Annotated in this window: 53 protein-coding genes and 1 pseudogene; 21 read left to right on the top strand and 33 right to left on the bottom strand. The window is 40.4% G+C overall.

The features are described 5' to 3' along the window. Positions 1-41 precede the first annotated feature (41 nt). Positions 42-794: a 3'-5' exonuclease gene (locus tag J7I93_RS15055; RefSeq protein WP_214987985.1), complete on the top strand. Its 753-nt coding sequence runs from the start codon at positions 42-44 to the stop codon at positions 792-794. 209 nt (positions 795-1003) lie between these two features. Here J7I93_RS15055 and J7I93_RS15050 read toward each other — a convergent pair whose 3' ends face one another. Continuing rightward, positions 1004-1147, bottom strand: a complete 144-nt coding sequence (locus tag J7I93_RS15050) for a hypothetical protein (RefSeq protein ID WP_214726679.1) — start codon at positions 1145-1147, stop codon at positions 1004-1006. Positions 1148-1458: 311 nt separating this feature from the next. Between J7I93_RS15050 and J7I93_RS15045 the strand changes: the two genes are divergently transcribed. Beyond that, complete coding sequence (locus J7I93_RS15045) at positions 1459-2361, top strand: aldo/keto reductase (protein ID WP_214726678.1); 903 nt, start codon at positions 1459-1461, stop codon at positions 2359-2361. Positions 2362-2472: 111 nt separating this feature from the next. Here J7I93_RS15045 and J7I93_RS15040 read toward each other — a convergent pair whose 3' ends face one another. Together J7I93_RS15040 and J7I93_RS15035 are read right to left on the bottom strand one after the other, a co-directional pair. Beyond that, complete coding sequence (locus J7I93_RS15040) at positions 2473-2964, bottom strand: hypothetical protein (protein ID WP_214726677.1); 492 nt, start codon at positions 2962-2964, stop codon at positions 2473-2475. 264 nt (positions 2965-3228) lie between these two features. Then, entirely contained in the window at positions 3229-3384 is a 156-nt protein-coding gene (locus J7I93_RS15035) for a hypothetical protein (protein ID WP_214726676.1), read from the bottom strand. Positions 3385-3546: 162 nt separating this feature from the next. On the opposite strand from J7I93_RS15035, the gene J7I93_RS15030 reads away from it, so the two are divergent. After that, the gene (locus J7I93_RS15030; RefSeq protein ID WP_214726675.1) at positions 3547-4326 is read left to right on the top strand and encodes a hypothetical protein; all 780 of its coding nucleotides are present in this window, start codon (positions 3547-3549) and stop codon (positions 4324-4326) included. A gap of 46 nt (positions 4327-4372) precedes the next feature. Here J7I93_RS15030 and J7I93_RS15025 read toward each other — a convergent pair whose 3' ends face one another. From J7I93_RS15025 to J7I93_RS15005, 4 genes are all read right to left on the bottom strand, one after another. Continuing rightward, the gene (locus J7I93_RS15025; RefSeq protein ID WP_214726674.1) at positions 4373-5326 is read right to left on the bottom strand and encodes a LysM peptidoglycan-binding domain-containing protein; all 954 of its coding nucleotides are present in this window, start codon (positions 5324-5326) and stop codon (positions 4373-4375) included. Positions 5327-5715: 389 nt separating this feature from the next. Further along, positions 5716-7833, bottom strand: coding sequence for a formate dehydrogenase subunit alpha (fdhF, locus tag J7I93_RS25200; protein WP_353050274.1), 2118 nt, complete (start codon positions 7831-7833; stop codon positions 5716-5718). Positions 7834-8025: 192 nt separating this feature from the next. After that, on the bottom strand, positions 8026-10185 hold the full coding sequence (locus tag J7I93_RS15010; RefSeq protein WP_214726672.1) for a PAS domain S-box protein: 2160 nt from the start codon (positions 10183-10185) through the stop codon (positions 8026-8028). A 135-nt stretch (positions 10186-10320) separates the two neighbouring features. Continuing rightward, positions 10321-11166, bottom strand: coding sequence for a DUF1206 domain-containing protein (locus J7I93_RS15005; protein WP_214987983.1), 846 nt, complete (start codon positions 11164-11166; stop codon positions 10321-10323). Between the two features lie 210 nt (positions 11167-11376). Here J7I93_RS15005 and yhfH point away from each other — a divergent pair, with 210 nt between their 5' ends. After that, the gene (gene yhfH, locus J7I93_RS15000) at positions 11377-11511 is read left to right on the top strand and encodes a protein YhfH (RefSeq protein ID WP_110066586.1); all 135 of its coding nucleotides are present in this window, start codon (positions 11377-11379) and stop codon (positions 11509-11511) included. A gap of 1267 nt (positions 11512-12778) precedes the next feature. Beyond that, positions 12779-14593: an oligoendopeptidase F gene (gene pepF, locus J7I93_RS14995; protein WP_214726670.1), complete on the top strand. Its 1815-nt coding sequence runs from the start codon at positions 12779-12781 to the stop codon at positions 14591-14593. An 803-nt stretch (positions 14594-15396) separates the two neighbouring features. Here pepF and J7I93_RS14990 read toward each other — a convergent pair. Then, positions 15397-16653, bottom strand: coding sequence for an erythromycin esterase family protein (locus tag J7I93_RS14990; RefSeq protein WP_214726796.1), 1257 nt, complete (start codon positions 16651-16653; stop codon positions 15397-15399). Between the two features lie 159 nt (positions 16654-16812). On the opposite strand from J7I93_RS14990, the gene J7I93_RS14985 reads away from it, so the two are divergent. Further along, positions 16813-17001, top strand: coding sequence for a hypothetical protein (locus tag J7I93_RS14985; RefSeq protein WP_214726795.1), 189 nt, complete (start codon positions 16813-16815; stop codon positions 16999-17001). A gap of 34 nt (positions 17002-17035) precedes the next feature. Beyond that, on the top strand, positions 17036-17278 hold the full coding sequence (locus J7I93_RS14980) for a transcriptional regulator SplA domain-containing protein (RefSeq protein ID WP_214726669.1): 243 nt from the start codon (positions 17036-17038) through the stop codon (positions 17276-17278). Between the two features lie 57 nt (positions 17279-17335). Here the strand turns inward: J7I93_RS14980 and J7I93_RS14975 are convergent, their stop codons facing one another. After that, entirely contained in the window at positions 17336-17518 is a 183-nt protein-coding gene (locus J7I93_RS14975; protein ID WP_214726794.1) for a cold-inducible protein YdjO-related protein, read from the bottom strand. Between the two features lie 105 nt (positions 17519-17623). Here J7I93_RS14975 and J7I93_RS14970 point away from each other — a divergent pair, with 105 nt between their 5' ends. Then, a complete protein-coding gene (locus tag J7I93_RS14970; protein WP_214726668.1) occupies positions 17624-17767 on the top strand; it encodes a hypothetical protein in 144 nt (47 codons plus the stop codon). Between the two features lie 27 nt (positions 17768-17794). Here the strand turns inward: J7I93_RS14970 and J7I93_RS14965 are convergent, their stop codons facing one another. Then, positions 17795-18538, bottom strand: coding sequence for a YqjF family protein (locus J7I93_RS14965; protein ID WP_214726667.1), 744 nt, complete (start codon positions 18536-18538; stop codon positions 17795-17797). A gap of 131 nt (positions 18539-18669) precedes the next feature. On the opposite strand from J7I93_RS14965, the gene J7I93_RS14960 reads away from it, so the two are divergent. Beyond that, entirely contained in the window at positions 18670-19749 is a 1080-nt protein-coding gene (locus J7I93_RS14960) for a sulfite oxidase (protein WP_214726793.1), read from the top strand. Positions 19750-19850: 101 nt separating this feature from the next. Next, entirely contained in the window at positions 19851-19994 is a 144-nt protein-coding gene (locus J7I93_RS14955) for a hypothetical protein (RefSeq protein ID WP_214726666.1), read from the top strand. 240 nt (positions 19995-20234) lie between these two features. Here the strand turns inward: J7I93_RS14955 and J7I93_RS14950 are convergent, their stop codons facing one another. From J7I93_RS14950 to J7I93_RS14935, 4 genes are all read right to left on the bottom strand, one after another. Continuing rightward, positions 20235-20396, bottom strand: coding sequence for a hypothetical protein (locus J7I93_RS14950; RefSeq protein WP_214726665.1), 162 nt, complete (start codon positions 20394-20396; stop codon positions 20235-20237). 25 nt (positions 20397-20421) lie between these two features. Then, on the bottom strand, positions 20422-20631 hold the full coding sequence (locus tag J7I93_RS14945; RefSeq protein ID WP_214726664.1) for a YozQ family protein: 210 nt from the start codon (positions 20629-20631) through the stop codon (positions 20422-20424). A 182-nt stretch (positions 20632-20813) separates the two neighbouring features. Next, entirely contained in the window at positions 20814-20909 is a 96-nt protein-coding gene (locus J7I93_RS14940; protein ID WP_214988018.1) for a YjcZ family sporulation protein, read from the bottom strand. 310 nt (positions 20910-21219) lie between these two features. Beyond that, a complete protein-coding gene (locus tag J7I93_RS14935; RefSeq protein WP_214726662.1) occupies positions 21220-22404 on the bottom strand; it encodes an MFS transporter in 1185 nt (394 codons plus the stop codon). Positions 22405-23197: 793 nt separating this feature from the next. Between J7I93_RS14935 and J7I93_RS14930 the strand changes: the two genes are divergently transcribed. The 3 genes from J7I93_RS14930 (at position 23198) to J7I93_RS14920 (ending at position 27021) form a co-directional block, all read left to right on the top strand. Further along, entirely contained in the window at positions 23198-24415 is a 1218-nt protein-coding gene (locus J7I93_RS14930) for a NupC/NupG family nucleoside CNT transporter (protein WP_214726661.1), read from the top strand. Between the two features lie 226 nt (positions 24416-24641). Then, positions 24642-26126, top strand: coding sequence for an aldehyde dehydrogenase family protein (locus tag J7I93_RS14925; RefSeq protein ID WP_214726660.1), 1485 nt, complete (start codon positions 24642-24644; stop codon positions 26124-26126). 295 nt (positions 26127-26421) lie between these two features. Continuing rightward, positions 26422-27021 (top strand): SCO family protein, encoded by a 600-nt coding sequence (locus J7I93_RS14920; protein WP_214726659.1) that lies wholly within the window; start codon positions 26422-26424, stop codon positions 27019-27021. Between the two features lie 102 nt (positions 27022-27123). On the opposite strand, the gene J7I93_RS25415 is transcribed toward J7I93_RS14920, so the two are convergent. The 4 genes and pseudogenes from J7I93_RS25415 to J7I93_RS14905 form a co-directional block, all read right to left on the bottom strand. Continuing rightward, positions 27124-27258: a hypothetical protein gene (locus J7I93_RS25415; protein ID WP_285289079.1), complete on the bottom strand. Its 135-nt coding sequence runs from the start codon at positions 27256-27258 to the stop codon at positions 27124-27126. Positions 27259-27588: 330 nt separating this feature from the next. Further along, a pseudogene (locus tag J7I93_RS14915) lies at positions 27589-27990 on the bottom strand (penicillin acylase family protein). A gap of 450 nt (positions 27991-28440) precedes the next feature. Beyond that, positions 28441-28824, bottom strand: coding sequence for a MaoC/PaaZ C-terminal domain-containing protein (locus tag J7I93_RS14910; RefSeq protein WP_214726658.1), 384 nt, complete (start codon positions 28822-28824; stop codon positions 28441-28443). Continuing rightward, positions 28817-29269: an FAS1-like dehydratase domain-containing protein gene (locus tag J7I93_RS14905; RefSeq protein ID WP_214726657.1), complete on the bottom strand. Its 453-nt coding sequence runs from the start codon at positions 29267-29269 to the stop codon at positions 28817-28819. The genes J7I93_RS14910 and J7I93_RS14905 overlap by 8 nt, the downstream gene beginning before the upstream one ends. A 201-nt stretch (positions 29270-29470) precedes the next feature. Here J7I93_RS14905 and J7I93_RS14900 point away from each other — a divergent pair, with 201 nt between their 5' ends. Next, positions 29471-31090 carry an ABC-F family ATP-binding cassette domain-containing protein gene (locus J7I93_RS14900; protein ID WP_214726656.1) on the top strand — a complete coding sequence of 540 codons (1620 nt, stop codon included), beginning with the start codon at positions 29471-29473 and terminating at the stop codon, positions 31088-31090. A gap of 229 nt (positions 31091-31319) precedes the next feature. Here the strand turns inward: J7I93_RS14900 and J7I93_RS14895 are convergent, their stop codons facing one another. Next, a complete protein-coding gene (locus tag J7I93_RS14895) occupies positions 31320-31457 on the bottom strand; it encodes a YuzL family protein (RefSeq protein WP_214726655.1) in 138 nt (45 codons plus the stop codon). Between the two features lie 102 nt (positions 31458-31559). On the opposite strand from J7I93_RS14895, the gene J7I93_RS14890 reads away from it, so the two are divergent. Then, on the top strand, positions 31560-31805 hold the full coding sequence (locus J7I93_RS14890; RefSeq protein WP_214726654.1) for a YkuS family protein: 246 nt from the start codon (positions 31560-31562) through the stop codon (positions 31803-31805). A 246-nt stretch (positions 31806-32051) separates the two neighbouring features. Here the strand turns inward: J7I93_RS14890 and J7I93_RS14885 are convergent, their stop codons facing one another. The 9 genes from J7I93_RS14885 to J7I93_RS14845 form a co-directional block, all read right to left on the bottom strand. Then, positions 32052-33221: a D-alanyl-D-alanine carboxypeptidase family protein gene (locus J7I93_RS14885; protein WP_214726653.1), complete on the bottom strand. Its 1170-nt coding sequence runs from the start codon at positions 33219-33221 to the stop codon at positions 32052-32054. A gap of 218 nt (positions 33222-33439) precedes the next feature. Then, on the bottom strand, positions 33440-34399 hold the full coding sequence (locus J7I93_RS14880) for a glycine-rich domain-containing protein (RefSeq protein ID WP_214726652.1): 960 nt from the start codon (positions 34397-34399) through the stop codon (positions 33440-33442). A 111-nt stretch (positions 34400-34510) separates the two neighbouring features. After that, positions 34511-35701 carry a DHH family phosphoesterase gene (locus J7I93_RS14875; RefSeq protein WP_214726651.1) on the bottom strand — a complete coding sequence of 397 codons (1191 nt, stop codon included), beginning with the start codon at positions 35699-35701 and terminating at the stop codon, positions 34511-34513. Between the two features lie 120 nt (positions 35702-35821). Further along, complete coding sequence (locus J7I93_RS14870; protein WP_214726650.1) at positions 35822-37168, bottom strand: YjiH family protein; 1347 nt, start codon at positions 37166-37168, stop codon at positions 35822-35824. Positions 37169-37215: 47 nt separating this feature from the next. Then, positions 37216-38193 carry an agmatinase family protein gene (locus J7I93_RS14865; RefSeq protein ID WP_214726649.1) on the bottom strand — a complete coding sequence of 326 codons (978 nt, stop codon included), beginning with the start codon at positions 38191-38193 and terminating at the stop codon, positions 37216-37218. Beyond that, complete coding sequence (hutI, locus tag J7I93_RS14860; protein WP_214726648.1) at positions 38178-39464, bottom strand: imidazolonepropionase; 1287 nt, start codon at positions 39462-39464, stop codon at positions 38178-38180. The genes J7I93_RS14865 and hutI overlap by 16 nt, the downstream gene beginning before the upstream one ends. Before the next feature lie 253 nt (positions 39465-39717). Then, positions 39718-41379, bottom strand: coding sequence for a urocanate hydratase (hutU, locus tag J7I93_RS14855; RefSeq protein WP_214726647.1), 1662 nt, complete (start codon positions 41377-41379; stop codon positions 39718-39720). A 212-nt stretch (positions 41380-41591) separates the two neighbouring features. Then, positions 41592-42754, bottom strand: a protein-coding gene (locus J7I93_RS14850; RefSeq protein WP_214726646.1) for an IS3 family transposase whose coding sequence is annotated in 2 segments (ribosomal slippage) — positions 41592-42478 and positions 42478-42754 — 1164 coding nt in all. Because the reading frame shifts where the segments join, the coding sequence is not laid out codon by codon here. An 86-nt stretch (positions 42755-42840) separates the two neighbouring features. Then, complete coding sequence (locus tag J7I93_RS14845; RefSeq protein WP_214726645.1) at positions 42841-44325, bottom strand: helix-turn-helix domain-containing protein; 1485 nt, start codon at positions 44323-44325, stop codon at positions 42841-42843. A 148-nt stretch (positions 44326-44473) separates the two neighbouring features. On the opposite strand from J7I93_RS14845, the gene J7I93_RS14840 reads away from it, so the two are divergent. Next, positions 44474-44926: a cupredoxin domain-containing protein gene (locus J7I93_RS14840; RefSeq protein WP_214726644.1), complete on the top strand. Its 453-nt coding sequence runs from the start codon at positions 44474-44476 to the stop codon at positions 44924-44926. Positions 44927-44969: 43 nt separating this feature from the next. Here the strand turns inward: J7I93_RS14840 and safA are convergent, their stop codons facing one another. After that, positions 44970-45596, bottom strand: coding sequence for a SafA/ExsA family spore coat assembly protein (safA, locus tag J7I93_RS14835; protein ID WP_214726643.1), 627 nt, complete (start codon positions 45594-45596; stop codon positions 44970-44972). Positions 45597-46240: 644 nt separating this feature from the next. On the opposite strand from safA, the gene pflB reads away from it, so the two are divergent. From pflB to J7I93_RS14820, 3 genes are all read left to right on the top strand, one after another. Beyond that, complete coding sequence (gene pflB / locus J7I93_RS14830) at positions 46241-48466, top strand: formate C-acetyltransferase (RefSeq protein WP_214726642.1); 2226 nt, start codon at positions 46241-46243, stop codon at positions 48464-48466. 101 nt (positions 48467-48567) lie between these two features. After that, entirely contained in the window at positions 48568-49296 is a 729-nt protein-coding gene (gene pflA / locus J7I93_RS14825; protein ID WP_214726641.1) for a pyruvate formate-lyase-activating protein, read from the top strand. 87 nt (positions 49297-49383) lie between these two features. Further along, positions 49384-50445 (top strand): hypothetical protein, encoded by a 1062-nt coding sequence (locus J7I93_RS14820; protein WP_214726640.1) that lies wholly within the window; start codon positions 49384-49386, stop codon positions 50443-50445. Between the two features lie 185 nt (positions 50446-50630). Here the strand turns inward: J7I93_RS14820 and nadE are convergent, their stop codons facing one another. The 3 genes from nadE to J7I93_RS14805 are packed head-to-tail and all read right to left on the bottom strand — an operon-like array spanning position 50631 to position 53507. Then, positions 50631-51452, bottom strand: coding sequence for an ammonia-dependent NAD(+) synthetase (gene nadE / locus J7I93_RS14815; protein WP_214726639.1), 822 nt, complete (start codon positions 51450-51452; stop codon positions 50631-50633). Positions 51453-51468: 16 nt separating this feature from the next. Next, on the bottom strand, positions 51469-52935 hold the full coding sequence (locus J7I93_RS14810; RefSeq protein WP_214726638.1) for a nicotinate phosphoribosyltransferase: 1467 nt from the start codon (positions 52933-52935) through the stop codon (positions 51469-51471). Between the two features lie 29 nt (positions 52936-52964). Further along, on the bottom strand, positions 52965-53507 hold the full coding sequence (locus tag J7I93_RS14805) for a cysteine hydrolase family protein (protein WP_214726637.1): 543 nt from the start codon (positions 53505-53507) through the stop codon (positions 52965-52967). 658 nt (positions 53508-54165) lie between these two features. Between J7I93_RS14805 and J7I93_RS14800 the strand changes: the two genes are divergently transcribed. Continuing rightward, complete coding sequence (locus J7I93_RS14800) at positions 54166-54744, top strand: biotin transporter BioY (protein ID WP_214726636.1); 579 nt, start codon at positions 54166-54168, stop codon at positions 54742-54744. 336 nt (positions 54745-55080) lie between these two features. After that, positions 55081-56166, top strand: a complete 1086-nt coding sequence (locus J7I93_RS14795) for a glycoside hydrolase domain-containing protein (RefSeq protein WP_214726635.1) — start codon at positions 55081-55083, stop codon at positions 56164-56166. Positions 56167-56440: 274 nt separating this feature from the next. Here the strand turns inward: J7I93_RS14795 and J7I93_RS14790 are convergent, their stop codons facing one another. Then, positions 56441-57343 carry a lysylphosphatidylglycerol synthase domain-containing protein gene (locus J7I93_RS14790; RefSeq protein WP_285289081.1) on the bottom strand — a complete coding sequence of 301 codons (903 nt, stop codon included), beginning with the start codon at positions 57341-57343 and terminating at the stop codon, positions 56441-56443. Positions 57344-57671 lie beyond the last annotated feature (328 nt).

Raw genomic sequence — 57671 nt, 5'->3', positions numbered from 1 at the left:
TATATAATAGCTTGTTGGAATAGATAAAGGGGTGATGATGAATGGCAGAGTTAAAGCAGATGGTTTTCTTTGATTTTGAAATGCTTTGCAGCAAAAAAGGAATTCTCTTTGAAGATATGGAAGCAATCCGCCTGGGTGCGGTTAAATATGAGCTAGAAACAGGGAAAATCACTGGGTTTGACCGGTACATCCGTCCTCAGGAGCAATCCCCTTTAAGCGCGTTTTGCAAAGAATTGACTGGAATTAAGGATTCGGATATAAGAGGAGCGGATGATTTTCCAGAGGTGTTCAAAGAGTTTCTATATTGGGTTGGAGGAGTGAAAAAGACACGGTTCTTTTCGTGGTCAACAAGTGACCTTTTGAGATTAAAGGCTGACGCAATCAGACATCAGCTGCCTGAGGCCACAATTGAAAAAATATCGAAAAGATATGTTGATTTTCAGGCTATTTTTACAAAAAGGGCGGCCCGAACATCACCTTCAGTGGAAAAGGCATTATCGTTTTATGGTCTTGCATTTACTGGAGAGCCGCATCACCCTATGTATGATGCTTATAATACTTTTCGAATTTACCAGGCGTTTGAAGAGCAATATGTAAAAACTGATTTAATTATGCTGCAGCAATTTATTTTTCTGGACAATGAACTTCCATCCAATGACATAATCAACCAGGAACTGAAAAAAATCTTACAAAAAGATTTACATGATTTTTTTGTTGAATTGAACGATGCAATAAGGATGAAGGACGCCTGGAAATTAGTTAAAAAAAACAAGAAAGCTTGTAGAGAAATATGAAAATATTTTTCTCAACCGGTCCGGGCTCTTTGATGCAGAGCTGATTTCAAGTATTAGAGAACTAATTGATTTTTATCATGAACTGCAATTCACTTATGAAGAGCACCGTTCCTTTACTTCAAAAATTATGATATTGCATGAACAAATGGTGGAACCACTTCAGAAAATATGTGTATAAAAAGGAGATGACCAAAAAAGTCACCTCCTTTTTATGTAGCCATTCTTAGAAAGTTATAAAATGCTCTTCTCGCCCAATAGTTCATTTGGTTTTTTATATAGCCATTTCTGGTTAAAACGGAGCCAGCCAGGATCAATAAAAGAATATTAAAGATTTTTATGATTAGTTTATCCATTCTGTAACCTCCCCTCTTATTCATTAATTTTCCGTCCGTAGCCAAAAGTATGAGCGTATATTCTTTCCAATCTTAATTAGCTGATTGGAAAATACAAGAATAGCCTTTTCGTTCTATAAGCAGAGAAAATTTGTTATGTGCAGAGAAAAATTTTATGTGTAGAGAAAATGTGTACATACGCAGAGAAATAAATCTATATGCAGAGAAATCTTATCTTAGCAGGATACCTTTCTAATAAGACGATTCGTTTGGTTTTATTATCAATTTCAGAGATAATAACAATGCAATAAACAACCAAGGAGCTGAACAGTTTGGAACGAGTACAGATGGCAGAGGATTTATCATTTTCACGGATTATTCATGGGTTATGGAGATTAGCTGATTGGAACTATAATGATGAGGAAATTGTCGATTTAATTGAACATTGCCTTGAGCTTGGGATTACGACATTCGACCATGCCGATATTTATGGCAGCTATACATGTGAGGCTCTTTTTGGAAAGGCTCTTCAGCTAAAACCGGAGCTTCGTGACAGGATGGAGATCATTACGAAATGCGGTATTGTGCTTGAGTCGCCGAACCGGCCGGAGAATAAAACTCATCATTATAATACAAGCAAAAAACATATCATATTGTCTACAGAAAAGTCATTGAAAAACCTGCAAACAGAATACATAGATACCTTGTTGATTCATCGGCCTGACCCGTTTATGAATCCTGAGGAAGTTGCAGAGGCATTTACTGAGTTGAGGACTTCCGGCAAGGTGAAGCATTTTGGGGTCTCCAATTTTAAAAGCCATCAATTTACGATGCTGCAGTCTTATTTGGATTTCAAATTGATTACGAATCAAATTGAGCTTTCGGCGTTTCATCTTGAGAACTTTGAGGATGGCACATTAAACCTTTGCCAGGAAAAAAGAATCGCACCTATGGCCTGGTCGCCTTTAGCCGGAGGGAAAATCTTCAGTGGTGATAGTGAAAAATCTGAACGCCTGAGAAATACACTCACTAACATTGCTGAAGAAATTGGTGCAAGTGACATTGATGAAGTTCTTTATGCCTGGCTTTTAAATCACCCAGGACGCATTATGCCAATTGTTGGATCAGGCAAAAAGGAACGAATCGAACGAGCCGTACTTGCGTTAAATCACCAACTTAACAGAGATCAATGGTTTGAGATCCTTCAAAGTTCGATGGGCCATGATATTCCTTAGAAAGGCATCAGTGTACTATTAAAGCTCAGTTTAAATAGCAACAAAGTTTGCGAAAACAGAAAAACAAAAAAAGGATGGCCCCAAGACTTTTGGGTACCATCCTTTTTGCTTTTATTGGAAAACGCTGTTGAAGGCTGGAGCAGAGAGCTCGACATCTTCGAAAACTTTCGTCATTGTATTGATGTATTCCTCTTTTAATGGCTCGGCTTCCGCCATGTCTTCTGAACCGGCTTTTAATAGTTCAGCCTTTTTAGCATAGTATTTAGATAAGCTGTCAACCGAAGCTTCGATATCTTGTGCATGATCACTTAACTCTTCTGGCACAGATATTGCTTTTGCTTCCTTCTCAAATGCCGCTGCTACTTCTGCTGCATCCTGATCTTCTGCCGTAATGCTTGCTTCTGTGTTACGAATTACCTTCGTCACTTCCCCTTGGTAGCTAAGCAGAGCTGAGCGTACTTCTTTGGACTCATCAGCAGTTTCTGTTTCGGCAGCTGCAGCTTCCTCCTTGTTTTCTTCCCCTTTAGAAGCTTCTTCGTTTGAACATGCTCCTAAAACGACCGTCAGCAATGCTGCTGAAAGTAAAAATAATAATTTCTTCATTTTTTGTCCTCTCCTTCTTTTTGTTTTAGAGGTAGTTTTGGTTGACTCCCTATGTAGCCAGACAAATTCGACATTGGTAATTGACTGACAATTACTAATTTAACTATTTTTTTGAGTTTTTGCAACAGTTTTATTACGAATGTCGAAACTTTTTTGTTTTTTTTATATAACTTTATTTAAGTCTGTTAAATTTTACTGTTGATTTCCGTACAATAAGATCGCTTTCTGCAGGCCGAATAAAAAAGACCCCTGAAACATCAAGGGTCAGCTTGGATCGGCCTCATCAAGTGATAAAGTAGTAACGGATGTATATTCTCCCTTCTCTACTTCTTCTTCCGAGGCCATTTGGTTCAGTTCTTCTTCATCGTCTATCCCTGGTGCAATAGTAGGCTCGTTCTTTAGCTTATCCTTTTTCAGCATAACTTCCCTCCTCATCCATTTAAAGTTTCCTAGTGAAAACCGTTATATGCTAAAAGGACCCATTAAACTGATTAATTAGCCCTTTCATGGGGAATAGCCCATCCAATTCAATGCTTCCAGACATAGCATATAGGAAAGACCGTGAAAATGAGGAGTGTTTCTATGTCCTTTTCTGTAAATCAAGAGGGAAGTCCGAAGCTTTTTCTAGGTCAATCGGATAAAGCTTCAAATCAAAATACTTACCGGCTAAATTATCTGCAAGAGGTAATAAAAGAGCAGCAATCAATTAATAACCGTTTGGCAGAGAGTTACGGAGATATGCAAACCCAGTTGGAAGAATCCTTTACGGATATGAATAAGCTTGTAAAAAAAGCTGCTGGCAGGCATAATCATCATTTTGAGAATCTGGTATCCAAGTTAGAAAAGCAGGATGATTTTATAACACGATTTCTTGAAGTTATGAATCATCGTGACAAAGAACATGAATTGCTGCTTGAGAGACTGACTTCCTTGGAAGAAATGAACAAAGCAGTCCTGGAAGCATTAGAAAAAGAAAGTCCTGTCCATCAGAAAATCCTTGAACAAGTATCCTGCCAGGATGCAGCTACTCAGGCACTTTCCAGAAAGTTTGATAAGTTCGAAGCCTTTTCAGAGGAAGCTTCAGCGAAGTTTAAAACCCAGGAGGAAATAAAAGAAGAGATATCTAAAAAGCTGGATGTCCAGGAGATGTTTCATAGCACAGTAATGGAACGTCTGGATCAGCAGGAAGCAATAACCCAAAAAATAACCAGACAATTGGATAATCTAAAATCAATTGTTTATGAACGGGCTTCCCACCTTTCCGAACGGTTTGAAAAAAGCTTTAAACAGCTGGCAAAACCAGTACACAGTTTTTTTATTAGTCAGGAAGAAAAAGAAAAGAAAAACAATGTTAGTAAGTAAAGAAAAGGAAGGCGCCAATATAGGAGCCTTCCTTACTTGTATTCTATTAATCAAGAATCGTAACTTTAACTGTTTGTCTGCCAAAATTGATGGCGTCCTCTTTGGAAGGCATAAAGATATCTATCTTATTTCCTTTGATGGCACCGCCAGTATCCCCTGCAATTGCTTCTCCATAGCCTTCTACATGAACTTTTGTTCCCAGTGGAATAACATTCGGGTCAACAGAGATTACCTTTTGATTTGGATTTTCCTTTAAGTTAATACCTGTAGCTGTGATCCCTGAGCAGCCTTCACAATTTGCTGTGTAGGCTGTTGCCTCCATAGTAAGTACTTTTTGAGCTGTTTCCTCTTTTGCACTTTCAGCTGATTGTTCAGGGACTTCCGATTCAGCCGCAGGTTTAGTTTCAGCAGCTGGTTTGGATTCCATTGCAGGCTTGGTTGTTTCAGCCGCAGGCTTGGATTCTACAGTCGGCTTAGCTGACTCAGCAGCCGGCTTTGTTTCTTCAACCTGCTGCGCAGGTTTTTCAGCAGGCTGTTTTTGCTCTGCAGCAGGCTGTGCAGGCTTGATTTCAGCTGGCTTGTCATTTAAAACTTTAGGTGCCGCTGTTTTAGATGGCGTAACAGCAGCAGCTTCTACTGCTTTAGCATTCGGATAAAGAGTAAATTCCTCGTTTGGAAAAATGAGGTCAGATTTTAGGTTGTTCCATTCCATGATCGCATCTACTGTTACATGATGTTCTCTTGCAATATCCCATAAAGTATCGCCTTTTGATACTATGTATTTCTTTTCCGGATATACTTCTAGTTTGTCCTCTGGATGGATAATGTGAGAAGATAAACCGTTCCATTCTTTGATCATGTCAACTGGTGTATTATATTGCTGGGAATATCCCCATAAAGTATCTCCCTTTTTAACTGTTACTTCTTCGGCTTGTACATTTGCGCCTGCTGTTCCTGTAATTGCAGCAGCGGCTACAAAAGATAGTATGGATTTTTTCATGTTGTTAAAACCTCCTGTATAGCTTGTTTTGAGCTAACGAGATTAATAATAACATGGTTTTTTTCGTATAAAAGAACAAAGAGATAATAAACGCGTTACGGATATAACAGGAATATAACAGGAATGTATCAAAATATCAGACTATTTAAAGAATAAATTTTTTCTTTTACCACTAATATGGCATAAACACTGTTATATAAGGAATTCAATCTTAAATAGTGAAATACCTAGAATTTAAAATAGATTTTCTCTAAATAGGAGTGAGTTTACAGTCGAGGTTAAAATTGGAACAGGATTTTTCCAAAAGAAAAGAGCTATTTTGAAAATAGCCCATGATTTATAGCCTTTTTTATTAATTGGCTCTGTTGGCCTGTTGATTTCTGCTCCAGTCACTCGCTTTCCGAGGATGATTCGGGAGCCTCCTCGGCGTGAACGTCTCTATTTAGTTTATCTTTAGGAACGATTTTTACTGCGCAAGCTTTAAACTCGGCTGTACCGGAAATCGGATCGTATTCATTTATTGTCAGGACATTGGTTGGTACCTCGTGCCAGTGGAAGCTCATGAAAACAAGTCCAGGCACAACTTGTTCAGTTATTTTCACTTTTACCTCCAGTGCCCCTCTTCTAGAAGACACATGTACTGTATCTCCATTGTTAATTCCAAGTGCTGCTGCATCGTCAGGGTGAATATCCAATGTTTCTTCAGGCTGTTTAATTTTTACCCCTTCAGCGTAAAAGCGGGTTTGGGTATGCGTATTATAGGTTTCATATCTTCTGCCTGTTGTTAATGTAAAAGGATAGTCTTTATTCGGCAATTCAATGGGAGGAGTATAGCCTACCGGCACAAAAGGCGCTTTTCTGGAATCAGCTTTGTTTTCGTGAAGATGCTGATGCAATACAAGTGTGCCAGGGTGGTTTTCATCTGGGCAAGGATAATGGATGGCATACTCATTCTCCAGCCTGCTGTATGAAATGCCCCCGTACATCTCCTTTGCAAGCCTCCTGACCTCATCCCATATTTCCTCGCTACTTGCATAAGACATAGGGTATCCCATTTTCGTGGAAAGCTCACAAAGGATTTCCCAATCTTCCTTCACATTAGGATCGGATTTTACTGCAATTCTCGCTCTTTGGATTCTTCTGTCTGTATTGGTATAAGTTCCATCTGACTCTGCCCATGATCTGGCAGGAAGTACAACGTCAGCAAGCTTAGCCGTTTCGGTAAGAAAAATATCCTGGACAACCAGCAAGTCTAATTGATTGAATAATGTGCGGGTATGGTTTAAATGTACATCTGCCAGCAAAGGGTTTTCTCCTATAATATAGAGACCCTTTATTTCACCATTTTCCATCTTTTCAAAGGTCCGTGTCTGGGTGCTTCCTACGTGAGGATTTATCGAAGCTCCCCATTCTTTTTCAAATCTCCTGCGGTATGATTCATCAGCAAGGCTCCTGGAACCTGGGAGCAAATTAGGCAGGCATCCCATGTCTCCTGCACCCTGAACATTATTTTGACCTCTCAGCGGCATGATGCCATTGCCTCTTTTGCCGATATGTCCGGTTAGAAGAGCTAAATTTGCAATATCGAAAACATTGTTAACTCCACAATGATGCTCAGTTATTCCTAATGTATAGGCAATCATACTATTGCCGGCACTTGCATATTCTCTTGCAGTTTCAATGATCTCTTCTGGTGTCAGACCTGTAATTTCAGCAGCTTTCTCCGGCGTATATTGGCTTACCTGCTTTTTTAATAAATCGAAATCGATGGTATTGGCTTTAATAAATTCATCGTCAAATAGCCCTTCTTTAATGATGGTATGGAGTAATGAGTTGATGAGTGCTATATCCGATCCGATATTAATTTGCAGATGACGGTGAGCAAATTTCACCATATCAATTTTTCTTGGATCAGCCACAATGATTTTAAGCCCGTTTTTTACAGCCTTTTTCATGCGGTTGGCGATGATTGGGTGTGCTTCAGTTGTATTGGAGCCCATCAGCAGAAGAACCTCTGCTTGATCAAAATCATCTAATGTATTTGTAGGAAAACCGCTTCCAAAAACAGTCGCCAGACCGGCGACGGATGGAGCGTGTCATGTTCGGTTGCAGCCATCGATATTGTTGCTGCCAATAACTGCTCTCATGAATTTTTGGGTGATGTAGTTGGACTCGTTGGTTGAACGGGCGCATGCAAACATGGAAATGGCGTCAGGACCCCAATCGGATTTAATCTTAGTAAGTTTTTTTGCGATTACAGATAATGCTTCCTCCCATGTCGATTCGACAAGCTGCCCGGCCCTGCGGATTAACGGAGTTGTTAACCGGGCATTTGAATGGACATACTTATACGCAAAAGCTCCTTTTACACAAGTTTGTCCTTTGTTTACAGGTGCGTCTTTATCTCCCCTGATTTTAGTAATCTGATTATCTTTAACTTCAACCAAAAGTCCGCATCCAGTACCGCAATAACCACATACTGTTTTAATGGGTTTGGCTGTGTCCATAAAATCCCCCCTTTTTCGGCTTTGCCAATAGATCCACATCCATAACCTAAGACACTCGATTTGGATCGAACTATTCAGCAATCCTTGAAACGACCTTCTATTTTTATTCTAAATGCAGCCGCCAGTAAATAGACCATATAATTGAGAATTTTTAGTGAATTTAAATAAAAAAAGCCAATCCAATTGGATTGGCTAAGCCGTTTTTGCCGGCAATATAATATTAAATGTCGTTCCTTTATTTAATTCACTTTCAATATACACCTTGCCGTTATGGCTTTCAATAATCTTAAAGCTAACCATAAGCCCTAGGCCATTTCCGTTTTTCTTTGTTGTATAAAAAGGTTCACCGATATTTTTGAGTTTTTCTTCAGGAATTCCTACTCCTGTATCTTGTATGGAGATTTGAACTTGGTTGTTTATAATACTTGCCCGGACAGTAATAGATCCACCGTCCGGCATTGCTTCAATTCCATTCTTTACAAAATTCAGGAATACCTGTTTCAGCCGGTTTTCATCACATTCGATTTGGATGATATCTTTCTCAGATTCAAAATGAATTTTCACACTTCTTTTACGTGCTTCAAACTCAACTAATGATAGAACATTTTTAATAATTGGAATGATATTTTTTTCTTCCAGTTCCACGGCCTTTGGTTTGGCCAATACCATAAAGTCTTCAACAATATTATTAACTCGTTCAATTTCATCCAGAATGATATTTAAAAACTCCTGACGCTCTTCATTGGTTTCATCCAGCTGAAGGAACTCTGTATATCCTTTCATGGATGTCAAAGGATTTCGGATTTCATGGGCAACTCCGGCTGCCAGCTGTCCAACTGCGGCAAGCTTATCCTGACGGTGCAGCACTTCTTCCGTTTTCTTCCGTTCCGTAATATCATTTCTGATAGCAAGGTATTGATAAGGTTTTCCCTTATCATTTAAAAACGGAACGATTGTGGTATGAACCCAGTAATAAGTGCCATCCTTTGCTTTATTCCTTATTTCCCCTTTCCACACATCACCCTGGCCAATTGTTTTCCATAGGTCCTTAAAAAACTCCCTGGAATGAAGTCCAGAATTTAAGATAGAGTGATTTTGGCCAATCAATTCTTCTCTGCTGTATTTGGAAATCTCGCAGAACTTGTCATTTACATTTGTAATGATGCCCTTTTCATCTGTAAAAGCAATAATGGAAGATTGATCTAGAGCAAATCTTATGTCATTGACTTCCTTTAAAGAGTCCTTAAGATTAGCCTCAGCAGATTTTAAAGCGGAAATATCTGTCCGGATTGAAACATATTGATAAGGTTTGTTCTTTTTATTAAGAAACGGAACGATTGTGGTCTCGACCCAGTAATATTTTCCGTCCTTTGCTTTATTACGAATTTCCCCGCGCCATATTTTCCCCGCACCGATTGTTTTCCAGAGTTCACGGAAAAATTCAGGGGGATGGTATCCGGAGTTTAGGATATTATGATTTTTTCCAAGCAGTTCTGCTTCTTCGTATTTCGAGATTTCAATAAATTTATCATTTACATAAGTGATGATTCCTTTAGGGTCTGTAATGGCTACAATGGATGATTCATCAAGCGCAGCCTGAATATCCTTTAAATGGGTATCACTTGCTTCAAGGCGTCTGCTGATTAATGTACTTGAAGCAATAAGGCCGCTCAGAATAAGGATGGTTGCAAAAAATACCAGGTATATAAGAAAGGTTTCTGGTGCCGCTCCCCCTCTGTCTATTCCTCCATTCGAATAAAAAGAAGACGAGCGTATAAGAAGAAAATATCCTTCCACGATTGCTCCGGTAATGATAAGAGCGCTTAATGGTTTTATCCAGACATGCTTGGAATAGGCAAGATTTTTTGAGTAAAAAAGCATCCATAATGAAAAGAAAAATGAGACGAATATTAGCAATGTTGAAATGAAAAAAACAACAGGGTCCAATTGGACATTCATCCCCATGGCATACATCCCTGTAACATGGATGGATAGAACAGCCATTGTTAAAAAGAAGCTTCCCGTAACAAGATAGCTTGTTTTTGGCTGGCGGTCGATCACTGTATTAAAAGCCATACCTGTAAAGGAAATCCCAAAAACCATGGATAATACCGTAAGCGGAATATTATAATTGCCTGATGCGTTTATGTTGATGGCGACCATTCCAATAAAATTCATGATCCAAATGCCTATCCCCAGCGAAAAAGTCCCGCCCAAAAATAAAAATCTCTGATTTCTGTCAGAGGATTTAATTAAAGTAAAAAGATCTAATGCTGTATAAGAAGCCATAATTGTTAAAATAACGGCTACAAATATTAATATAGGATTAAATGATACAACAATCTCAGTCATTACGGGCTATCAGCCTCCTCACCTTAACAGTTTCAAATATGATTGTAATGGAAACCTTACAGCCATGGAAGAGGTAAAAGGAAAATTAAATAAAGATTGTTAAACTCAGATTATTCGTTCCCTTCCTATTTTGCCCTAATTTAATTTAATCTTTCGATATCGACCCTTCAAAATCAGGTATACTCCATACAGAAAAAGTCCAAAGGCTACCACTCCCAGCAAAATCTGCCCGAACGGCTGGGCTGAAATTTTGGCAAGTGCTCCATCCATTCCAATTGTAGTATCGGGATCAGATGTAATGGCTGTAATGATAACAAAGTACCCAATTATAAACATAACAACTGCCCTGGATGTAAGGCCTATTTTTCCTGCCTTTGCAGCAAGCTTGATTTCTTTTTTACTCATCTTCCATTCTCTGAATTCCTCCTTATACTTTCCACTATATGCATTATACATTTCATAAAATCCATACCCGATAATAATTATGCCTGCAATCCCGGCCAGCCAGTGCCCAAAAGGCTGTTGAAGAAGTTTTGCTGAAAGCGACTTCTCATTGCTGCTGCCACTTGATGCATGATTTGCGATTGTGAACGCCTCGTAGGATAGGCTGGCATAAATGATGCCGCTTATAAGGTAGGATATTTTTAAAGCGATACCCTTTATTCCAAACCCCTTTTTTTCGGGATCGTTAATGATTAAAATAATCCTCCAAAGAACATAGCCTGATAAACTGAAGGCTACGCCCCACAAAAGTGCCTCACCAAATGGCACAGTAGCAACTGAGCGCAGTGCACCACCAGTATCTGTTTTGCTGCCTCCCGCTCCTGCTGCAGCCATCATAGCCAATATCCCTATGATCATATATACAAAGCCCCTAGCCATATAGCCAAGGCGAGCGTACCTTCTTAGCCAAGGGATCGATTCCTTACCCAGCTTATCTCTATGGTCTCGTTTTTTTTGCTGGCTCTCTTGTAATTCCACGGCAAACACCTCACACTGCTCTCTAATTAATATAGCTTTATATACCCTTTGTCCTATATGGAAAAAACCATAAGCATTTTCCATTTTTATAAATAAATAAAATTTTAAAAAAATTTAGGCAAAAGACTACACAATTGAAAATAAATAGTATATACTGTACTACAACAGAAGATAATAAAATAAACTGTATTATAAAAAGGAGGAAAAATCATGATTAAAAGTCCAGTTGAATTTTTCAGAAACCTTCCTAAAAAGGTATGCCCGGAGTGCGGTCAAACAGTCAAGGAACAGGCTGAATCTTATTTGATGGAATGTGACCGCTGCCTTTCGAAGAAAATGGAATAGAACAAAAAACGGAAGGATAGAAGTCCTTCCGTTTTTTTATGTTCTTAGAGTATGGATCTGGTTATCGTTTTCGGAACGAGAATCGTCATCATGACCGGTATGGGGCGACTCAAGTATCTCTCCCATTAAGGAGAATCGACCTCATGAAGGCTCTATGACGCCCAGTCCCACTCTTTTTGAAGAAAACCGTCTTCATGAAAGCTCTATGGCGACGATGTTCCTCTCTGTTTGAAGAAAACTGTCGTCATGACTGCTCTATGGCGACGATGTTCCTCTCTGTTTGAAGAAAACTGTCGTCATGACTGCTCTATGGCGACGATAATCCTCTCTGTTTGAAGAAAACTGTCGTCATGACTGCTCTATGGCGATGATAATCCTCTCTGTTTGAAGAAAACTGTCGTCATGACTGCTCTATGACGACGATAATCCTCTCTGTTTGAAGAAAACCGTCTTCATGGAAGCCCTATGGCGACGATGTTCTTCTTTGTTTGAAGAATACCGTCGTCATGAAAGCCCTATGGCGACGATGTTCCTCTCTGTTTGAAGAAAACTGTCGTCATGACTGCTCTATGACGACGATAATCCTCTCTGTTTGAAGAAAACCGTCGTCATGGAAGCCCTATGGCGACGATGTTCCTCTCTATTTGAAGAAAGATGTCGTCATGAAAGCCCTATGGCGACGATGTTCCTCTCTGTTTGAAGAAAACCGTCTACATGAAAGCCCTATGGCGACGATGTTCCACTCTGTTTGAAGAAAACCGTCGTCATGGAAGCCCTATGGCGACAAAATTCCCCTCTGTTTGAAGAAGACCGTCGTCATGAAAGCCCTATGGCGACGATGTTCCTCTCTGTTTGAAGAAAACCGTCGTCATGAAAGCCCTATGGCGACGGTGTTCCTCTCTGTTTGAAGAAGACCGTCGTTATGAAAGCCCTATGGCGAAGATGTTCCTCTCTATATGCCTAAGATGTCGTCAAGACTGCTCTATGATGCCCAAGTTCCTTTCTCTTTGAGGAGAATCGAAGTCATGAAGTCTCTAAAGTGCTCAAGTCCCTCACTCTATGAAAATCGTTATCATGATCGCTCGATCTAAATCCTATTCTAACGAGAAATAAATTAACATTTTCTATTTCAAAATCCTCTCTTCCACCTGTTATATTACAGAAGTTGCTAACAAATGTTAGAAAAATATATAAAATTATGAATTTTTCCTGTATAATTATCTGATATTCTTAGTATTTAGAGTGTCGAAATAGGAGGGGAAACCATATGGTTCAAACAGTTGTTACCAGATTAAAACGTTCCGAGGTGCCTAAAGACCTTACCTGGAAATTAGAGGATTTATTTGCTTCAGAGGAAGATTGGCAGAAAGAAATGAATAGCATTGAAGAGGACCTTGCTATTTTTGAACAGTTTAAAGGCAAGCTGCACGCAGGGCCGCAAGTTTTCAAAAACTGCCTTTCCGCTCAGGAAAGACTTTCTGTCCGCCTTGTCCAAGCGGGTACGTACGCTATGCTGCGCCAATCAGAGGATGGCACGAACCCTGATAATCAAGCGAATTCCTCTAAGCTAGCTTCCCTGAGAGCTAAAGCGGCATCTTCTCTTTCTTTTATTGAATCTGAAATATTGTCCCTGCCAGATGGTACGGTTGAAAATTACATAGCAGAAGATAGTGAACTCGAGGTTTACAAAAGCCAGCTTTCAGACTTGATGAAAACAAAGGAACACAGGCTATCTCCGGAAACAGAGGAAGCTATTGCAGCATTAGGTGAGGTTCTTGGAGCTCCATATAATGTTTATCAGGCAGGAAAACTGGCTGACATGCCTTTTTCTTCTTTTAATGATAGTGAAGGCAACGAGCTTCCGAATTCTTTTGCCCTATATGAGGATCGCTACGAATTTTCACCCGACACAACCATTCGAAGAAATGCCTATTCTTCCTTCACTGATTCATTGGAAAACTATAAGAATACATTTGCTTCCGCTTATTCTGCTGAAGTCAAGAAGCAAGTTACTTTATCAAAATTAAGAAAATACAACTCTGTTACACAGATGCTGTTGGATTCACAGCATGTAACTGAGGAAATGTACCATAACCAGCTTGATATAATCCAAAAAGAATTGGCACCACATATGCGCAGATTTGCTCAGCTGAAGAAAAAGGTTTTAGGATTAGATAAAATGCTGTTTTGTGATTTAAAGGCACCTTTAGACCCAGACTTCAATCCCGAAACAACCTATGAAGATGCATCAAAGGTTATTTTGGAAGCACTTAAAGTCATGGGGTCAGAGTACTCTGAAATCATGGAGAAAGGGTTAACGGAACGCTGGGTGGACCTAGCAGATAATGTCGGGAAATCAACTGGCGCATTCTGTTCGAGCCCGTATGGTTCTCACCCCTTTATCTTGATTACATGGACAGATACGATGCGGGGAGCTTTTGTCCTGGCGCACGAGCTTGGGCATGCGGGACATTTCTATTTGGCCAATAAATATCAGCGCATCATGAATACACGCCCTTCCACCTATTTTGTTGAAGCGCCTTCAACCCTCAATGAATTGCTTTTGGGACAGCATTTAATGGAAGGAACCGAAGATAAAAGAATGAAACGCTGGGTAATTCTCCAGCTCCTTGGAACTTACTATCACAATTTCGTTACTCACCTTCTGGAAGGTGAATATCAGCGCAGGATTTATAATCTGGCGGAACACGGTGTGCCGTTAACTGCAAAAACGCTATCAGACCAAAAATATGAGACCCTTAGCTCTTTCTGGGGAAATTCAGTCGAACTGGATGAAAAAGCAGCATTAACATGGATGAGACAGCCGCATTATTATATGGGACTGTATCCATACACTTATTCAGCAGGGCTAACTGCTTCTACAGCGATGGCACAAAGCATTAAAGAAGAAGGCCAGCCTGCGGTAGATCGGTGGCTGGATGTCCTTAAATCGGGTGGAACTAAAAAACCGCTTGAACTTTTAAGGAGTGCAGGCATTGATATGTCCAAGCCGGATGCAATCCGCAAAGCTGTGAGCTATGTAGGTGCTTTAGTCGATGAATTAGAAAACAGCTATGAATAAAAGAAAAACCTCTCCGATTCGGAGGGGTTTTTAGGTTAACATCTTAGGGGACCCAACCATGCACATCAGCTAATTTAAACACATTTTCGAGAGCTGATAACCTGGCAGCTGATGGAGTGTTTGTTCCGTTTAATTAGTTCCTGCTAACTGAACTTTGTTTTGGAAAAACACTTTTTTGAGACTCAATTCTTACTGAAAACAACATCCTTTAGGAGAGGTTTGGTCAAGTCGTTTTTAAACTTTAGAATAACAGGTTTTTGAGTGCAAAAGGAAATCTTTTGGCAATTTAAGAGAAATCGTTCACTATCTTCCCTGGATAGAGACTATTCTCTTATAAGGATTCACTTATTATTTCCCAGCCAAAGGCCTTTAGGTTAGATGATCCGGTTCTGCGTAAGCCCTATTCCATTAGGAGCATTAGACAGAAGTTTCACATGAAATCTGGTGGAAATAAAGTATGCATCCTTTTTAATGCTTAGCTTTGCTTTGCTTAACTTGACAGTTGATTTTCCGCTGCAATCAGCAGAGTGTCAAATTAATAGTGAGCTTCCAGTAGTCTTTACTTTGATCATCCTGTTAACTAAAGTTATTTACCTCCCTTTTTCAGCATAGTAAAGGATTTTTTAGCTTTCGTTCACTGACAGCCGGAACGAACACTATATGGCTGAGTCTCCTAAGATGTTAAGGAGTTTTTGTATTTCCTTTACATCTTTATTTTACCACTCTCACCCGCTCTCATACAGGTTCAGTGGTGTCTGTTTTGTGAACGTTTTCACAGCTTTGGATTTAGCAAGCTGAATAAATTATGTGATTCCGGCTGTTGATAAAATCGGTTTGAGAGCCCTTGTCTTTTCGATATAAATAAACCCATCATACCGGCGTGAAATCTGTGTAGATACGTAGTTCCCATACTGTTCATATTCCGGATTGTATACTACTCCGATAGCCCGGTGGCCGATGAAGTTTTTAAAAAGATCCCGATTATTATCTGTAAACAACAATATTTTATTTCCTTTTCCTGCTTTTTGGAGGGCATCCTCCCAGCTGCCTTCTTGTGCTGGCGGCACTTCCATTACCTGAAGCTCCTCGCCCCATTTTTCCGCTGCCACAACCGTCCCGGAGTGTGTACCAAAGCCTATTGCATAAACCTGGTTTTCCCCATATTTTTCACGGAGGATTTGGCCTACATTAACAAGACCCTCTTCTTGCATATCCGTAGCTCTTGCATCGCCAATATGGGTATTGTGCTCCCAGACAATCACCTTAGATTCTTGGCCGTAATAGTTGGAGATTTCCTCTAAAGCGCTTACCATATGATGATCTCTAATATTCCAATCATCTGGACCGCCTTTTACCATTGCGCGGTAATAGTTTTCAGCATTAACCGTAACAAGACTATTTATCGAAAGGTTTAGGGAGGTTTCTTCTAGGTCCCTTGCTGAATCCCATTTGTTTTTTATTTTAAGAAGAAGTTCAGCAACTTCCTTTTCGCAGCCTTCCCCATAGAAAGCTGCAGACACGGCATAATTTTCTGGAGTCCGGTGAAACGGCTCAAAGCAGGAAAAAGCATTTATCGCCGACTCCAACTCAGTTGCCCCGTTTTTTTCGAGGAGTTTAATGATTTCTTCCATTGACTCCCACAAACTGTACACATCAATGCCATAAAAACCGGCCATTTTACTTTGCTGTTCAGTACGATGATTAAAGTCATGAAGCCACTCTATAAGCAGCTTGACTTCCTCGTTTGCCCACATCCAGGTAGGCCATCTGTTAAAATCCCCCAGAGCCCTTTGGGAACTCATTTGTTCATAACCCTTAACATACCGGTTAACGTTGAAACATGAAGGCCAGTCCCCTTCCACTGTAATACAATTAAATCCTTTTTGTTCGATGAGCTTTTTGGATAGCTCAGTTCTGACGGTGTAAAATTCAGATGTCCCATGAGAAGCCTCGCCTAATAAAACAAATTTTGCATCACCGATAGCATCGATAACTCGGTCAAGATCAGATGATGCAATGTATGAATAGGCTTCATTCTGAATTGCATTAATCAAATTCATATTGTTGTCCACTATTTTGGCACCTCTGCTTGATTTTAAAATTTATAAAAGTAATATACCCATTAAATCAAGGATTAATATGGTTGCATATTGGTTCAATGGTGGGAGAAAACTTAAAAGACAACGGATTAAATATAAGAGTCCAAAGGAGTTTTGATGATGAATGAAAAAGATGAAAAATATTTAACACAGGCGCCAAAAGAGGAAATGGTCACAGTTGATACGGACGGAAAGTTTCCCAATTTAAGAAATACTGTTGGTGATTCAGTTGATGGACACGAACAGCAGGAAACGGCAAATGCAATTATTGGCGCCAAAGAAATTGGTCAGCAAAACGAAAATCTATAAATTTGTCCCATCTATATTGAAGGAGTGAATAAGAATGGAAACAATCGATCCAAGAAATGTAAAAGCAGGCGATGAGGTTTTTGTCATTTATCATAATCCTCATACTCCAATCGTAGCAAACGTCCGCCCAGCCGAAATTGTTCCTCATCCTAAAGATCCTAACGCAGTAGCTCTATTTCTTAACGAATCATTCCATTTAATTGAAGAGGACGATGCGCTGTTTACTTCTGAAAAAGATGCGGAACAAGCCTTTCAAGAATTGTACGGAGACTACTAGTCCCAATAAGAAAGACTGTTATCTGGGTGACAACAGTCTTTTTCATTTATAAGTATTTTATTGAATTTGCGGCAATTCCCTCATTTCAACTGTTGTTTCATCACCGCATAATGGACATTTTAAATCTGCAGAGGCAAAATCCTTTCTCATCCAACCATTGCAGCTATTGCATGAATATACCTCTGTGTCCATAAGCACCACTTCCGGCTTATCATCTTGTCCTTTTTTATTGAAAAAAATAGGAAACGCCCCCTTTTTTTCTTAGTATGGACAATAAAGTCATTTTTTATAGAAAAACTTTTACAAGGGGGCAAAATAATCATTCATATTTTAGGAGGAAATAATGTGAATAATACAAATGGGAAGAAGAATCTAACTATTGCCGGTACAGATATTGATGAAATAAAAAGGCTGAATAGCCAATCGGGGCTTTCTTATAACGAAGTAAAGAGATTGCTCGCGGGAAATTTTAATAACAAACATAAATAATCTAAAACGGGTTACTTACTCTTTAGTTTAAGTAACCCGTTTTAATGGCCAAAAAAAAGCATGTTTTCTCGGAGAGTAATGTAAAATGGGTTGCCCTTGAAAGTAATCACGTGGCAAAAAGGATGCCATTGAATTATGCTGAATATGACAAGATGCCTCATGGAGCTGCCACTTCGTATGGTGGATATCGCCCCGAAAGACCTTGTTCCCTTTTGTAACCCATAAGCAATAACGTTCTGTCAGCCATTCATCAAGTGAACCGGGTTCTGAATTATAGGGGTTGGATGAAGCGTTATAGGAGGCAAAAAAATGATTTCTATCAGTATTCCCACTTTTCCGCCTGCTTTCATAATTCACCTTTCCTTCTGCATTTGTTACATTCATTTCTGCATTCATATAAGGAAGAAAATACAGCATTCTGGCACCGGTTACGGCTAAAGGATTGTTTGCATCCAGACTGAAAAAGTAAACCCCTTTCCTTCCCTCGTATTCTACATAAGTTCTTACATTCAATTCAATCATTGAATTCATAAAAGGCATTGGCGGCAAACCGCGCACCCGCATTTTGCTGATCCAAAAAGGCACAATTCCGATCCAGGCTGTTCCAATATAAGTGTCTAATTTCAGTTGGGAAGGAATATGTTTTTCCATGGCTTCTGCTGGTACAGGCCAATGTAAAAATAGGATATCATTCCATATTTGTTCCATTATCCATGGTGATTTTGGCATTTGAAAGGGTCTGTGGCCTGTTATTTTAAGTTCTTCCTTCATTACTGGTTCCGCCTTTCAGCATGTATTACTTACGATTATTCCTCAAAATGACTTTTGTAAACTTAAGTGGCCTAAAGGCAATTAATCTGGCATTTTTATAAGGTTCTAACTTGACCTTTGCCATTATATTTATGAATAGAGGTGATGGGCTATTGAGAAACGAATTTGTCATTCCCTATTTAAAAACAGTAAGTCTTGATCCGGAAAACCAGGAGTCTCCCATTCAATTTCTCGACCGATGGAAAACGCCAAAAGACTATTTCTATTTACGAAACCACTTTCCCTATCCACAGTTAATTCCTATGCCGTTCTTTTTGACTATTCAAGGAAATGTAAAAAAACCTGTAAAAATAACAATGAATGATCTTCACCGTCTCCCTTCCAAAACAATCATGTTACCATTGGAATGTGCTGGCAATAATCGGGCAAAATTTAAGCCGAAGGTATATGGAGAGCAATGGGAGGAAGGCGCTGTCAGCCAGGCTAAATGGAAAGGTGTCCCCCTAAGGGAACTTTTAAATCAGGCAGGACTTATGGAAGGAAGTAAAGAAGCCGTGTTTGTGGGTATGGATTTTGGCGAACGAAAAGACTTGGAAGAGTCTTTTTACTATGGGAGAAGCCTTCCCATTGAGAAAGCACTTCACGAAGATACCATCGTAGCCTATGAATATAATGGAAAACCAATCCCTTACAAGCATGGATTTCCTTACCGGTTAATTGTGCCACAATGGTATGCTATGGCTTCGGTTAAATGGCTGCAGAATATTTTTATTATTAAACATGCGTTTAATGGCCCCTTTCAAACAAAAGATTATGTTTATTATCCGTATAAAGACACTGACAAGGATAAAAAACCTGTAACAACCATTCATGTCAACAGTACAATCCAGCAGCCAATGAACTATTCCATAATTGAAGATGGAGCTCAACTGATAAAAGGAATTGCCTGGACCGGTACAGGGATTATAAAGGAAGTGGAAATAAGCTTTGATTATGGCATTAGCTGGAAAAAAGCTTCCCTTAAGCAGAAGGAAAACGAGAAATACGCCTGGGTAAAATGGCAATTTGAATGGCAGGCTGTTAAGGGTGAACATACCATTCTGGTTCGGGCTCGGGATACGGAAGGCAATGTTCAGCCTCTAAGGCCTTATTGGAATAGAAAAGGATATGGGTATAATGCTGTTCAGAAAGCAAATTTCAAAGTGGAGTAATTATTTTTTTTTATGGCTTTTCTTTTTTTACCGAATTATCAGCATAAGAACTATTCAGGAGGGTTTGTAGGCTCGAAGTTGAGTCTATTAAGGAGACAATCATGAAAGAAACACATCTGCTTCATTTCTATCGATTGGATCTTCGAGAAATAATGGAAATATTGCAAAGGCAAAAAAAGAAAGAGAAGCCGCTTCCGGCTTCTCTTTCTTTTTGGCTGTTTTCGCAAACTTTGTTGTTCACATAATCTATACAAAAACAACAATCTTCTAGAAAACAGCCCTCATTTTTTATTCTTTCGATTTGTTAACTGTTGATTTCAATCTATAAAGGTACCGGAATAGCGGTGATTCCGAAGTCCCGGCGGATTGCTCATCCTGCCGGACGATGAATCATAATCCTTAAATCAATCCAACGTTGGAAGTCTGAAGGCAATCTTGGGGATCTTGTGCAACTTTCGATTTAATCAACCAACCATGGTAAGCTTTTAATTTTGTTCATCAGATCTCTTTCCTGCTTCAGGTTCTCCAGGTGTCTGGTTGCCTGTTGTGGCCTGGTACCCTACTCGATAGGAAGAAGTCTTTTTTTGTAGCAGCGCTTTTGGCATTTTATATTGGTTCATGTCATCTTGTGCTTCTTTTGGCGTCATTTATGAACCCTCTTTTCCTATTATCTTATTCATCGTAGCCCTTGTGGGGAATGGAAATGTCCACTCCAACAACATCTTCGATTACTGCATCCGCCTGACCCTCCATGTATGTGTCGCTTACTTGTTCATGTGTAGTTGCCAATCCTGATGAAAGCTGATCGCTGCGTTTATAATCTTCTGTTTCATAATATCTTCCTGCAATGTTTGCACTGTCCTTGCTGTCCTTCTTATCCATGTAAGAAACCCTCCTTTCAAAATAAGAACTATCCTTATTTTGGACATAATGCTGATTACCATACTGAGCATTTTAATGCTGCGTGCAGGCAATTAAAAAATCTGCCCAATTTCTGGACAGATTTTCTTCCCGCACATCTATTTAAATGCGGAACTTAATCTTTTGGTCTTCAGGAGTAATTATTAGTAACTCCAGTAAGAGGCACCTACGATAATTAAAAGAATAAACAGGACAACGATTAATGCAAAACCGCCGCCGTAACCTGCACCCGCGCTCATCATAACACCTCCTGACATCTAGTTTCAGTCTATGAAATAGATGCTCGTCCCGAATGGGCATTTATAACCGCCTATGATTTTTTTATGATTTCTTTAAACCTGCCTGTTGATTTACACTCCTACTCCCGCTGGACGTTGAATAAACATCCCCGAATTAACACTGCACGAAGTAAATGCGAATGCACTTTCGAGGATCTCGCTCCTTCCACTCCAATCAACAGGGTGCAAATATGCTTTAACAGAGCCAAAAAATTAATATAAAAAATGCTGGAAGACTCAGTCTCCGGCATTTTTTATAGCATTATAAAGATTATTGAACTGCTGCCCCTGCTGTGTCTTTGGCCTTTTCTTCATGAAGTAGCCAGAAATTTAACAGTACACCTAAAAGAGCAAGCAGACTGAAAAATAAATAGACGGCATAAATACTGAATTCTTCATAGATGATGCCTCCAATAAAGGTGCAGAACCAGTTTCCCAGGCCATTGCCAATTGCCGAATAGAGAGTAATGGCTGTGGCCGTGATATGAATGGGAGCGATATCACGAATGTATTGAAGACCGGCCGGAATAAATAGCCCAATCGAAAAACCCTGAATGACTGCCGTTCCATATATAATAGCAAGGCTTGGTTCCATGAAATAAAGCAGCCATCGGATTAGCGACACAATTCCTGCAATCGCAGCGACTTGGAGAATGCCTATCCTATAAATCCAGCTTCCTGCAGCCCTCATGAACGGAATTTCTGATAAGACAGCAATTAAGAATGCAATCCCGATCCCCGTATAGGTACCACCGCTATCTTCAATAAACAAACCAAAGTAAGTATTGTTAGCCAAGTTCGGTCCAAAAATGAGGAATGTAATTCCCAGGAAAAGGATGAATTTCTTAAATGATAGAATTTCTTTTATACCGCTAATGACGTTGCGGTTAGGCTTGCTCTTTTCTGCGGGCATTTTAATGGCCAGCATAGCTGCTAAAGCAAGTGAAAGAAAAAAAGATAAAAATATGACTTTAGGTGTGATCTCGGAGAGTCTGCCCATTATAAACACTGCTATGCCAAAACCTAGAGATCCCAATAATCTTACCTTTCCGTAATCATATTTCACCTTGCTCGTATATTGAATGGAAATGCTATCAGAGACAGGTATAATAGCACTTTGAAATATAGCTACACAAACTGCAATAATCAAAAGCCAAATGTAGCTGCTATTAACCAGGAATCCTAACCCTAAAAGGCCAGCAACAAAAGTTGTGGCGGCCAAAATTTTTATTGGGGAATTTGTCTTATCAGATATTACCCCCCACAAAGGCTGGAAAAAAATCATGATGATGGGGCTTACAGACATGATCATGCCTATTTGATAACCGTTCAGCTTTTCAACCTCACTTAAATATACGCTCAATAATGGAAACATGCTGCCTATACCAAAGAAAGTCAGAAGATAAAAACCCTGCATTGTTAATATATTTTTCTTTACAACTTTACTCTTTTCCATATGTGTATCCCTCGCTGCTTTCTATGTAGATTCTCTTCAAACTAAGGAAAACAACTATCATTTTACCACTTTTTGAAAGTATTGGGTTTGATCCTTCCTATTTTAATTTATGGGCTGTTTTGTTGCTTTTTCAACAAGTAGTAAGGAGAGGTTCGAGTAGGTTGTTTTCGTAAAGTTTGTTGTTTTTTATTAACTTAGTTTAATTTACTGAGTTGATTGGAGCGGAGGGTGCTTGACTCCTGCGGGAGGAGANNGGCTCCCGTTCCTCCCCGCGGGTTCGCTGAGTGCCCGCAGCGGAATTCAACGGGCTGAACTCATAAGCAAGAACAGTTGAATTCCGGTCCAGGACTATGGGGTTTCACCTGTCCCACTCCTCCCGCAGGACTTTGAATAAGCATCCTAGAATCATCACAGCACCAAGTAAATGTGAATACATTTTCGCGGGATTAGCCCCTTACGCTCCAATCAGCCAGCCTTATTTATCAATGTTTCTATTCACAAATCTATTCAAAAATAACAATCTTTTAGAAAACAGCCTAATTTATAGAAATACTGTTTACCCAATAAAGGATTTTTAAATACCTTATTGTGTCAAAAATATGAAGACTAAAATTCAAATCTAATTTGGCATAAAAAAACTCTTTACTGTAAACGTATTCATGTTAAAATGAACATGTAAACAAGTTAGATGTCTGACGTCTACTCACCTACCTCTCTATCAAGAGGTCTAAAATTTTGACGTTTCATAAAAACGTTTTCATGGAGTTTAAATACAACAAAAGAGGTGTCCAACATGAGTTTTATCTGGGGTCTATTGGGGATTTCCACTGTACTGGGTATTGCCCTTCTTCTTTCATCTAATCGAAAGGCAATCAATTTAAGAACAATACTTGGCGGACTGGCCATCCAATTTGGTTTCGCATTTGCAGTTCTTAAATGGGAACTGGGAAAAAAAGCTTTAGAAAAGCTAACGTTAGGAGTAAATAATATTGTCAGTTACGCAAATGAAGGAATTAACTTCTTATTCGGAGGATTATTTCAGGAAGGTTCAGGTGTAGGTTTCGTTTTTGCGTTCCAAGTACTGACAACTGTTATCTTCTTCTCTTCCCTGATTTCAGTGCTTTATTACACTGGGATCATGCAAGTAATCATTAAAGTGATTGGCGGAGGACTTTCCAAACTTCTAGGAACAAGTAAAGCAGAATCAATGTCTGCAGCAGCCAATATTTTTGTCGGGCAAACTGAAGCACCGTTAATTGTCCGCCCTTTCTTAAATAAAATGACAAGATCTGAACTTTTTGCAGTAATGACTGGCGGTCTTGCGTCGGTGGCAGGTTCCGTTTTAATTGGATATTCTTTGCTTGGTGTACCGCTTGAGTACTTGCTGGCTGCCAGCTTCATGGCTGCACCTGCGGGTCTGGTACTGGCTAAAATCATGATACCTGAAACAGAAGTCTCTGAAACGACAGACGACATTACCATCGAAAAAGATACTGAATCTGTTAATGTAGTAGACGCAGCTGCACGCGGTGCTAGTGTTGGTCTGCAGCTTGCTTTAAATATTGGGGCAATGCTTCTTGCTTTTATCGCTTTAGTTGCTCTTATTAATGGAATCATTGGTTTTGCAGGCGGAATCTTCGGATTTGAAAACCTGACACTAGAAACGATTCTGGGATTTGTGTTCGCTCCTCTTGCTTTTGCTGTTGGTGTTCCGTGGGCAGAAGCTGTACAGGCAGGCGGATATATCGGCCAAAAGCTTGTCTTGAATGAATTTGTTGCTTATTCATCATTTGCTCCGGAAATCAGCAGCCTGTCCCCTAAGACAGTTGCTGTAGTTAGTTTTGCACTTTGCGGTTTTGCCAATATTTCCTCAATGGCCATTCTTCTTGGCGGTCTTGGAAATTTGGCCCCAGATCGCAGAAGTGATATTGCGAAGCTTGGCGTTCGCGCTGTAATTGCTGGTGCTTTGGCATCGCTTTTAAGTGCTGCTATTGCAGGGATGTTACTTTAATAGATAAAAAGCATACCGAAACCGGTATGCTTTTTTCTTGCTAACTATTTTCTTGTTCAAAGGATTATTCAGAAATTGTCGAATGTTATCTGAAAATTATTTTAATTCAGAGTTGATTTTATAGTTTTAATAGTGTTAACATACCTATGTAAGCGTTACCATAGTTGTTCTTCTATCAATTTTAGCACCAAGAAATACATAGACTACTATTTTAAGGAGGAATTATATGAGTCAACTAACTGTAGGGTTAAAAGAAAAGGTAGAAAAGTTCTTAAGCGGAAAGAAAAAATTATATATCAATGGTGAATTTGTTGAAAGCAAATCCCAGAAAACATTCGATACGTATAATCCTGCTACAGGTGAAGTTCTTGCAACTGTTTATGAAGCCGGTGCGGAAGATATAGACTTGGCTGTTAAGGCTGCTCGTAAAGCTTTTGATGAAGGTAAATGGTCAAAAATGAGCGCTTCTAAGCGCAGCCGTCTTATGTATAAGCTTGCTGATTTAATGGAAGAAAACAGTAAAGAATTGGCACAGCTTGAAACTTTGGATAACGGTAAGCCTATCCGTGAAACTTCCAATGCCGATATTCCGCTGGCTGTTGAGCATATGCGGTATTATGCAGGCTGGTCTACGAAAATTGTTGGCCAAACAATTCCTGTTAACGGGCCGTTCTTCAACTATACACGCCATGAAGCTGTTGGTGTTGTAGGACAAATTATTCCTTGGAACTTCCCTCTTCTTATGGCGATGTGGAAGCTTGGAGCTGCCCTGGCAACTGGATGTACAGTGGTTCTAAAACCAGCAGAGCAGACACCTTTATCTGCTTTATATCTGGCTGAATTAATGGAAGAAGCCGGCTTCCCGCCAGGGGTTGTAAATATTGTTCCAGGCTTTGGAGAAACAGCTGGCCAGCCGCTAGTTGACCATCCATTAGTAGACAAGATTGCTTTCACTGGTTCTACTGAAGTAGGAAAACTGATCATGTCCAATGCTTCCAAGACTCTTAAACGTGTTACGCTTGAGCTAGGCGGAAAATCACCTAACATTATCCTTCCTGATGCTGATTTATCAAAAGCCATTCCAGGAGCGCTTAACGGTGTAATGTTTAACCAGGGACAGGTTTGCTGTGCAGGTTCACGTGTATTTATCCAGAAAAAGCAGTTTGATAATGTAGTAGCTGATATGGCTTCACATGCTAAGAAAATCAAGCAGGGTGCAGGGATTCACGCTGACACAGAAATTGGCCCGCTAGTTTCTGCTGAACAGCAAAACCGCGTTCTTGGCTATATTGAAAAAGGCTTAAGCGAAGGTGCGCAGCTTGTAGCAGGCGGTGACAAGCCACAGGAGCAGGGTTATTTTGTCTCCCCTACTATTTTTGCAGATGTTCGTGATGAAATGACAATCGCAAAAGAAGAAATCTTTGGACCGGTCATTTCTGCAATGCCATATGACGATATTGATGAGTTAATCAATCGTGCAAATAACAGTGAATATGGATTGGCTGCTGGCGTGTGGACGCGCGACGTTGCAAATGCCCACTATGTAGCCAACAAGCTTCGTGCCGGAACAGTTTGGGTTAACTGCTACAATGCGTTCGATGCAGCTTCTCCATTCGGCGGATATAAGCAGTCCGGCATCGGCCGTGAAATGGGATCCTACGCTCTTGATAACTATACAGAGGTAAAGAGTGTTTGGATTTCAATGAAGTAAACGATTAAATAATACAGAAAAGGAACCTTGCGGGGTTCCTTTTTTCTATCCTTCCATCCTATTTGCTGTTTTAAAGTTCTTTCTCAGCGGGAGGAGCGTGTCAAATGGATACCCTGCAGGTGCATCGGGAGGCTCCTGGACCTCTTGGCTATTCACTTTGTGCCTGCAAGGGAAAAACACACAAGTCAACAGGCTCAGCCATTTTTATAAAATTCCCCACTATATAAATATGTTCACATATTATCCATAGGATTTTCGTGTGATATTATTTATCTTTATATTGGGAGGGGAAATAATGAAAAAGATTTATATAATTAGCACGCTCATTGTAATCATAGGCATTGCTGCCGGCATTTCTTTTTTTATCATACGTGACATGACCGCAAAGATTCCTGACAATATTACACTGGTAACCGCTAATGATGAGGTATATGATTTTGCCGAATCTGAAAAAAAACTGAAGCTCGTCGAATTTATTTATACGCACTGCCCGGATATCTGCCCTACAACAACACAGAGAATGAACATGCTCAAAAATGACCTTGAAGAAGAAGGTGTTTTTGGAGAGGAAGTCCAATTTGTGACAGTGACTATTGACCCTTACAGGGATACAACAGAGGTACTCAGAAAATATATGAATACCTTTGACATTGAAAATGACGGTAATTGGATTTTGCTTACAGCAGATCCGGATAACTTAAAGCAGGATCAATACGAAATCCAGGAGCTGGCTAACACGTTCCAATTTCAGTATCGAGATCCGGGAGATGGGTTTTATGTTCATAGCACCTTTGTTTATTTATTAGATGAGAATAATAAATTTATAAAGAAATTCCCTATGGGCGAAGATTTTGATAAAAAAGATGTTTTTAATAAAATTATGAAGGAAATTTAAGTTATATATTGGAATTTAACACCACTCGGTTGGAGCGGAATGAACCACTCGAGTTTTACCAAATAAAAAAAATGGCGGATGCAGGATCCGCCATTTTTTCACCTAATTTGCAGAAGATGATAAATTTTTGTTTTGGTTGATGAGTATTAAAGTTTTTGATCGTGGCTTGGAAAAGCTTACTTTAATACCGGATTGCTTTAATCGGTTAACTAAATCAACGAGCTGCTTCTTAGCCATTAATAAAACTCCTTTTTCCTGCCTGTATGGTTATATTGTACATGAAAATTATGAAAAAACTATGAACAAATAGGAACATTTTATAACTATTTTTCGACTTTGTCTCCGCTTAGCGGTGGCGTTTTATGGTGTTAAAACCAGCTTATGTTTGCTGCTCTGTTCATGAAGGCTAGTCTGATGAAAGTTTCCCTCTGCCCAGTCATTCATTAGACCATGGTACCGGCGGCTCAGCGGGTGGCTTGATTGGCCCGGCCCCACCCCACCCCACCAGGTGGAATGCTGTATTCTTATTGGAAGTATCTATCACAAACCTCCACGATCCCCGATGGTTTACAGTGCCATCTTCTTTATTGGCAGCTCTCCACCAGGAATCCTCCCTTCTCTCTTTAGAATAGCTTCGAGTTCCTTTGATCGTTCGAGGGCTGTCCATTGCAAAGGCAGGATGGTATCCTTGCCGCTATCTGCAGCAAAATCTGAAATGACAGGTCCATGGCGGGTAACTGATCCTTCGAAATTAATGGTTCCTTTGCCTTTTACTTTTATTGGTTCATCAATACTTCTGCCTTTTCCCATTTTTCCTTAAATAGAAACTTATTTTATTGTCTGGATTCCTTTTTTCTATAAAAAACCCTTAACATCTGTTCCAGTATTGGTTACTTCCCATGTAATCTGTTCATTAGGTCCGAGGATAATGCCCGGAATGCCGGCAAAAGTGACACCGCTAACGTTCATTTCAGGGGAACCCAGGTGCATTTGATACTAGATGGAAGGTGTGCTTAAAGATCAATGTGGATCAACTGCCACATTAGTTTTCCGGAGGCTGTTTTGCTGCCGGCGACAACCCAGTTATTGCTGCCGTTAAACTCTGGTGGTGTTGTAACAGATGCAAAGCTTCTTTCTATATCCAAGTTACTGTTAGCTATTATGTAGGGAGCTTTTTTCGGATATCATGGAGGTGCGGAATTCCATTTTTCTCTGATACCCATAACTTGAGCATATGGATTCAATTTTTGTTTCGTCCTCTGTCCTGGGGAGCGAGCGGGAGATATAAGCATATAAAGCGATCAAGACAACATGCAGCCTGCGTTGGGATAGCACCGGCCCATAGTGCATATTTTTTCCATGCTGCCTGGGCCTTAATTGGACTCCTGCATGTTCTTCACTAGAAAACCGTCCTTATATTTAAATTTTGACTTGAAACTTACCTGATAGCTTCAATTCGCCTGTTTCATTTCTAACAAACACTTCGCCTGCCAATCTCTTCTCTCCTTCTTCCACTGTTTCTTTAATCACTTTGCCTTCAATTGCCAGCTTTTCGCCGGGACGGGTCATTTTACTAAAGCGAACCTTAAACATTCTTAAGTCTTTTCTTGGAAACCATGTGCCTAATGCTTCTCCTGCCATTCCCATAATAAGCATCCCATGGGCAATTACTCCGCCTAAGCCGGCTTTTTCGCCGACAGGGACAACAGTATGGATCGGGTTAAAATCTCCAGATGCTCCCGCATACCTGACCAACTGCGTATGTGTTATCTCCTGTTTTTGAAGGGGTTTTAAATCAGTCATTTAACAAGCCTCCTCTTTCAATAATGGTTGATTCAGAATAGAGAACCTGTTCTCCGTTGCTGTTTTTATAAGTTATGCCTATAGTAAAGAAACGTAAATTTCTTTTTTCAAATGCTGAAATTAATTTAGGAAAGGCAGTTACAGTATCCCCTGCATATATCTCGCCTAAGTAGCGGTACTCCTGGCCGCCGTGAAGCACTTTAAGCGGATCCAGGCCAAGAAGATCGATAAGAGTTTCAAAATCCAAACCACCCCACATTTCAATAGCTGTAGGAAATGTGGGCGGAACGGGGACATCCCTGTAGCCCATTTTTTTTGCAGATTCTATATCATAATAAATGGGATTCTGGTCTCCTATCGCCATAACAAATTCCTTGATTTTACCCCTCTCAATTTCAAAACTGAATGGCTCAATCTTTAATTCTTCCAGTAAAAGAGATTCCACGAATTCATACACTTCCTTCCTGACTGTTTGGCAAGATTTCACTCCCTTATATATTCAATTTTTTCAAACTACTTCCTTTTAATTATCGAAAATTTTTGCTTTTTAGGTTTTGATGTAAAATAGCATGAATAAGAATTCGCGATTAAGCGTTGGAAGTGTTATAATTTTAAGGATTATGTATTTTGGAGGAATAAAAATAATATGATAACAGTCAGTAACGTTGGTCTTCGTTATGGTGATCGCAAGCTATTTGAAGATGTTAATATTAAATTCACACCTGGAAATTGCTACGGCTTGATCGGTGCTAATGGTGCAGGTAAATCAACTTTCCTAAAAATTCTTTCCGGCGAAATTGAAGCACAATCCGGGAGTGTTCACCTGGGTCCTGACGAGCGTCTTGCCGTCTTAAAGCAGAATCATTTTGAGTATGAAGAATTTGAGGTCCTAAAAGTTGTTATTATGGGCCATGCACGACTTTATGAAGTAATGCAGGAGAAAGATGCTATTTATATGAAAGCAGATTTTACTGATGAAGATGGTATGAAGGCTGCTGAACTTGAAGGTGAATTTGCAGAATTAAACGGCTGGGAAGCAGAATCTGAAGCAGCCATTTTGCTAAAAGGTTTAGGAATTGAAGAAGAGCTTCATACAAAGAAAATGGCAGATCTTAGCGGTTCTGAAAAAGTTAAAGTACTGCTTGCACAAGCTCTTTTCGGCAAGCCGGATGTTCTTTTGCTGGATGAGCCGACAAACCACTTGGATATTAAAGCGATCCAATGGCTTGAAGAGTTCCTGATCAATTTTGAAAATACAGTAATTGTGGTATCCCATGACCGTCATTTCTTGAACAAGGTTTGTACCCATATTGCCGATCTTGACTTTGGAAAAATCCAAATTTATGTTGGTAACTATGACTTCTGGTATGAATCCAGCCAGCTTGCCTCAAAGATGGCGCAGGATGCCAATAAGAAAAAGGAAGAAAAAATCAAAGAACTGCAAAGCTTTATTGCACGTTTTAGTGCAAATGCATCCAAATCCAAACAAGCGACCTCACGTAAAAAGCTGCTTGATAAGATTTCTTTGGATGACATCAAGCCTTCTTCCAGAAAATATCCATATGTCGGCTTTACTCCAGAACGTGAAATCGGCAATGATTTGCTGCGTGTTGATGGCATCAGCAAAACAATTGATGGTGTGAAGGTCCTAAATAACGTCAGCTTTATCATGAATAAGGATGATAAAATTGCGCTAGTTGGCGCTAGCGAGCTTGCTAAAACGACTCTATTTAAGATTTTAACAGGCGAAATGGAACCGGATGAAGGAACATATAAATGGGGTGTGACAACATCTCAGTCTTACTTCCCGAAAGATAACTCCGAGTTCTTCGAAAACTCTGAGCTGAACCTTGTTGATTGGCTGCGCCAATTCTCCCCAGCTGATGACAGCGAAAGCTTCCTAAGGGGCTTCTTGGGAAGAATGCTGTTCTCGGGAGAAGAAGTTTTGAAGAAAGCAAGTGTGTTATCAGGTGGAGAAAAAGTCCGCTGCATGCTATCAAAAATGATGCTGAGCGGGGCCAATGTTCTGTTGCTTGATGAGCCTACAAACCATCTGGATCTAGAATCCATCACAGCACTGAACAATGGATTAATTAACTTTAAAGGCTCTTTAATGTTTGCTTCTCATGACCATCAGTTTATTCAAACAATCGCCAACCGCATCATTGAAATTACACCGGCTGGCATCGTGGATAAGCAAATGACTTATGATGATTATTTGGAAGATGCTACGATCCAAAAGCAAGTAGCGGAAATGTATAACTGATTGGAAAAAGCAGGAGGTGCAGCCCCTGCTTTTTTTCTTTTGGCTCTGTTAAACTTGCCTGTTGATTTCCGCTTCAGGGAATCGCTTTCCGCGGACGGGTCCGACGCTCCTCGGCGCATTCGCGCCTGTGGGGTCTCCCTTCGACACGCTCCTCCCGCTGGAGTCCCGTCCCTTCCACTCCAATCAACAGGGTGCCAAAATCAACAAAAATCTTTAACACAGCCTTTCTTTAAAAATCCTGTTTCTTTTTTTTATGGCGTGCAGAGGAAGCGCTTCTGCTCCCTGTTTCCATTTTGGTAGTCCTTTGCCCCTCTATATTTGGAGAGCTTAATCCCGCCTTAGAAGGATCTTTTTTACGTTTACCCATTTTCAACACCTCCTTCCTTACTTTTTCGTGATTCGGGTGTTTTTATCCATGGAATAAAAATGGAACAAAAAAGCCAATCTATCAACGGAGGAGGTGTTAAGAATGACGAAAAGAGTAGCTGTTGAACAATCCTTAACAAATGTATCTGAAGCGCTTCGCCAAAAGGGGTATGAAGTGGTCGATATGAAATCAGCTCATGATGCAGAAAACTGCTCATGCTGTGTAGTAAGCGGAGTAGACTCGAACGTAATGGGTATGCAGGATACTTCTACAAAAGCACCTGTAATTGAAGCAAGCGGCCTGTCCGCAGATGAAGTATGCCGCCAGGTTGAGCAAAGAATGCAATAAGGGATGGTCAAAGACTAAAGTTTATTACTTTAGTCTTTTTTATTTGGAGCTCTCTGAACATAATCACGTTTCTCTGCATATAAAACTATTTCTCTGCGTATAGCCCAAGTTTCTCTGCGTATAAAATTTTTTCTCTGCACATAGCCAAGTTTCTCTGCGTATAAAACTATTTCTCTGCATGTAGCCCATACTGCAAAATCAAATATGAATTTTAACATAGTCAATAAAATAAAAAAAAAACGGGTATTAAACCCGTCTTCTCCTTCTAGCCCTTGCTTTTAGATTTTTCCTTAATAAAAGGATAAATACAGCAAACAAAAATAGTGTTAAACCGATTTTTCCGTAGTATCCAGTTGTTGCTTTTTTTGGTTCCTCTTCCTGCTGAAGCTGGCTGGATACAACTTCATCTTCTTTATCTTCAATGAGCTGAAGAGTTTGAATGACCCTTCCATTATCCTCCTCGATGATCAGCTTTCCTGTTGAAGTTACCTTCTCATTGTATGAGCCTTTTGGTAAGGTAATCGGGACGTTTTTGCCGCCGGTCGAAAAGGTTTTCCCTTGTGCTGGGAATATCTCTGTGCTGCTGAGGAGCGAGGATTCATAATTTTGGAATCCAAATTTAAGCAGGTTTTTTGTATCCTTATATATATCCCTCTTAAATTCTGCCTTTAATAATATCACTGTAAGTTTTATTGATTCATTTTCAGCAGAAGTTGCGAGAGTTTGCTTTGCTTCATTAACAAACCCTGTTTTTCCGCCTGTGACTCCTTCAAAAGGCACCTCACCTTTTAGCATCCTGTGATGGGTAAAAATTGTTGTTTCCCATGATTTACCCGACCACTTTAATTCCCTTGTTCCAAATATCTCTTTAAAGGTTTCATTTTTAAGTGCGTAGTTTGTCAATTTAGCAAGGTCCGCTGCTGTCGTATAATGATTTTCATCATGAAGACCATGAGGATTTACAAAGTGAGTGTTTTTTAAGTGAACCTTCTCTTTAAGATAGCTATTTAGATTCTTTGAATAATTATCCATATTTTGATCCAGGTGTTCGGCTATTGCCCATGCTGCATCATTGCCGGAATTGATCAGCATGCCCTGCACCAGTTTTTTTAGGGGAACCTCTTCCCCTTCCTCCAGGTAAACTCTTGTCCCATCTACCTCCATCGCATCCTTGCTTATGGTCACGATTTCACTCATGTCCCCGTTCTCGATTGCATAAATAGCCGTAGCAATCTTTGTTAAGCTGGCTGGAAACATTCTTTTCTCTGCATTTTTTTCATACAAAACAGTCCCTGACTCCGTATCTGAAAGGACTGCTGCTTCACTGATAATTTCAGGTTCTGCTATTTCCTCGGCATGTGCAATTGTATTTGGAAAAGAGCAAAGGAGCAGCATAGAAAGAACCAATTTTCTCATAAATACACATCCAATTCGAGCCATTAATCATGCATCTTTGATTGTACCAAAGAATCATTTCAGTGAGATATTATAAATATAAATTGTTACACAATTGAAAATTTACTGCCTGAATTTGAAAGTACTGATAATCTTAGGAAAACTCTTGCTAATAGTGTAACCATGTCATCAAATAATTAAGGATAAAAAAATAAGCAACCCGATATGGGTTACTTATTTTAACTGCTGCAGCCTCCCCCGCAGCTTGAACAGCTGGAGCCCCCGCCGGAGTCGTGTCCTCCGCCTGAATCATCATCAGTTGGACTGCTGCAAGCATAGCCAGAGCATGATACCCCGCTTGAAGCACCGTCTTTTGCCAGCTCTTTAGGAAGAAGTTCATTCATATAATCATCGAACCTGTCGGATTCATAAAAAGAATAATAAACTGCAGGCAGAAGCAAATATGAGTATTGATAAACCGAGCCTGGTTTTGAAAACTCAAGCGGTTTATTTCCAAGCTTAATGGCATCAGCCTCTGAAATTTCTCTTTTTAATTTTGTGATGAGTTCTTTCTTTATGCTTAACCAATCGCTGCTTTCTCTAAAATACTTTGCCAATAGGTCCTCTTCGTTCAAGCTTCTGAAGTCCTCAAGGATTTCCTTTTTTATCGGGTTTTTTAAAAAGCCGCCCCAAATTCTCCGGCTATTATGGCTAGTTTCAAAGAGGCTTAAATAAATCCAATCGAAAAAGGCTCTTTCCCCTGGAATGGGCGTGCTGTCCATATTGGGGGAATGGTGTAGATACTCTCCATAAAAATTTTGAGAAAATTGACTATAGTCACGGGTAAACATTAGCATTTCATGCCATATTTCATCCACTTTCTCACTGAACATGGGAACAGTTTTTAAAAGGCTATTTAGAATAAAATATCTTTTGAGCTCGAAAAAAGCCCAATCATATTCATGATCTTCCCATCGTGGATGATCCTTTAACACCCGGTTTTTAATATTTTCTCTATATCCGTGCGGGAGCGAATTTTCAAGCCGCTGGATAACTGGCAGCAGGTTTTCTGTCTGGATGCCTAGATTTTCAGGGATTTGTTCATTTTTTATGAAAGAAGCTCTTTTAGATCCTGTTAAAAGGATTTTAATAAATACAGCGAAAAAAATAACGCCGAAAAAAACCAATAATAATTCCATAAGTCCTCTCCTTATATAGTGGCTTTCTCCATTATATATGATATTTGCATATTTTTTACAGAATAAGTGCTTTTTAGGCAAACCAAAAGAAAAACCGCCAGGACGGCGGTTTTAATGCTTCGTTTTCATATGAAAATTCTTTAAAAAATCAACATAAATGTCATCACGAACAAGCCATGCCATATATTTTCTTTTAATGAAATTCTCGGCAGCCTGGAACTCATCATAGGGCTCCTGAATAGGCTTTCCATTCATTTCAAGTATCCATATATTTTCATTCTTAGCAAAAATAAAGAATTTGTCACCCTTTTTATTTTCGTACAGAACGCCTTGCGGTGAATTTTTATTGTTGTATCTATTCTTGAATGCGTCCTGCCTCATGGGGTCCAAGGGAAATATATCATTGACGAACAGCTGAAAAGCTTCCTTGCCCATCGAGCATCCGGATGCTTTTGCATGTCCGCCCCCTCCGAACTGGCCGGCAATGGCTGAAACATCCACATGGTCGTGAATGGTCCTGAAACTGATTTTTTTGCCGCCCAGGTTTAAAATCGCAATATAATCGAGATGCGGATTGTCCTTCCCCAGTTCGTTGCCCAGCTCAGAATGGTATGATTCTGCATGAACGATTCCTGCACAGAAATCCCCGATGAAAGTTTGGATGATTTCCCGCTTTTTCCTTCTAACGTACCGCTCAATCTTCTCTTCTTCCATCTCAAGCAGCTTCTGCTCAAAGTCATCAAAATCAAAATGCTTGGCGTTTAAAATCCGTTCTGTCATTTTTTCTTCAAATTCATCGATCGATACCATAAAAAACAAATCATTTAGATTTTTAGCTTTGATATTTTCGTTTTGGTCCCACTCCCAAGTATCATACTGGCGGACAAGTTCAACAAATTCATCCAGCGCAGGGGATTGCTTTATAAGCTCATGTTCAAGCAAATATTCATAAAGCAAGGAAGTCGCTGCTGTGAGCCTTCCGTCTTCGTAATTAACCTTAACCCTTCCCCAGCTGTATTCATTAAAATGCAATGCTGTTTTATGATGGTCGATTAATCTAACCTTCCCGCCGCTCTTGGAAAGATCATCTATCCTGATTGTATTTTCCTCATTTACCGATAAGTCTGTGATAAAAAGAAAGTCATCCTTCAGTTTTTTCTCTTGTTCGAAAAGCTTTTCGATTTGATGGTCCAGACCCATTACGGAATTGTAGCGGATTTCCACATCTTTTCCGAATGCAATCTTGGCAACAATGCCGCAGCCGACCCCATCTAGGTCATTATGAGTATACAGCCTGTACAAAATGCATCACCTGCTTATCCTTAGACTCTTTAAATGCTCGATACAATATCCTTTACTAGTTTGTTTGTACAGGGAAATTCTATGCGAAAAATCCCCGCTGCATAAGCGGGGACATTCGTTTTAAAGCAGTAAAAATGCGATGGGAGCTGCAATTAAGATCGTTAAAATCGTTCTCTCCACCCAGATGGCAAGCAGCTGTGGAATAGAGATTGGAATATCCGTTGACAAAATGCAAGGTACAAGCGCTGAGAAAAAAATGATCGCTGAAACGGAAACGACACCGATAACGAATTTAGTAACCAACGCGGCTTCCGCTGCAAGAAGGGCAGGCAAGAACATTTCCGCTATGCTTACTGCACTTGCTTTTGCAGCTAATAATGGCTCTGGAAGCTGCACGAGTGCAGTAAAAGGATAAAAGATATAACCAATCCAGTCAAAAACAGGTGTAAATTCAGCAAGTACCAATCCCAGCAAACCAACAGACATAATGGATGGCAAAATGGACATGGTCATGACAAAGCCATCTTTTAAATTAATGATGATATTCTTCCATAGTGCCTGTGAATGCTCCGCCGTATCCATCGCCTCTTTCCAGGCTGCTTGAAGGCGGCTTCCCGAGAATGATTCTTTCGGCGGTTCCTGGTCATCGAAATACTTTTCGCTCATGGATCGAAGAGGCCAGATTCGGACGGAGATTGCCGTAACAATAAAGGTTACAGCCAACGTTGTCCAAAAATAGGTGTTCCAGATTTCCATCAATCCCAGTGTTTTGGCAACGACAATCATAAAGGTAGCTGATACAGTTGAAAAACCTGTCGCAATAATGGCTGCTTCCTTAATGCTATATTTTCCTTCTTTAAATACGCGATTTGTTATTAAAAGCCCAATGGAATAGCTGCCGACAAATGATGCGACCGCATCAATGGCAGACCTTCCCGGTGTCTTCCAAATTGGCTTCATGACAGGCTGCAGCAATACGCCGATAAACTCAAGCAAGCCATACCCAACAAGCAATGCCAGGAATACCGATCCAATCGGAACAAGTAAGCCGACAGAGATGACGAGCTTTTCAAACAGGAATGGTCCCATGCTTGGATCAAATAGCCATGCAGGACCGAACCCGAAAACAATCATAACGGCAACAGCCAGACCGATGATTTTAAAAATGGAAAAGACAGAATTCACTTTATCTTTGTTCCACGTTTTTGTATAGAAAGGATAGATTGCCCCCAGCAAAATAACAAGCAAGGCGTAATAAGGGACGATGGCAGGTAAGGCGGTCTGGATAGCTGTAACGATATGATCGAGCATGATGGAGGATTTCTCATTCATGGTGACGGGGATAAAAAACATAAAAATGCCAATTGCACTGAAAAGAAAGAACTTCACGATATTTTTTGAGGTGGAATTTGCACTGCTGACATGCGGCTGCTGCGGTGTTGGATTAATCATCGTTTCTTTTTCCATTCTCTTACCCCCTTAATTTATAGGAAGGAGCAAATTACTCCTTCCTATTATCTATTCATTAAAGCAGTCAAAAAGGTTAAAAATGTGTAGGTGCCAGCCTTCACAGTCGGCTGTGCCTGATGGTCCCTCGTTGGATCCAGGCACACAATATCCATTGCAGCCGTTTTGGAAGAAAGCCCGGCAGAATAGACGGCATCAAAAAGTTCATCTGTCCTCATCCCTCCTGGTGTTGAGGCTGGTACGCCAGGAGCAAAGCTAATATCAAGGACATCCATGTCGATTGTGACATATATGGTGTCTACCTTTTTCTCCAACCGTGAAAGGCATTCTTTAACCGTTTCCAGTATCCCTCGTTTTCTTGCTTCTTTCAGGGTAAAGCAATTGACCCTATGCTCACGGGCATATTGGATAAGAGACTGGCCGTTAAAGAAGCCATGGAGTCCAATGTTGAAAACATTTTCCCCTTTTATCACACCATTCTGAATTAAATTGCGGATGGGTGTGCCATTTGTTGGCCCATGATCAGCAAGACTGCGCAAATCCAGATGGGTATCAAATTGGATAATCCCAATCTCTTTATCCGGTTCCAGCTCTTTTAATCCGCTTACAAGCATCGCGGTAATGGAGTGATCCCCTCCGATGGCAATTGGAAAAGAATCAGGATACTGCTTTCTGACATCTTTTATTGTTTGTTTTATATTGGAATGACATTGCGGGATATCTGTAAAATGCATTTTGACATCGCCCAGATCTGCTACTTTCAGCTGCTGCAGGTCTTTTTCATAATCCAAGTTATATGTGGAATACCCTTTCCAGGAACGGCGGAAGGCCTCCGGAAACTCGGAAGCTCCCGAGGCGCTAATGGATGACCGGGAAAGCGGAACGCCAAAAACAACGGCATCCCAGTTTTTTTCGTTGAATTCCTTTTCACTCTGCAGCTGGCAGATCCATTCATGGACTTTAACATCTGTACCTAATTCAGCCCGAGGCCAAAAGAAACCTGGAGGAGTCAGCGTTGGTAGCATAAGCTCCCTCCTTTAACGACAATCTCCCCATTTTTAATTACAGTGTCTGTATGGTTCATGCCGTAATGGTATTGCATTTGCATATAGTTCGGGACATTCAGAAGCAGGAGATCTGCCTTTTTTCCAGCTTCTATACTGCCAATTTCATTGGCCCGGTTGATCGCGTGAGCAGCATTGATTGTCGCAGCAGAAATGGCTTCAGCAGGAGTCAAGCCCATATGCATACAAGCTAGGTTCATCATGAATGGCATGGAACATGTTGGCGAAGAGCCTGGGTTGCAATCCGTTGAAAGGGCTATAGGAACTCCTTTATCGATCATTCTTCGTCCCCTGGCGGCTTCAGCCATTAAAAAGAAAGCTGTGCCAGGCAGCAGGACGCCGATTACCCCTTTTTCAGCCATCATCTCCATCCCTTTATCAGAAGCTCTTAGCAGGTGATCTGCGGATATGGCCCCGACTTCAGCCGCAAGTTCAGCTCCCTCATAAGGTTCAATTTCATCTGCATGGATTTTTGGTGTCAGACCCAGCTTTTTCCCAGCTTCTAGCAGCTTTCTGGACTGCTCCGGAGTGAACACACCTCTTTCACAGAAAATATCATTAAATTCAGCGAGCCCCTCTTCCGCCACTTTTGGCAGCATCTCTTCTATAACCAAATCAATGAAGGCGTCCGGATTCTCTTTGTATTCGGCTGGAACGGCATGTGCGCCCATAAAGGTACGGACAACATCTATCGGGTGCAGTGTATCTGCCTTTTGAGCGGCACGCAGCTGCTTGTGCTCTGTATTCCAATCAAGTCCATAGCCGCTTTTGGCTTCTACCGTTGTGACTCCATGCTTAAGAAAGCGATCAAGTCGGACCAGGCTCTCTTGAACCAATTCCTCTTCGGACGCTTTCCTCGTCATAGATGTAGTGGCATGGATCCCGCCTCCATTATTCATAATTTCCATATAAGCAGCACCATTCAGGCGCATATTGAATTCTTCTTCCCGGCTGCCCGCATAGACCAGATGCGTATGCGGATCGACAAGTCCTGGCAGCAGAATTTTACCAGAAGCATCAATGATTTCGGCTTCTGCCAGTCTGTTTTGGTATTTAGTTTCGAGCTCGGATGTTTTTCCTGCTTCTTTGATTAAGCCGTCCTCAATCCATACTGCTCCATCTTCAATGATGTGCAGTTCGCTCATTTTTTCTCTTGTCAAAGGCTGGTGTGAGCTTCCTTTTAGGGTAATGACCTGATTCGCATGCTTGATGAAGATCGTTTTTGGGTGCATTTTTGTTCCTCCTTAAAAAATGGAATCTCCAATCCATGCTTTTCCACGGATTGGAGCGTTCCTTTTGGAAGTTTGTTAGGCTGTTTTTTGATTGGTGTAAGGTTTATTCGTAAGTTTCGGCTCTTTCTTCGCTAGATTAGCTGTTTTTAATCGCTAGTTTAATTGATTTGTTCGTAAATTTTGGTTCTTATTCGCAGGTTTCACCGTTTTATTCGTATAGTTCACAATAATGTTAAATTTTGGATTACACCTGCTATTCCATCATTGGAATGTTAACGCCTTTTTCCTTAGCCGTTTTGATTGCGAGGTCGTAGCCGGCATCAACGTGGCGGACAATTCCCATTCCCGGGTCAGATGTAAGGACGCGTTCAAGGCGCTGTTCTGCATCCTTCGTTCCATCTGCGACGATAACCATGCCTGCATGAAGAGAATACCCCATGCCTACTCCGCCGCCGTGATGGACGGATACCCAGCTTGCTCCGCCAACTGCATTGATCATCGCATTCAGGATTGGCCAGTCTGCAACAGCATCACTGCCGTCCTTCATGCCTTCTGTTTCACGGTTAGGTGATGCAACGGAACCGGAATCAAGGTGATCACGTCCGATAACAATTGGCGCTTTCAGTTCACCTTTGGCGACCATATCATTGATGATTTTTCCGAATTTGGCGCGTTCTCCATATCCAAGCCAGCAAATTCTTGATGGCAGCCCCTGGAATTGGATTTTTTCCTTAGCCATCTTAATCCATTTGCAAAGATGCTCATTATCTGCAAACTCGCGCAGGATGACCTCATCTGTTTTATAAATATCTTCCGGATCGCCTGATAATGCTACCCAGCGGAAAGGTCCTTTACCTTCACAGAACAATGGGCGGATATATGCCGGAACGAATCCAGGGAAATCAAAAGCATTTTCAACGCCTTCATCTTTGGCAACCTGGCGGATATTGTTTCCATAATCGAACGTAATTGCACCTTTCTGCTGCATGTCAAGCATCGCCTGGACATGGACTGCCATGCTTGCCTTGGATTTTTTCACATATTCAGCCGCATTTTCTTTTCGTAGAACTGCAGCATCTTCAAGTGTGTAACCAACAGGAACATAACCATTTAATGGATCGTGGGCAGAAGTCTGGTCAGTGAGAACATCTGGGATGAAGTTCATTTCGAGCATCTTTGGCAGAATTTCAGCCGCATTTCCTAATAGTCCGATAGAAAGCGGACGGCCTTCCTGCTTTGCTTCTTTTGCCAGTGTAATAGCTTCTTCAATAGTGTGGACCTTTGTATCCAAATATTTTGTTTCAAGTCTGCGGTTGATGCGGTGCTCATCCACATCGATGGCAATGCAGACACCATCATTCATCGTTACCGCCAATGGCTGGGCGCCGCCCATTCCGCCTAGACCAGCAGTTAAAGTAATGGTCTGTTTTAAAGATCCGGAGAAGTGTTGTCTACCAAGCTCGGCAAAAGTTTCATAGGTTCCCTGGACAATTCCCTGGCTTCCAATGTAAATCCAGCTTCCTGCAGTCATTTGGCCATACATCATAAGGCCCTTCTTATCTAGCTCGTGAAATGTATCCCAATTCGCCCATGCCGGCACTAAGTTTGAGTTCGCGATCAATACCTTTGGTGCATCCTTATGAGACTTGAATACAGCAACTGGTTTACCTGATTGGACAAGCAGGGTTTCATCATCTTCAAGCTCATGCAGTGTTTTGACAATAGCATCATAGCAATCCCAATTACGGGCCGCTTTGCCAATGCCGCCGTATACAACAAGGTCTTCCGGAATTTCTGCTACTTCTTTATCTAAATTGTTCATTAGCATGCGCAGTGCCGCTTCCTGGATCCATCCTTTAGCATGCAGGTCGCTGCCATGATAATTTTTAATTTCTCTTTTTGTTTCCGCTTTCATATCGATCCCTCCAATATTATCTATATATAAATTGTAGAACGTTAAATGTCAGAAAAGTATAATAATAACATTTGATTATTTGTAATTTTGTTAGTTTCTATATTGGGAATTCTGATGGTTTTATATAAATATTAGTGGTTTTATAATTTTTATATAAAAAAGCCTCCGATTTAGACTGCCCTAGTCATTTGAGACAGTAATAAAACACCCTCTTAGGCTGCCATTTCACCGAACTCTATTGGTGTGTGGTAGCCTAATTTTTCTTGGATACGCTCTTCGTTATAATACCTCATAAATTGATCTACACGTTCTCTTACTTCCTCTAAAGACAAAGAATTAAATTTAACATACTGAAATTCCTCTGATTTTAGGTTCGAATGAAAAGACTCAATTACTGCGTTGTCCCAACAGTTTCCTCTTCGCGACATACTACTGACTAAATCCTTCTCTTTCATTCGATTTTGATAGGCATACGAAGAATACACGCTTCCCTGATCTGAATGGATGATTACTCCTTTAGGGTTTCCTCGTTTTTCTAGTGCTTCATTCAAGGTATCAATCACTAAAGGAGTTTGTTGTTGAGTATAGAGCTTGTAAGCAACGATTTGATTGTTAAACAAGTCTATGATTGTTGATAAATATAAAGTGTCCGGACCATATTGAATGTAGGTAATATCCGTTACCCATTTTTGGTTGGGTTTGCTTGCGTGAAAATCTCGCTGTAATAAGTTCGGCGCCACAATGACAGATTCTCCTTGGGATTTCCACCTTCTCTTTTGCTTTACTCTACATTGAAGATGATATTTCTGCATGATCCGTTGAACTGTATTACGGTTTAACTTGATATGATAGTCACGTTTTAACAGCTCTTTGATTTTACGGTGGCCATATCGGTACTTTGTTTTTTCGCAAAGGAAAATAATCGTCTCCTCTTCCTTAGACAACTTGACTGCTTGCGAAGATGCCCAGCGATAATAAGTAGATCTGGGAACATTTAAAGCTGATAAAATAGCTGATACTGTGTATTTTTTTCGTAATGTATTGACTAATTGGAGGACGATTTCTTTTTCAACTCCTTTTCTATCTCCAAATACTTTTTTAAGATTTCATTCTCCTGCTTTAAGTGAATCATTTGGCGTTCTTTTTTCTCTTCATCACTTGAACTGTCAGGTCCATGACCATATGAATATTGTTTACCTATTGGTTGGTCGAATCGATGCACCTGATTTTCACGATACCATTTCATCCACGTTTTGATTTGAGACACATTTTTAATCCCATACTTCTCCATGATTTCTTGATTCGTGAACTGACCACTCATCTTATCTTTAACTACCGCCCATTTAACCTCATTTGAATATACGTTTTTGCCCACGCAAAAACACCTCCGAATTAGCACTTTAATTAAGTGTACCATTTCGAAGGTGTTTTATAGTGTCTCATTTATCTAGGTTAGTCTAATTAGACGGAGGCTTTCTGCATGCTTTTTCTAAATTGGTTCGGGGGCATTCCCTTTATTTTGCTGAAAACTTTATTGAAATATTGCTGGTTGCTGAACCCGCAAACAGCAGCGATCTCCTTTATGCTCATTTCCGATTCAATAAGCAGCTTGGCAGATTGCCGGATTCTGGTTTCATTCAGGAGTTCACGAAATGATTTTCCGCATTTTTTTGCGAGTACAGAGCTAATATAATTAGCATTTCGATCGGCATATTCTGCAGCTTTTTCAAGGCTGACAGTTGGATCCCAATAATTCGTTTCAAGGAAAAATAATATTCGGTCTGCCAAGTCCAGCTTCAGCTTTTTATCTGACCGAATCGTTTCAAAGATAAATGATATAAAACGGATCATTTCTTTAATAATCCGGTAAATCAAGGGTGAATACAGGATCGTCTGAAATAAAAGAAGATATTCTTTTTCAATATTTTCTCCTGAAAGTCTGAACGTCTTCATATGCCTCCGTATTTGTGCCAATATGCTTGTCAATCTGATTCTGATTAGCCCTGGATCGGGGTAGGGGTCTGCCAGAATGAGAAATTCTTGATGGAACCAACTCTTTATACCTTCTATATTGGATTGGTTTAAAAAATCAATCCAGATGCTTTGCTCGTCCGGTGTTAAAAAAGGATCGATAGAATGCCACTCTGGAATAGAATCTCCCTCTATAACCTGATTGAATCCTGCGTAAAAGGTTAATTCCATAAGCTTTCGGTTTGCAAGATAATGACTTCTGATTGTGCTGTTTCCTTCTCTCCCTGTATATATGCTTATGGCTATTAGCACGGCAGATGTTTCCTGCCAGTCCCTCATAAAGCGGATACTTTCTTCTTTCCAAGCAAAGCTGGCTTGTTCGGTAACAAGAAGAACCATATCACTCAAAATAAACGAGCGGATTGATTTTTGAAAAGAATAACCTTTCAGAAAAGAATAAAGTTTTGGAAGTTCCCTTGGATTCTCAGGTTTAACGCCAATGGTAACAAAGGATTTGGCAGAAGCTGTGCTCTCCAAAAATAAATCCTGATACTGGTACCCTTCTTCAGTTTTTACCTTTGGTTTCTGTTTAGAAAATCGCCCATCCAGCTGGGCCTGTCTGTGGATCTTTCTGGCTGACTTTAGCAGAGTATCTGCGGAGATAGGTTTCAAAATTAAATCTGCAACACCCATATCTATTGCTCTTTTTGCCTGTGAAAAGGTGGCTTCCATTGTAAGAGCTATTACATCAGGACGAATAATCTGAATGGTTTTTATAAAACTTCCATAACTGTTTTCATCGATCATGTCTAGCTCGAGAATCAAAAGATTGGGCTGGAATGATTCAATTTTCTCAATCATTTCAGTCTCATCCTCTGCTGTTTCCACCTGCCATGCAGGCATGGATGATTTTAAGAGCCATTCAATGCCTTTCGTATCATAATCATCACGATTGGCCACAAGTACCTTGTACATGCTGCCACATCCTTTTTTAACTCTATTATGAAATAATATTTTAAGGTATGTAAAGAAATAATCAGAAAAATTGATGGAAAATAGACAAGTTCCCCTGCCCTCCCTGCATATCTATATATGGACAACTAATTCAGGAAGGAGTTACGACATGCCTTTTCTTGTTTTGAAAAAAAGAAGCATCATTGCATTCTTCATAATTTTTATGGTCATTGCCTCTGCATCGGTCTGGTTTTATACACAATCAGATAGTTTGACAGTATTTAATCAGGCGGATAATGAAACCGTCCGCGAGATTCATATGGTTACCGGGGAGTTCAAGTCCAAGCTGCCGGATGGGAAGGAAATTGAAGCGTATCGCTGGGATCCGGGAACCATTTTTCTTGAAAAGGATGAAAAGGTCAACCTTAAGATCCTCGGAGTAAATGGTGCCGAGCACCCATACATCATAGAGGGTACTGATATAAAAGGGATTGTAAAAAAAGGCGAGGAAACGGTAGTTCCCCTTCAGTTTGACAAAGACGGTGTATACCGCTTGGTTTGCCTTACACATCCGGATAAAGAGAACAGCGGCCCGATGATTGCTTATATAGTTGTTGACTAAAGCGGAAAAAGAAAAGAAGCACCGAAATCCCGGTGCTTCTTTTTTATCGTCCTATAAACATTTGAGTCCAATAATGACCGTAGTAGCCGCCTTGTGCATATCCAACACCGATTTCAGTGTAATTGGCAGATAAGATATTTTTGCGGTGGCCATCGCTGTTCATCCAGGCTTTGACAACTTCCTGAGGAGTTTTTTGCCCTGCGGCAATGTTTTCGCCGGCAGTTCTGTATGTAATGCCAAAGCTTTTCATCATATCAAATGGGCTTCCGTATGTAGGAGAATTATGATCGAAATATCTTTTATTAATCATATCCTGAGATTTGTATCTCGCCACTCTCGCAAGCTCCCAATTTGATTTAAGAGGCTTTAATCCGTATTTCGCTCTTTCCTGGTTTACGAGTTGAACGACCTGCTCTTCAACACTAACGGTAGCCTTAGATAAAGTAGGAATATTTACCTTTTGGCCGGGATAGATAAAAGTCGGATTTGAAATCTGCTGGTTGGCATTGATGATTTCATGAACCCCCATTTGATACTTCAGGGCAATTTTCCACATGGTATCCCCTGATTGGACGGTATGTACTGTTGATGCTTTTGCATCGTAATGGAATCCAAAGACTAGTGCGACAGACAACATAAGGATGAATGAAATTTTTGATAGTGTTTTCATACTTATATTTAATCAGAATATATCAATCTATTAAACAGGTAATTGTTGCCGTTCATTCAAGGATTTTCTTTTCTGTGCTTTTTTGTTTCTCTACCTCTAGTAAAAACAATTCACCACATAGACATATGTGGCTGATTATACAGACTGTTTCCAGTGTTAAAATGATGGAAACTTAATAATTATAAACCTATAACAGTTTGTAATTATAAATGATTTTTATAATACAGGTTAGTTAAAGGAAATTTATATACTACCCTTTATATCAATATTCACAATACAGCCACAATGTTTGTGATTCACTTCACATATAATCTGTTATATTGAATGTATAGTAAAGTTGTAGCAACTGTTATACAGACTTTACGTTAGGGTGTTTTCTATAAGATTGTTGCTTTTTAAGCAAACAGTCAGAAGAGGTTGATTTCCGCTCCAGGATGCTCGCTTTCCGCGGGGCGGGCGGTGAGCCTCCTCGGCGCTCAGCGCCTGCGGGGTCTCACCTGTCCCACTCCTCCCGCAGGAGTCTCGCACCTTACGCTCCAATCAACCAAGCTTATTTAATAAGGTTTTATTCAAAATCTATTTAAGAACAACAAAGTTGCGAAAACAGTCTAACATTAAAACAATTAATATTGAGGTGGATTTCCATGGAACAATGGAATGGCTTTAAAAAAGGTAAATGGACAAATGAAATTGATGTCAGGGATTTTATATTAAAAAATTTCTCACCTTTCGAAGGTGATGAGTCATTTTTGGCAGGACCTACTGAAGCAACCACATTATTATGGGATCAAGTAATGGAACTTACCAAACAAGAGCGGGAAAATGGCGGAGTCCTTGATATGGATACGGAAATCGTCTCTACCATTACTTCTCACGGACCAGGCTACCTGGATCAGCATAATGAAAAAATAGTCGGTGTTCAGACGGACCGCCCTTTTAAGCGTTCCCTTCAGCCGTTCGGAGGAGTACGCATGGCGGTGGCAGCGTGTGAAGCGTATGGCTATGAAGCCAGCAAGGAAATGGAGAAAATCTTCACGGATTATCGTAAGACACATAATCAGGGTGTTTTTGATGCCTATACAGATGAAATGAAACTTGCCCGCAAAGCTGGCATTATTACCGGCCTTCCTGATGCATACGGCCGCGGAAGGATTATTGGGGATTACCGCCGGGTTGCCCTTTATGGTGTCGACCGTCTGATAGAAGCCAAGGAAGATGATTTAAAAACAACAAGCCGTGTTATGAATGAAGAAAATATCCGTTTGCGTGAAGAAATTTCAGAACAAATTCGTGCACTGCAGGAACTTAAGCAGCTGGCGGAAAATTATGGATTTGATATTTCCATGCCTGCAGGAAATGCAATTGAGGCATTCCAATGGCTGTACTTCGGCTATCTCGCTGCCATTAAGGAACAAAACGGTGCCGCTATGAGCCTGGGGCGCGTGTCCACTTTCCTTGATATATTCATAGAAAGAGATATTCACAAGGGCGTATTGACCGAACAGGAAGCTCAGGAGCTTGTCGACCATTTTGTGATGAAGCTTCGTCTCGTAAAATTTGCAAGAACACCTGATTATAACGAATTATTCAGCGGCGACCCTACATGGGTAACAGAGTCAATTGGCGGCATGGCGCTTGATGGACGTCCGCTTGTAACGAAAAGCTCTTTCCGGTTCCTTCATACTTTAAGGAACTTGGGGCCAGCTCCGGAACCGAATTTAACGGTGCTTTGGTCTGCTAAACTGCCTGATAACTTTAAAAAATATTGTGCCAAAATGTCCATTGAAACAAGCTCCATCCAATATGAAAACGACGACATTATGCTCCCTGAATACGGCGATGATTACGGAATTGCCTGCTGTGTATCTGCCATGGAAATCGGAAAACAAATGCAATTTTTCGGGGCCAGGGCAAACCTTGCAAAAGCCCTTCTTTATAGCATTAATGGCGGAAAGGATGAAAAACTGAATATCCAGGTAGGTCCTGACTATTCCCCTATCACATCAGAAGTTCTTGATTATGGAGAAGTAATGGCTAAGTTCGACCTAATGATGGATTGGCTGGCAGACCTTTATATTAATACATTGAATATCATTCACTATATGCATGACAAATACAGCTATGAGCGAATTGAAATGGCCCTTCATGATTCCGAAATATTAAGGACGATGGCGACTGGTATTGCCGGTCTAAGTGCCGCGGCAGATTCATTGAGCGCTATTAAATACGCTAATGTAAAGGTGGTCCGCGATGAGAACGGATTGGCAGTTGATTTTATTACAGAAGGAGACTTCCCGAAATACGGCAATAATGATGACCGTGTTGACAGCATTGCTGTGGATCTAGTCGAGCGGTTTATGAAAAAGCTCCGCAAGCATCAGACATACCGGAACTCGAAGCATACGATGTCCATACTGACCATTACATCTAACGTTGTGTATGGCAAAAAGACAGGAAATACGCCGGATGGACGACGTGCAGGCGAACCTTTTGCGCCAGGAGCCAATCCTATGCACGGCAGGGATACAAAAGGTACGCTTGCTTCCCTTTCTTCTGTTGCGAAATTGCCTTATGAATATGCCCTGGATGGAATCAGCAACACATTCTCCATTGTGCCTAAAGCGCTTGGCAGAGATGAACATAGCCGTATCCGCAATCTTGTTTCCATCCTTGATGGTTATGCGATTAAATCCGGCCATCATCTGAATGTAAATGTATTTAATAGGGAAACTTTGCTGGATGCCATGGAGCACCCGGAGGAATATCCGCAATTAACCATAAGGGTATCAGGGTATGCGGTGAACTTTATTAAATTGACAAAAGAGCAGCAGCTTGATGTAATCAATCGGACATTCCATGAAACAATGTAATTTGCAATAATTGGACCTCCCCTTAGGAGGTCTTCCCTATCACTTATTAAGGTCCGGATGCGCCAAGGCGGCGCTCCTTGCTTATTGAAAGGAAGATCATCATGTACGGGAACATTCATTCAATTGAGACATTTGGAACGGTAGACGGACCAGGCATCCGTTATGTCATATTTACGCAGGGCTGCCTTCTTCGCTGCCAATTCTGCCATAATGCTGATACATGGGAGATTGGGACTGGGAAACAAATGTCTGTTTCGGAAATCATGGATGACCTCCAATCCTACCTCCCCTTTATTGAAGCATCTGGGGGCGGGATAACAGTGAGCGGCGGAGAACCATTATTGCAAATTCCCTTCCTTATCGAGCTTTTTAAAGAATGTAAAAAACTAGGCATCCATACAGCTGTTGATTCATCTGGCGGCTGTTATTCCAGCTCCCCTCTTTTCCAAAATCAGCTGAAAGAATTGATGGGTTATACCGATTTAGTGCTGCTGGATTTGAAACACATTGATAAAGAAAAACATAAAAAACTGACAGGCCTTACAAACGAACATATTCTGCAATTTGCCAACTATCTATCTGAAAACCACATTCCCGTTTGGATAAGGCACGTGCTGGTCCCAACTATATCTGACGGGAAGATTGATCTTGAAAGGCTCGGACTATTTATTAAAGGTTTAAGAAACGTAAAAAAAATTGAAGTGCTTCCGTACCATAAACTTGGAGTGTATAAATGGGAAGCGCTTGGGCTGGAATATCCATTAAAGGATATTGAACCACCGAGTGACGCTAAAACAGAATGGGCTTACCAGCTTCTATCAGGTCAATAAAAAAATGCAGTCCCAGACGGAAGGGGCTGCATTTTTTTATATGTTTAATTTCTCACATAAGCTATAATAGAGTTGAGGTGGATAAATATGACAAAAGTTATGAAAAAGCCAAGCTGGCTTTGTTTTTTCCTGTTAACCTCTTTGATTCTTCTTTCCAACTTTACACTATACCGGTTACCTCTTTTTGGACCTGTTCCAGACGGTGCTGTGCTGGGTTCCCTGCTGGATTTGCTTGTCATCGTGCCGCTCATAACGTATTTCCTAATTATCCGCAAAAGATACTCATTGAAATATTTAGGAATTGTTATATTAGCAGGATATGGTGCTGCCTATTTTATTATCCCGGGTCAGTATCTGTCACAATACTCTTTTTTGCCTTATTTGGTGCTTTTGTCGGAAATGCTATTTCTTTGTTTGGAGCTTTATATTGCTTATAAGGTCATAACAAACCTTCCGCGACTTCTGAAAGAATATCGGAAGCTGGCCAGCATCCATTCATTTTTTCTTTTTAATGCTCAGAAAGCTGTTGAGAAACATTTGCCCAGTAACAGACTGGCCACAGTTCTAGTGACCGAGTTTGCGATGTTTAATTATGCTTTATTTTCTTGGAGAAAGAGAGCTTCAATAAAGCATGGCAAAGCTTTTACCTACCATCAAAAAACAAGTGTAAATGCTGTTTATATCATGCTAATCCATGCGATTGTCATTGAATCAATCGGCTTGCATTACTGGCTGCATTCCTGGAGTCCATTGATTGCTTATATTTCAATATTCCTTAATATATATGGTCTTCTTTACTTTTTGGCTGAAATACATGCGACCCGTTTGACGCCATTCGTGATTTCGGATTCCCATTTGCTCTTGCAAACAGGTTTTTCAAAGAGCATGAATCTTCCATTAGAGAAGATAAAGGAGATTAAATATTATGATGGACCTGAAAAATTCAGCGGGAAAGAACTAAAAGATTTATATGATGCAAGAGTGCCGGATTTCATTCAGGAAAAACCTATGTTTGAAATAACGCTGAGTGAATTAGAAGAGATTCATTTAATGTATGGCTTGAAGCGGAGAGCAAGCAGGGTTGTGCTAAACGTTGATGAACCTGAGAAGTTTTATCAGGAAATGATGAATAAGTTAAAACATAATTAAAATGTCAAACTTGCCTGTTGATCTGCTCCAGACGCTCAGCGAACCGCGGGTGGTCCGGGTCCCTTCCCTGCATGTGTTTATTTTGACATCAACAAACAGGGTGCCAATATAAACAATTAGTTTTAACAGAGCCAAAATAAAAAAGGAAAATCCCGCTGCAGGGATTTTCTTTTTTTTAGATTCGGTTATTTCCACCAGTCATCATGCATGGATGCCGGCATTCTGCGCTTGTGCTCAGAGAACAAATAGCGTTTTTCAATTTTTTCAGCAGCCTCTTGGCTTACTTCCATTCCTTCAAGATAATCATCCAGTTCATCATAGGATATACCTAATTCAGTTTCATCGGCTTGTCCGGGCTTTTGGTCAAGGAGATCAGCGGTTGGCACTTTTAAATATAGCCTTTCTTCCGCGCCAAGCTCTTTAAGGAGTGCTTTACCCTGTCTCTTTGTCAGGCCGGATAACGGAAGAACATCGGCACCGCCATCGCCATACTTTGTGAAAAATCCTGTTACTGCTTCAGCAGCATGGTCTGTGCCAATAACAAGCAAGCCGTTTTGCCCCCCAATTGCGTATTGGGCAATCATTCTCATGCGTGCCTTTACGTTTCCTTTATGATAATCCGTTAAAGGGTCTTCCGGGAAGATTCGGTCATATTCCTTTTTAACCTCATCAACTGGATCTTTTATATTGAATACATATTCACGGTCTGCTTGAATAAAGGATAGAGCCAGCTGGGCATCATCTTCATCCTTCTGGACACCATATGGCAAACGGATTGCTGTAAAGGTTGCTTCTTTTCCTTCCTTTCTCAGTTCCTCAACCGCAAGCTGTGCCAGGCGTCCTGCCAGGGTAGAATCCTGCCCGCCGCTGATGCCTAGGACATAACCTTTTGAATTGGTTTTCATGAGGTAATTCTTTAAGAAATCAATTCTTTTTTTGATTTCTTCTTTTGGGTCAATTTCAGCGTTGACACTTAATGCCTGCATGATTTCTTTCTGTAATTTCATTACCGGTTCCTCCCTTTTAATACGGTCTGCCTTTTACTTCTTCTTTAATTTGCTTGATCATTTGCATTTTATTATCCCAGCATTCCTGGCTCAAGTCGACTGGGTATTCTTCAGGATTTAATGAACGGCGGTACTCGTCCCATAACACATTAAGGTTTTCTTTTGCAAAGCTTTGCATTTCTTTTAAAGATGGAACCTGATAGACCAGCTTGCCTTCTTTAAAAATCTCTTTATGAAGCTCCCTTGCCTCGAAGTTTGTTACAAATTTGCTTATAAAGGTGTGGACTGGATGGAACATCTTCAGCCTTTCTTCCTGCTGGGGGGTTTCATGTTCCAGAGCAATATAGTCCCCTTCTGATTTTTGATTATCCTTATTGATGATGCGATAAACTCTTTTTAAACCAGGAGTGGTGACTTTTTCCGGATTCCCGCTTATTTTTATCGTATCAGCCATTTTACCCGCTTCATCCTCGATTGAAACGAGTTTGTATACAGCTCCAAGTGCTGCTTGCTCAAAAGCAGTGATTAACTTCGTGCCCACACCCCAAATATCAATCTTAGCGCCCTGTGCTTTCAGGTTTATAATCGTATATTCGTCCAGGTCATTCGAAGCAACTATTTTTGCATCAGGGAATCCTGCCTCATCAAGCATTCTTCGCGCTTCCTTAGATAGATAGGCAAGGTCGCCGCTATCAAGTCTAATGCCCTTAAAATTTATCTTGTCGCCTAATTCTTTTGCTACTTTGATTGCATTGGGAACACCGGATTTCAGAGTATCATAAGTATCTACAAGAAAAACGCAATCTTTATGGGTGCTTGCATACTTCTTAAAAGCTGTATATTCGTCACGATAAGCCTGAACAAATGAATGCGCATGCGTTCCTGCAACCGGGATGCTGAATTTCTTGCCTGCCCTCACATTTGAAGTCGCATCAAAGCCTCCTATGTATGCTGCTCTTGTACCCCAGATGGCTGCATCCATCTCATGGGCCCTTCTGGATCCAAATTCCATGGCAGTTCCATCGCCAATCACTTCTTTTATGCGTGTAGCTTTGGTGGCAATCAATGTTTGATAGTTAATGATATTTAATAGAGCTGTTTCAACAATTTGAGCTTCTGCCAGAGGAGCTTCGACTCTCATGATCGGTTCATTGCCGAAGACCAGCTCGCCCTCTTCCATTGATTTGATGGTGCCAGTAAATCTCATGTTTTTTAAATACTCAAGAAAACCATCCTTATAATGAAGTTCATTTTTTAAATACATAAGATCGCTTTCGGTGAAGCGGAAATTCTCAATATACTCGATCACTCTTTCAAGGCCGGCAAAAATCCCATATCCATTACCAAACGGAAGCTTTCTGAAAAAAACCTCGAAAACAGCTTTTTTATTATGTATATTATCTTCCCAATAGGTTTGGGCCATGTTAATTTGATATAAATCGGTATGTAAAGTTAAACTGTCATCCGCAAATTCATTACGCATTAATGCAACCTCCTGTGTAATATCTTCTGTTAAATCACCTTTGCGTTCAATGAGCTTTTAAAATGTTCCAAAGCCCAGAGATGTCCCATTTCATTGAAGCTGGCAGTAGCCTTTTCGTAAACAACAATGTCGAACCCTTTGTTATAGGCATCAACTGCGGTATGCAATATACAGATATCTGTGCAGACACCAACAAGGTGCACTTCGGTTATCCCGCGCTCTCTTAATTTTAATTCAAGGTCTGTTCCCGCAAAGGCGCTGTATCTTGTTTTATCCATCCAAAATACATTTTCCTTATCAGCATGTAACTGATATACCTTGCTTAATTCGCCATACAAATCGCGTCCCTCAGTATCTTTAAGGTTATGGGGCGGATAAAGGGCTGTTTCAGGGTGATAGAGATCATCCTGAAAATGGAGATCAATCGCAAAGACCGTGAATGCCCCATCTTCGATAAAATTTGTCGTGATCGCTGCTATTTCCTTTTCTATATCAATAGCAGGCTGTCCGCAAGGCAATGCTCCAGTGACAAAGTCATTTGTATAATCAATATTTAAAAGTGCTTTTGTCATCTAATATCCCCCATTTATCTGATTATCATCTCAGGTGGATGAAAATTTTGGCTATTAATTAGATACTAAGTGAAAATTAGCACATTAATCAAATTTTTCATCCCGGCAGCTTATGTCTATTTGAAATTACCCGCAAATAGGTTGATTTACTCCTCTGTAAAAAACCAGCTTTGATGTTGTGTTCGTTATAATGAATAAGGAAGTTATTTGATAATAATAAAACATTCATTATTTCCCGTCAGTTGGTTTTTGAAGGTTTTTTTGAAATAACATTTAGCTTATGTCTGTTTGTGTTTTCTGATGAAACATTTGGGTTTTTAACTGGTGATTTATACAGTTAAGCAAATTGGCTAGAGGTTACATTTTTAAAATACCCATATATACCCGTAAACGTATAATTAATACCTATACACCTATTTGATTTGATTGTGGATAACTAGTATGAGCTGTGGATATGGAGTTTTTACCTGAAGCTCCTATCAAAACTGTTTTCAAGTTACCTGGAGAAGAGGCCTTAAAACCTGCCTTATATCGAGCTTGGCTAGTTTTGCTCTTTTCTATAACCTGTTTGGCGTTGACAATCATTTCATATAATCATATAGTTGTCTTGTTAACCTGGTAGTTTGAATAGTTTACATAATTAAAGGGGAGATTTTTTATGACTAAAGATCAGCTGAAGTTGAGATCCATGATTGTAACTGCTTTATTTGCTGCCATCATCGGGGTAATGGCACAAATTACAATTCCCCTCCCACTTGTGCCGATTACCGGTCAAACTCTGGCAATCGGTCTCGCAGCCACCATTTTGGGAGCACGTTATGGAACACTGTCCGTTCTTTTATATTTGGTCATCGGAGCAGCGGGAGTTCCAGTATTCGCAGAATTTTCAGGGGGAATATCCAAGTTAGTCGGACCTACTGGCGGATATTTGATTGGTTTTATCCCGGCAGCGTTTATGATCGGATGGTATATGGAGAGAACATCTTTTTCGTTCAAAAATGCAATGATCGCTAATACAATTGGCATGCTGGTGACATTGGCATTCGGAACAGCCTGGCTAAAAATTGCGGCAGAACTGACATGGACAGCAGCCATTACCGGCGGGGCAACACCGTTTATTATCGTTGGATTAATAAAAGCTGCCCTTGCCTCGTGGATTGGCATCATTGTCAGAAAAAGACTTCAATCCGCAAAGCTCCTCTTCCCTGCTAAAGGGAACATAAATGATTCCGTTTGAATAGTTAAACAGCCGATCCTAAGTATCGGCTGTTTTTTTCTGTTTTAAGAAGTATCCCAGGTCTATTCCTGTCCATATGGCAAATCAACTAGCCTTAGCAGTAATAAGGTTGATTAACGACGAAAAGGCCTCTACCCAAAGGAGAATGGTAGTTAATCGGGAGGATTAACGACGAAAAAGCCTCTTCCCAAAGAAGAATGGCAGTTGATCGGGATCTTTATCGATATTCCCCTCCCTTTTTAGTATAGTGTCCCTCCCCTGCTCTTGTTTGTGCTATCACCAGAGCCCTCTCTTCTGCATAGGATGTCATTGAACTGACAAGGAGGGCTGTGAAATATGGACAGACGGGGACTTTTGCCTTTCATCGTAACTGCATTTTTTGCTGTTATGATTTCGATATTTACCTTCTCTCTCATTGATTCCAGGAATGCTGAACCAAACACCCATCAAAAAACGAATGGCGGAGAGTCTAATAGTGACAGTGACATCACCAATAATGTTAAAAATAATATTAAAGGCAATAAAGCAAATGTAACTAATTCAATTGATAATGATTTGAGTAACGGGGACAATAGCCAAATTGACAATAATGTTTCAAATGACATAGAAGTAAATGTGGATGTGAATGTAACAAATAAAATAAAGAATAAAGCTGACAGCCAGGATTCAATCCCAGGGAAAAATGGTGACGGCAATAATAACAGCGATAATGACGGTAATAAGGATAACAATAATAGCGGAAACAAGGATGATGAGGATGGCCAAACGGATGAAGATGAAGTCGTTTGGGGTGTAGACTCTGCAAGTCTCACCACAAGCGGCTTGCTTTCTTGTGTACGCGACAATTTTGGCAGTCCTAAAGTTTGGGGACGGTATTTGGGTGAAAAAGAAGGTGTTTCAGCCGGTATCACAGCGGTAGAAGCAGAACTGCTCCATTCCAATGATATAAAAATCCTTGTCATTTGGAATCGGTTTAGCGATGCAACAGGGCTTGAAAATGGACAGAGTGAAGCGAAAGCTGCCATTAAGCTTGCTGAGGAATTAGGCATCCCTGAAGGTGTTGCCATTTTTGCCGATATTGAGCCCGGTTATCCTGTTGATTCTGCATTTATTGAAGGATGGTATCAAGTGATGGAAGAATCACCTTACCGTCCAGGGATATATGGGATTTTTGATCCGCAGCGCGCTCTTACACGCGCTTTTGAACAAGCCGGCAACAGCAGCTCCGCCCTTCTTGAAAACACATATGTTTGGACAGCGGCACCTAATGTGGGCATTACTACAGAAAAACAAGCGCCTAGCTATAAACCGCAAGCACCAGAAAATGCTTTGATTGCTGGCTGGCAATACGGGATAGATGCGCAGGCATGCAATATTGATACAAATTTATTTAATGGCGGGATTATGGATGCTTTATGGTAAAGTAATAATAACAATCAAAAAAGAGCCCAAAAAAAGGCTCTTTTAAATTTTAGCTCTGTTGTACTTGTCTGTTGATTTCAGCTCAAGAAGCTCAGCGAACCGCAGGCTTCCGGGAGCAACCTTAAACACAACGCCTGTCTCCCCTTCACGCTTTTCTCCCGCAGAGCTTTGAAAAAGCAACCTTCATAAACACTCTTACACAGAGAATGCGAATACATTTCCAAAGACCTGGCCTTTTCTGCTCCAATCAAGCGTGCCAAACTATCAACAAAACCTAAATCTTAAAAGCATTTTTTACATCCCCGTTATTCCAGATTTGATTCAACACAAAAGGCGTACCGATAAAGACGGGAACGATATAATAGCTTAGACGGTAGAACATCAGGATTAATAGGCCCAACTCGGTAGGAATCCCTTGTGATTCTAACCCGATTAAAAATACAAAGTCGAAAGAACCGATACCGCCGGGGATCATACTGGCTATGCCTGCGCATGCTGATATAACTACTATGGGAAATATCACAAAGAATGGAATCGAAACTTCCAGTGCGTTTGAAATTCCCCATATGCAGATAATGATAAATAGCCACTCCAAAAATGAAACAGCCAGTAATTCTGCTGCATATCCCTTTTTGATATGCTTTATATTCCAAAACGAGGTTTTGAAGAAGTAAATGGCCAGCAATACAGGCGTATAGGCGGAAATCGCCCAGACGGCAAATTTTATCAGCTTGACATCTTCATATAGTTGCAAATCCGAAAAAATAATCATCCATGACAGCAAAGATAAACCCGACAGATAAAAAAGTGAGAGCTTGGCAATTATTTTTATATAGGGAGTGCCGCCAGCTAAATAATCTTTATAAAAATAAGATCTTAGGGTTGCCCCTGCAACGCCGCCAAAACCAATAAAGTTCGAAAACGCATTTGCCGATAATGAATAAAAAAGTAGCTTTTTTTTAGGTACTTTAATCAAGAAAAGCCTCTGAAGAATCTCATCATAGAAATACATAGGAAAAAGAGCGACTAGTCCAAGTATCATAATAAAGGCTACTTTCTGTGGTGAAAGCCGATCTAAATAAAGTTCAAGTAAGGCCCAGTTAAAATCATCGAACATGCCTTTTGCTTCATAGCTTATAAAAAATAATATGAATATGGGTACCAGGAATTTGGCCAACGATAGGAATGTTTTTTGTTTAAAGAAAGACAAATTACCCCACCATTCATTTAATTGAGTATTATGTATGAGCTTAAAGCTTCCTGATAGAGTGTACCATACTGCCGAAAAAAATACACATACACTTTTTATCATTATATTCCTGGATGAGTACAATAGAATGGACAACCAATTTAAATTATAGGCTCTTTCGTGAAATGTTTTTAAATAGATCTGTGAATAAATACATTGATAAATAAGTTAAAAAGCAACAAAGTTTGGGGAAACCGCCAAATTATAAAAAAAGGAGCAAGGCAAAATAGCCTGGCTCCTTTTACATGTGCGCCCG

Source organism: Bacillus sp. ISL-47 (genome assembly GCF_018613175.1).
Lineage (GTDB): Bacteria > Bacillota > Bacilli > Bacillales > Cytobacillaceae > Cytobacillus.
Note: the sequence above shows the minus strand (reverse complement) of the source record. Positions and strands in the feature narration are given on the sequence as shown.

Coding starts and splice junctions, on each gene's coding strand:
- J7I93_RS15055 (WP_214987985.1), top strand. CDS start 42: ATGGCAGAGTTAAAGCAGATGGTTTTCTTTGATTTTGAAATGCTTTGC.
- J7I93_RS15050 (WP_214726679.1), bottom strand. CDS start 1,147: ATGGATAAACTAATCATAAAAATCTTTAATATTCTTTTATTGATCCTG.
- J7I93_RS15040 (WP_214726677.1), bottom strand. CDS start 2,964: ATGAAGAAATTATTATTTTTACTTTCAGCAGCATTGCTGACGGTCGTT.
- J7I93_RS15035 (WP_214726676.1), bottom strand. CDS start 3,384: ATGCTGAAAAAGGATAAGCTAAAGAACGAGCCTACTATTGCACCAGGG.
- J7I93_RS15030 (WP_214726675.1), top strand. CDS start 3,547: ATGTCCTTTTCTGTAAATCAAGAGGGAAGTCCGAAGCTTTTTCTAGGT.
- J7I93_RS15025 (WP_214726674.1), bottom strand. CDS start 5,326: ATGAAAAAATCCATACTATCTTTTGTAGCCGCTGCTGCAATTACAGGA.
- J7I93_RS15010 (WP_214726672.1), bottom strand. CDS start 10,185: ATGACTGAGATTGTTGTATCATTTAATCCTATATTAATATTTGTAGCC.
- yhfH (WP_110066586.1), top strand. CDS start 11,377: ATGATTAAAAGTCCAGTTGAATTTTTCAGAAACCTTCCTAAAAAGGTA.
- pepF (WP_214726670.1), top strand. CDS start 12,779: ATGGTTCAAACAGTTGTTACCAGATTAAAACGTTCCGAGGTGCCTAAA.
- J7I93_RS14990 (WP_214726796.1), bottom strand. CDS start 16,653: ATGAATTTGATTAATGCAATTCAGAATGAAGCCTATTCATACATTGCA.
- J7I93_RS14985 (WP_214726795.1), top strand. CDS start 16,813: ATGAATGAAAAAGATGAAAAATATTTAACACAGGCGCCAAAAGAGGAA.
- J7I93_RS14980 (WP_214726669.1), top strand. CDS start 17,036: ATGGAAACAATCGATCCAAGAAATGTAAAAGCAGGCGATGAGGTTTTT.
- J7I93_RS14965 (WP_214726667.1), bottom strand. CDS start 18,538: ATGAAGGAAGAACTTAAAATAACAGGCCACAGACCCTTTCAAATGCCA.
- J7I93_RS14960 (WP_214726793.1), top strand. CDS start 18,670: ATGAATAGAGGTGATGGGCTATTGAGAAACGAATTTGTCATTCCCTAT.
- J7I93_RS14955 (WP_214726666.1), top strand. CDS start 19,851: ATGAAAGAAACACATCTGCTTCATTTCTATCGATTGGATCTTCGAGAA.
- J7I93_RS14950 (WP_214726665.1), bottom strand. CDS start 20,396: ATGACGCCAAAAGAAGCACAAGATGACATGAACCAATATAAAATGCCA.
- J7I93_RS14945 (WP_214726664.1), bottom strand. CDS start 20,631: ATGGATAAGAAGGACAGCAAGGACAGTGCAAACATTGCAGGAAGATAT.
- J7I93_RS14940 (WP_214988018.1), bottom strand. CDS start 20,909: ATGAGCGCGGGTGCAGGTTACGGCGGCGGTTTTGCATTAATCGTTGTC.
- J7I93_RS14935 (WP_214726662.1), bottom strand. CDS start 22,404: ATGGAAAAGAGTAAAGTTGTAAAGAAAAATATATTAACAATGCAGGGT.
- J7I93_RS14930 (WP_214726661.1), top strand. CDS start 23,198: ATGAGTTTTATCTGGGGTCTATTGGGGATTTCCACTGTACTGGGTATT.
- J7I93_RS14925 (WP_214726660.1), top strand. CDS start 24,642: ATGAGTCAACTAACTGTAGGGTTAAAAGAAAAGGTAGAAAAGTTCTTA.
- J7I93_RS14920 (WP_214726659.1), top strand. CDS start 26,422: ATGAAAAAGATTTATATAATTAGCACGCTCATTGTAATCATAGGCATT.
- J7I93_RS25415 (WP_285289079.1), bottom strand. CDS start 27,258: ATGGCTAAGAAGCAGCTCGTTGATTTAGTTAACCGATTAAAGCAATCC.
- J7I93_RS14910 (WP_214726658.1), bottom strand. CDS start 28,824: ATGACTGATTTAAAACCCCTTCAAAAACAGGAGATAACACATACGCAG.
- J7I93_RS14900 (WP_214726656.1), top strand. CDS start 29,471: ATGATAACAGTCAGTAACGTTGGTCTTCGTTATGGTGATCGCAAGCTA.
- J7I93_RS14895 (WP_214726655.1), bottom strand. CDS start 31,457: ATGGGTAAACGTAAAAAAGATCCTTCTAAGGCGGGATTAAGCTCTCCA.
- J7I93_RS14890 (WP_214726654.1), top strand. CDS start 31,560: ATGACGAAAAGAGTAGCTGTTGAACAATCCTTAACAAATGTATCTGAA.
- J7I93_RS14885 (WP_214726653.1), bottom strand. CDS start 33,221: ATGAGAAAATTGGTTCTTTCTATGCTGCTCCTTTGCTCTTTTCCAAAT.
- J7I93_RS14880 (WP_214726652.1), bottom strand. CDS start 34,399: ATGGAATTATTATTGGTTTTTTTCGGCGTTATTTTTTTCGCTGTATTT.
- J7I93_RS14870 (WP_214726650.1), bottom strand. CDS start 37,168: ATGGAAAAAGAAACGATGATTAATCCAACACCGCAGCAGCCGCATGTC.
- J7I93_RS14865 (WP_214726649.1), bottom strand. CDS start 38,193: ATGCTACCAACGCTGACTCCTCCAGGTTTCTTTTGGCCTCGGGCTGAA.
- hutI (WP_214726648.1), bottom strand. CDS start 39,464: ATGCACCCAAAAACGATCTTCATCAAGCATGCGAATCAGGTCATTACC.
- hutU (WP_214726647.1), bottom strand. CDS start 41,379: ATGAAAGCGGAAACAAAAAGAGAAATTAAAAATTATCATGGCAGCGAC.
- J7I93_RS14845 (WP_214726645.1), bottom strand. CDS start 44,325: ATGTACAAGGTACTTGTGGCCAATCGTGATGATTATGATACGAAAGGC.
- J7I93_RS14840 (WP_214726644.1), top strand. CDS start 44,474: ATGCCTTTTCTTGTTTTGAAAAAAAGAAGCATCATTGCATTCTTCATA.
- safA (WP_214726643.1), bottom strand. CDS start 45,596: ATGAAAACACTATCAAAAATTTCATTCATCCTTATGTTGTCTGTCGCA.
- pflB (WP_214726642.1), top strand. CDS start 46,241: ATGGAACAATGGAATGGCTTTAAAAAAGGTAAATGGACAAATGAAATT.
- pflA (WP_214726641.1), top strand. CDS start 48,568: ATGTACGGGAACATTCATTCAATTGAGACATTTGGAACGGTAGACGGA.
- J7I93_RS14820 (WP_214726640.1), top strand. CDS start 49,384: ATGACAAAAGTTATGAAAAAGCCAAGCTGGCTTTGTTTTTTCCTGTTA.
- nadE (WP_214726639.1), bottom strand. CDS start 51,452: ATGAAATTACAGAAAGAAATCATGCAGGCATTAAGTGTCAACGCTGAA.
- J7I93_RS14810 (WP_214726638.1), bottom strand. CDS start 52,935: ATGCGTAATGAATTTGCGGATGACAGTTTAACTTTACATACCGATTTA.
- J7I93_RS14805 (WP_214726637.1), bottom strand. CDS start 53,507: ATGACAAAAGCACTTTTAAATATTGATTATACAAATGACTTTGTCACT.
- J7I93_RS14800 (WP_214726636.1), top strand. CDS start 54,166: ATGACTAAAGATCAGCTGAAGTTGAGATCCATGATTGTAACTGCTTTA.
- J7I93_RS14795 (WP_214726635.1), top strand. CDS start 55,081: ATGGACAGACGGGGACTTTTGCCTTTCATCGTAACTGCATTTTTTGCT.